The organism is Caulobacter sp. GW456-12-1-14-TSB4 (genome assembly GCF_059424195.1).
The window spans coordinates 1-43,809 of record NZ_JBWKZF010000035.1; the positions used below are offsets into that span (position 1 = coordinate 1).

Consider the following 43,809-nt stretch of genomic DNA (forward strand, 5'->3'; position numbering starts at 1 on the left):
GGGGAGGGAGGGCCTTGTCCTTGGAGACGCCCTCACCTTGCGCTTGTCGGCGCCGAGAAACTTGTACGGAACGATCGGTTTTTGCCCAGGCTGGCGACGATCCCTCAGCCGGCGTGACCTGGAGAGCGACCGGCGTTATCGTTCCTCAATTCCACGGGTCGAGGGGGAGTGACCATGCGCGCAAGCGGCGTTCTGCTGGCCGGGGCTTGCCTCGTGCTCCTCACGGCCTGCGCCACGCCCCGGGCCATCGGCCAGGGCGACGCGACCGGGCTGAAGGGGCTGGCCGCCTATGCCAGCTCGGCCGATGGCGCGGACGCCGCCTTCGCCAAGGCGGTGCAGACCCGGGCCATCGATTCCCTTGGCGGAGCAACGGGCGGCCAGGAGGGCGGCGGCAAGCCCGCCTACCTCGTCCAGGTCGGGGTGGCGGTGGCCCCGTCCCATGTCGGGGTCTCCAGCGCGGCCGGAACCCTCGACGACAAGGCCTGGCGCAGTCCGGCCGAGCGGGAAGCCTGGTGGCGGCCTTGGCAAAGCAAGGGGCCGGCCAGGACCGTGACCCTGGCGGTGCTGGAGGCCGGCACGGGCAAGACCGTGGCCTGGTCGTCGATCCGGGTGCGCAAGGAAGAGCCCGCAGCGGTAGCCGACCTGCTGGTCGCGGCCCTCAAGCCGGCCGCGAAAGGCTAGTTCATCGCCGCCGCGACATGGCGCGGCAGGCGCACGGTGAACTCGGCACCGACGCCGGGCGCGCTGCGGCACGAGACCTCGCCACCGTGGCGGGCGACGGCCGCCTGCACGAAGGCCAGCCCTAGGCCCACGCCATTGACCGCGAAGTCGTGGCCCGGCCGCTCGAACCGCTGGAACGGCCGGAAGGCGGTGGCCGCCTCCTCGCGCGAGAAGCCCGGCCCCTGGTCGGCGATGGCGACATTGGCGGTCGGGCCGCTGGACGAGGGCTGCTCCGACAGGCTGACGGTGATGGTCGAGCCCTCGGGGCTATACTTCACCGCATTGCCCAGCAGGTTGACCAGGGTGCGGGCCAGCACGCCGCGATCGCCCAGCACGGTCAGGGCGTCGTCGCCGCCGACCTGCTCGATGCGGATCTTGCGCTGGATCGATTGGGGCCAGACCTCGTCGATGGCCTCGACGGCGATGTCGGTCAGATCGACCGGCTCCAGATAGACCGGCGTCACCTCGGCCCGCGCCAGCTGCACGAAGCCGTCGGCCAGGGCCAGGGTCCGCTTGGCGTAGGCGGCGATGCGGTCGGACAGCTCCGGCGGCACGTCCGGCGTGGTGGCCAGCAGGGCCAGGATCGAGGTCTGCGGCGAGCGCATGTCGTGGGTCAGCAGTTGCAGCGCCTGCTCGCGCTGGCGCATGGCCGCCGTCAGGATCGAGATGTCGGCGAGGCGGACGATCCAGCCGGCGGGGGCGCCGGTCTCGTCCTTGCGGAACACGGTCTGCAGCTGGAAGGCCCGGCCGTCGGGCAGGTGCAGGTCGATCGGCTCGTGGCGCTCTGTCGCCTGCGGCCAGTCCAGCTCGAAGCGATGGCCCAGCGGGTCCAGGGCGTTGATCAGGTCGGCCAGAGAGGAGCCGGCCAGGACGATCTGGCTGGGCTTGAACAGCGCTTGGGCGGCCGCATTGGCGGCGATCACCCGGCCCCGCGCGTCGGCGACCAGGGTGGCGTCGGGCAGGCTGAACAGGGCGTCGGCCGAGAACCGGCGCAGGTCGTCCATCTGGGTGATGGCCTCGCCCAGGTCCGAGGCCTGGCGGGCGACGACATCGGTCTCGAAGTCGGCCGGGGCGGCCTTGCGACCGCGCACGATGCCGCGCACGCGGGCCAGCTCGCGGCTGAGCAGGTCGTTGACCCGACCCAGCTGGCCCCAGCCCCAGACGAGGGCGATGATCTTCAGGCCCAGCACCGTGGTGATCGGCGACAACCAGACCTGGCCTAGCCAGAACATCGCCGCCGAATAGGCCAGGCCGACCAGGCACAGGCCGATGGTCAGCACCAGGTTGGCGCGCGGCGGCAGGACCAGGAACCCGATCATCAGCAGCCACATCAGGGTGAGCGTGAAGGCCACGCGGCTCCACGGTCCGGCGGGCTTGACCATCAGGCCGCTGCGCAGGCCGTCCAGTACGCTGGCCTGCAGCTGCACGCCGGTCATGCTGGCTGCGTCCGGGGTCACCGGCGTCGGGAAGGCGGGGCCCAGGCCCGGGGCGGTCAGACCCACGAACACGGTGCGGCCGGCGATCAGCGAGGGCGGGGCCTCGCCGTCCAGCACGCTGGAGAAGCTGACATGGCGGTAGATCGACGGCGGACCGGCGAACGGGATCAGCAGGGTCTGGTCGAAGCCACGGGTGATGTCGCGGGCGCCGACGGTGTGGGTGGCGCGATGGACGAGGGTGACCAGGTCCGGGCTCAGGCTGGCGCCGTTGATCTCGAACGGGGCCATGCGGCGGACCACGCCGTCGTCGTCGAAGCGGACATGGGCCAGGCCGACGCCGGCGGCGCCCTGGGCGATGGCCGGCACCGAACCGATCACGCGCGAGGCGGTATCGCCGCCGCCGGCGGCCAGGAACTGCGGCAGGTAGACCCGGCCCGAGCGCGTGATCGCCTCGCCCAGCGCCTGGTCTTGGGCCGGATCACCGGCCTCGCTGAACAGCACGTCGTAGACGATGGTCTTGGCGCCGGCGTCGGTCAGTTGATCGACCATCCGGGCGTGGGTCTCGCGCGACCAGGGCCAGGCGCCCAGCTGGGCCAGGCTGCGGTCGTCGATGTCTATGATCAGGATCGACGGATCGGCCGGCCGGCCATTGGCGCGGGCCAGGATATCGTACAGCACATTGTCCAGCCGCCTGGGCGGGGCGATGGCGAAGAACACCATGACCAGGCTGGAGACGATCGCCAGCAACAGCCAGGACAGCAGTCGGCCGGTGGGGCGCGACGCCTGACGCGGCGACGGGCGGGACGCGGCGCTGGTCACTTCCCGATCTGCAGCTGTTGCAGCGAGCCGAGCTTCTCGGTCACCGCGCCGTCCTTGAAGCGCACGGCGGCCACGCGCCAGAAGTAGCCGCCGGGCGGCAGGTCGGTCAGGGTCAGCTGGGGCTCGGTCAGGCCGGGCTGGTCGATGACGGGGGCGGTCTTGGCCTCGGCGTCGGAGAACAGCTGGAAGCGGTAGTTGCGCATGCCGTCGCCTGCCGCGCTCCAGCGGAACAGGAACTTGCGATGCTTGCCCTCGCGGCTGTCGGTCGGCGCGCCGGCCGTCAGCGTGTTGAGGTCGCGGTCGAAGCTGTAGTCGGACGGGAAGCCTTCCAGCCCGTTCGGATCGATCGCGGTCAGGCGGACGAAATAGGTGCCGTTCGCCAGCTGGCTGAAGTCGGCGGTCGGCCACTCGCGGGTCGTGGTCTGGGTCTTGGCCTCGGCGAAGATGTCGATGAAGCCGGCGTCGCGGGCCAGCAGCAGGCGGTAGGACGCCGCGCCCGGCACCGGCTGGACGGTGAAGCGGACGATGGCCTCGCCCTGGGTCTGGCCGCCGGGACCCATCTTCGGGCCGGGCAGCAGGGCGACCGGGGCGCTGACGCCGCTGGCCGACGCACCGACGCCGAAGCCGGCCGCGACCGGCGGGCCGTCCGGCTGGGCTTGGCCCGCCCCGACCCCGACCGCGCCTTTCAGCACTTCGGTCTGGCCCTTGTCGCCGTCCGCGCCGACGCGGAACTCGGTGCCGCGCACGGCCGAGACCGACACCGGCGTGCGCACCTCGAACCGGGCGCCCGGCGTCGTGGTCGGCGTCGCCGAGATCGTGCTCTTGCCCTGATCCAGCTGGAACACCCGCTGGGGCGCGTTGTTGATCAGCACCTGGCGCAGCTTGGAGATCCGCACGCGGGTGTTGGACGGCAGGGTGACGCGCGAGGCGTCCTCCAGCTCGAAGGTGGCGAAGGCGCCGGGGCCGGTGCTGACCACCTGGCCCTCGGTCAGCGGCATGCCGACCCGGGCCGGGGCGCGCTGGCCGTTGGTCTCGATGAACACCGGGCCGGTGAAGGCCGACAGGCTGGCGGCGATCGGCGTCGACTTCAAAAGGTTGGGGTCGATGTTCAGCTGCGAGCCGGGCCGCAGGCGCGTGGGCTGGGCCACGCGGTTGGCCTTCTGCACGGCGCGATAGTCGCCCGGGCGGTTCATGTAGCGGCTGGCGAGACCGATCAGGGTGTCGCCCGGCTTGACCATATAGGCCACCGGCGGCTCGGCGCCCTGGGCGCTCGGGCCCGCCGCCAGCATCAGTGCAGCCAGAAGAAGGCCCGCCCCCGCAGCCCTGGTCATGTCTACTCTCCCCCGCTTGCCGCGGTCGTCTCGGGATCACACGCTTCCAGACGATAACCGAAACCGTAGACCGTGCTCAGCCGGAATCCGTTGGTCGGGCGCAGGTGCAGCTTGGCGCGCAGGCGCGAGACGTGCGCATCCAGGGTGCGGGTCTCCAGGTCCGGCCGCTGGCCCCAGATGCGGCGCAGCAGATATTCGCGCGACAGCGGGCGGGACAGGTTGTTGAACAGCAGGGACGCCAGCTGGAATTCCTTGGGCGTCAGGGCCTCGACCTGGCCGGCCCAGCTGGCGGTGTGCGCGCCGGGGTCCAGGCGATAGGGGCCGTGCTGCTCGACCTGCGGCGAGGCCGAAGGACGGTGGATGCGGCGGGCCACGGCGTTGACGCGGGCCAGCAGCACCTGCGGCTGCAGCGGCTTGACGATGTAGTCGTCGGCGCCGGCGTTCAGGCCTTCCACCAGGTCGGCCTCGACCGAGCGGCTGGTCAGCAGCAGCACCGGCGGGGCGGTGACCGGGTCCTCGCGCAGCAGGCGCAGGGTCTCGACGCCCGACAGCTCGGGCATGTTCCAGTCGAGGATGATCAGGTCGAACGTCTGCTTGCGCAGTTCCGCCAGCAGGCGCGAGGGCGTCGTGAAGCTGGTGCAGACAAAGCCTGCCGGATCCAGAACCGAAGCGACAAGCGCATTATGGCTTTGGTCGTCGTCTAGAAGGGCGACTTTCATGCGCTCACTTATGCTGGGAAGTGGCGCGTCCCGCGGGGGAGCGGAACGCGCCGCGGGAAGCCCGTTGTCTGTGGGGTGACGAGCAGGCGACCAGCCAGTCATTATTATCGCGCCCCGCCCCGGGTTGCTCGTTTTCCGACTGCGTTTTTACAATGCTTTACAGTCCGGTCGAGCAAGCTTTCATGTCGGAACGCTGACGATCGTACCCAACTTGGGCGCGAGATCGCCTTTTGGGCGAACTTCGACGTGTGAAAGCCCAAGCCAGGCAGCCATTACGGTCAATTCGGCGGCCAGACGCGCGGCGGTGTCATCATCGGCGTCCGGCTCGCTGTGGGCGGCCAGGACCAGCAGCTTGCCCGCCTTGCGGTCGGCTTTCAGGTCGACGCGGGCGGTGATCGCCTCGTCCTGCAGGAACGGCAGCACATAGTATCCGTGGGTGCGCTTGTCGGCCGGGGTGTAGATCTCCAGCCGGACGCGCACGCCGAACATCCGCTCGGTCCGCTCGCGGAACCAGATCAGGTTGTCGAACGGCGAGAGCAGGGCGGTGGTCTTGATCGAGCGCGGCCGGCGAGCCTTAGGCCAGAGGTAGGCCGGCTGGTCCCAGCCTTTCACGGCCACCTTGGTCAGCGTCCCGTCGGCGACCAGGGCGGCCACGCCGTCACGGGCGTCGGCCACGCCCAGCCGGAAGTAGTCGCGCAGGTCCCGCTCGGTGGCCACGCCCATGGCGCGGGCCGAGATCTTCAGCAGCTGGCGGCAGGCCTCGGCGCGGCTGGGCGTCGGGGTGTCGAGGATCGCCGGCGGCAGCACCTTCTCCGGCAGGCCATACACCCGCTCGAAGCTGTTGCGCCGCGTGGCGGTGGTCAGGCGGCCGGTCCAGAACAGGCACTCCATGGCCCGCTTGCCCTCGCTCCAGCCCCACCAGCCGCCTTCGCCCTTGGCGCCCAATTCCAGCTCGGACGCCGCCAGCGGACCGCGCTCGGCGACGGCGGCCAGGGCCTGGTCGATGAAGTCGGCATGGCTGCGCAGGAAGGCCGAGACGTTCTTCCACACGCCGACGCCGTCGAGGGCGTCCTGCATCCGCCAGCGCAGCAGCGGGTGGGTGGCGAGCGGCGTCAGCGAGGCCTCGTGCGCCCAGTATTCGGCGAGCGCCGGCTTCTTGCCCCAGGCCAGGTCCTCCAGCAGCGTCCGGTCGTAGGACCCCAGGCGCGAGAACAGCGGCAGATAGTGCGAGCGCGAGACGACATTGACCGAGTCGATCTGCACGACGCCCAGAGCCTCGATCGTCGAGAGCAGATGGCGCTTGCCGGGATTGGCGGGCCGGGGCCGCCCGAAGCCTTGCGCCGCCAGGGCGATCCGCCGGGCTTCCTTCGCGGAGAGGGTCTCGACCATGGTCGCAGTTGAACTTGCGTCGGGATCCGGCGCAAGGCAGTGAGACCGCTAACAATTGGGAGGTGACGCCATGACCGTAATCGAAAAGGGCCCGGCCCGTCTGGTGCTGACTCCGGACGTCGGCGGCGCGATCGCGGCCTTCACGATCGAGGGCCGCCACGTGCTGCGGCCGATGGTGACCGGCGCGACCGACGCCTTGGCCTCGGCCTGCTTCCCGCTGGTGCCGTTCTGCAACCGCATCCCCAACGGCCGCTTTACTTTCGAGGGGCGCGACTACGTGCTGCCGCCCAATCTCGGGACCCATCCGCATCCGCTGCACGGCCAGGGCTGGCGCAATCCGTGGACGGTGGAGAAGGCCGACGGCGGCGAGGCGGTGCTCTCCTATACGCACGCGGCCGACGTCTGGCCCTGGGCCTATCGCGCCGAGCAGCGGTTCACGCTCAGCGAAAACGGCCTGCGCCTGGAGCTGACGGTGACCAATACTGGCCCGAACGCCATGCCGGCGGGCCTTGGCTTCCACCCCTATTTCCCGGCGCGTGAGGGCGAGACCCTGACGGCGGCCAATGACGGGGTCTGGATGATCGACAAGGACGTCCTGCCGACCACGCATCACGCCGGCGTCTGGGGACCGGACTGGGCGCATGGCGCAGGCGTGGCGGGCCACGAGCTGATCGACCACTGCTACACCGGCTGGGATCAGAAGGCGGCGCTGACAGCTCCTGGCCAGCCGACGACGACCATCACCGCCTCGGCCGAGTGCCGCTGGCTGCACGTCTATGTGCCGCCGGGCCAGGGCTTTCTGTGCGTCGAGCCGTGCGCCAGCCGTCCCAACCCGTTCGGAGAAGGGGAGACCGGCATGGTGACTCTGGCGCCGGGCGAAAGCCGATCGATTTGGATGGAGGTTCGCTCCTGACCCCTCTCCTTTAGGGAGAGGGAGGGGCCCGCGCGAAGCGTGGGAGGGTGAGGGGTTACGGCGTCAGCCGAAGTGCCGGCACGCCGTCATCCCTCGTAACCCCTCACCCCAACCCTCTCCCTATGGGAGAGGGAGCTGTTCCTTACGGGTTGATCCCCGCCTGCGCCTTCAGTCTGCTCACCATATCGTTCGACAGATACCCGTCGGCCGGCAGCTGCTGGCTCTGCTGCCATGCCCGCAGGGCCTTGCGCGTCCCCGCGCCGATGACGCCGTCAGCGGGACCAGGATTGAAGCCGACGCGGGCCAGGGCGATCTGGGCGGCCATGCGGTCGGACATGTTTAGCGGGGTCTCGACCGGCCAAGGCGTGACCGGCGCTGCGCCGCCGCCGAAGCGGTCGGCCAGCAGACCGATGCCCAGGGCGTAGGACGTCGAGTTGTTATAGGTGCGGATCGCGAAATGGTTCGGCAGGGCCAGGAACGCCGGACCCGCCGCGCCCGACGGCAGGATCAGCATGGCCAGCGACGCCGCATCGGCCGCCGTCCACGGCAGGCCGTCCGCGCGGCGCACGCCGCGCGCTTCCCACCAGGCGGGGACCTGCTTCTCGACCTCGGTGACCGAATAGTCGAAGCCGGCCGGCAGGATCACTTCCTTGGCCCAGCCCACGCCGGGCTTCCAGCCGCCCTTGGCCAGCAGGTTGGCGGCCGAGGCCAGGCTGTCCGAATCCGAGCCCCAGATGTCGCGGCGGCCGTCGCCGTCGAAATCCACGGCGGTCGAGCGATAGCTGGACGGGATGAACTGGGTCTGGCCCATGGCCCCGGCCCACGAGCCCCGCAGCTGGGCGCGGGTGACCTCGCCCGAATCGATGATCTTGAGCGCGGCGATCAGCTCGCCCTCGGCCCAGGCGCGGCGGCGGCCGTCGGCGGCCAGGCTGACCATCGAGCGGACGACGTCGAAATTGCCCTGCAGCTGGCCGAACGCCGATTCCATGGCCCAGACGGCCAGCAGGATGTCGCGCGGCACGCCATAGCGGGCCTCGATGGTCGGCAGGTAGGTCAGCTCTTCGCGCTTGCGGCGGCCCACGGCCACGCGGTCGTCGCTGATCACGCCCTTGATGTAGTCGCCGACCGGCTTGGAGAACTCCGGCTGGCGGCTGTCCAGGCTGATGACCTTGGGATCGGGCGTCACGCCGGCCAGCTCGCGGTCCAGCAGGGCGGGCGAGAGACCAGCGGCCAGGGCGCGGCCCCGGAAGTCCTGCAGCCAGGTGTCGAAGGCCATTTCGCCGGCCGGCACGGGCGTGGCCGGAAGCGGCTGCGGGGCTGCCGGAGTCTGGGGCTTGGGCGCGGGCTGAGGCGGCGTGATCGCCGTCAGGGGACCTTGCGGAGAGGTGTCCGCGCAGCCGGCGAGCAGGAGGACGAGGAAGACGCGACGATCGATGGCCATGCCTGGGAAGCTACCGGGGTTCGTGTAAAAGCTTCAATCACAAGCACGCCAGGGCGGTGAAGTTCCCCCGAAAGGCCTTGCGTACACACGTCAAACACATTGCGTTGACGCATCAAACGCATTGACTCACGCACGTGCCCTGCTTATACGCACCGCCTCCGAAACACCCCGGAAGTTCCGGCCGTATTCTGCGCGCCCGAACCTCTCCGCCGACAGTACAGAGACCGGTCATGAAGGTTCGCAGCTCGCTGAAGTCGCTGAAGGGTCGCCACCGCGACTGCAAGATGGTTCGTCGCAAGGGCGTCATCTACATCATCAACAAGACCGACCCGCGCTTCAAAGCCAAGCAAGGCTAATGACCTTGACGCGTCCCAGAGCCGTTCTCTGGGATGTCGGCAACGTCATTGTGCGCTGGGACCCCCGCGCACTGTACGCGAAAGTGTTCAAGGAACCGGCCGATCTCGACCGGTTCCTTTCGCATGTCTGCACCATCGATTGGCACATCGCGCACGACAAGGGCGTCGGCTTTCCGGAGAACGCCGCGCCGCTGATCGCGCGCTTCCCCGAACAGGAAGCCGAGATCCGGGCGTGGGGCGAGCGCTTCCATGAGATGCTGTCGGGGCCGATCCCCGAGACCGTCGCGGTGATCGACGCCCTGGCGGCGCGGGACGTTCCGCAGTTCGCCCTGACCAACATGCCCCAGAGCAAGTGGCCGGCGGTGCAGGCGGTCTCGCCCGCGCACTTCGGCTATTTCCGCGACGCGATCGTCTCGGGCGACGAGGGCGTGATCAAGCCGGACCGCCGCATCTACGAGATCGTGCTGGAGCGGACGGGCCTTGCGGCTTCCGACCTGCTGTTCATCGACGACAGCATCGCCAACATCGTGGCGGCCGATGCGATGGGCTTCCACACGCACCATTTCACCGATCCCGCGGCCCTGCGCGCCGCGGTCGAGCGACACGGCCTGCTTTAGTCCCCTTCGGTTCGGGAGTTCCCGCATGAACGTCGGTTTCATCGGTCTGGGCGCCATGGGCGCGGCCATGGTGCGCAACCTGCTGGGCAAGGGCGTGTCGGTGACGGTGTGGAACCGCTCGCGCGCCATCGTCGATGAACTGGCCGCCGAGGGCGCGACGCCTGCCGCCAGCGTCGACGAGGCCTTCGAGGCCGACATCGTCCTTTCCATGCTGGCCCACGACCAGGCCATGCGCGACGTGCTGCTGGACAGCGGCGTGCTGGCCAAGGCGCGCAAGGGCGTCGTCCACATCAACCTGGCCACCATCTCGACCGCCCTGGCCGCCGAGCTGTCGGCCCTGCACGCCGAGCTCGGCCTCGGCTACGTCGCCTCGCCGGTGTTCGGCCGTCCGCCCGTGGCTCAGGCGGGGGGCCTGAACGTCCTGGCCGCCGGCGCGCCTGACGCTGTCGCCAAGGCCATGCCCGTGCTGGAGCTGCTGGCCGCCAAGGTCTGGCCGCTGGGCGAGGACCCCGTCCGCGCCAACGCCCTGAAGCTGGCCGGCAACTTCATGATCGTCTCGGCCATCGAGAGCATGGGCGAGGCCGTGGCGCTGGGCGAGGCCTATGGCGTCGAGGCCCCTGAGCTGCTGGACATGCTGTCGAGCACCCTGTTCGCCGCGCCGATCTACAAGATCTACGGCGCCATGATCGCCGAGCGCCGCTACACCCCGCCGGGCTTCCACGCCGAGCTGGGCCTCAAGGACGTGCGCCTGGTCCTGGATGCCGCCGAAGCCAAGGGCCTGTCCATGCCGCTGGCCGATCTGGCCGAGGCGAGTCTGGAATCGCTGCTGGGCGGGGAAGAGAAGAACCTGGATCTGGCCGCCCTCGCCGAGATCGCGCGAGGACGTGTGGAAGGTCGCTGAATCGCGCTTCCCAGGGGCGCGCGTTCGCACTAGGTTCCGCGCCTCCCAATTCCAGCCTCTCGCGAGACTTCCCGCATGGCCGACGACGCCGTTCCCCACGCAGACGTTCTGAACTCGACCGCCCAGGGTCAGCTGAAGTCGATCATCGACCGCGTCGAGCGCCTCGAGGTCGAGAAGACCGAGATCATGGAGCAGATGAAGGAGGTCTACGCCGAGGCCAAGGGTAACGGCTTCGACGTCAAGATCCTCAAGAAGGTGGTCCGCCTGCGCAAGCAGGACCGCGCCAAGCGCCAGGAAGAGGACGCCATCCTGGACCTGTACCTCTCGGCCATCGGCGAGATCTAAGTTTTTACCGGGTGCGCTGGCGCGCAGGGTCGGGGATAGTTCTCCGCGATGCGCGCCAAACCGCCCGATCCTAAAGAGCAGGCCAAGAAGGCCGCGCTGAACGCCCTCAAGCGGGCGAAACGCGCGGCCGAGAAGTCGGGCATCGAACTCTCCGAATGGGAGGGTGAGTTCCTGACCAGCGTCGCCCAGCGCGTCGAGACCTACGGCCGGGCCTTCGCCGATCCCGAAAAGGGCGCGCGCGGCCAGGCCCTGTCGGGCAACCAGACCATCAAGCTCAAGGAAATCGCCCGAAAGGCCAAGGGTGAGAAGAAGCCCATGAGCCGGGGCAAGGGCTTCCAGCGGCGCGGTCGCGAGCCCGAACCCGAGCCGGAAAGCGACGAAGACTGATCCTGGCGCGACCAGGCCAGGTCTCGGAGCGAGCGCTTCGGGCCTAACCTCCTTCCCAGGGAATGGGAGGGAAATCTCATGGAAAACAGCAAGTCACCGCGCCACGTCGCGCTGACCATCCTGCTGGGGACGGCCGTGGCCGGGACCCTGGATATGACCGAGGCCTGCCTCTACTGGGGCGTCACCAAGGGCGTGCCGCCCGAGCGGATCTTCCACAGCGTGGCCAGCGGCCTGCTGGGCAAGGCGGCCTTCGCGGGCGGCGCGGCGACGGCGGCGCTGGGGCTGGCCGCGCACTTCTGCATCATGGCGGTGATGGTCGCCTGCTACGTGCTGGCCAGCCTGAGGCTGCCGGTCCTGACGCGGCGTCCCGTGGCCATGGGCCTGGCCTACGGCCTGGCGACCTATGGGGTGATGAACTACGTCGTCCTGCCCCTGTCGCAGGCCAGGCACGGCGGGCCGTTCGTGCTGTCCACCTTCGTGAACAATCTGGGCGCGCACCTTTTCATGGTCGGCGTGCCGATCGCCCTGGTCGCCGCCTGGCGCGCGGGGCGATCAGAGATGTCCTAGATTTTCAACCTAAAAGAATTACTAGAAACTACTGTTCTTTGAGTGACATTAAGAGCTTGGTAATATCCTGAGCCGAAAATGTGAATAACTGTAAAGATTTGAATACTCATCGCTATGAGGGTTCTGGGTCGCGGGCGGGTCGCGGCTCCAGTCTCGAGGCACGCGGGCGCAAGCCTGGATCGGTGTCGAGCGGACTCCATGGCTCTGCCGGATCAAGGACAATGGCGACCACCTATCAATACCTGCTGCGCCGCAAGGCGGAGCTGGAAACCCGCATCATTGAAGCTCAGAAGCGCGCCCAGGCGCCGTTCGAGAGCGAACTCAAGGCCATCACCCTGGCGCTGGACGCCCTCAAGACCGCCGGCATGTCCGAGCGGCTGACATCCGATGAGCCGGCGACCTTCGCGCCGCCCACGCCGGGCAAGCGCGGCCGGCGTGGGCGCTCGACCCGCGACATGATCCTGATGACGCTGGCCCAGGCCGCAGGCCTGAACCCGGCGGAGATCGCGCGCCAGCTGGAACATCGCTGGAGCCGGCCAGCGACGCCGACCCTGGTCATGCGCGAGCTCGAGCGGCTGGAGATCGAGGGCCTGGCCCGGCGGTCCGACCACGGCTGGGCTCGCATCGAGGAGGCCGCCACAAACGAAGAACGGCCAAGCTTCCGCCTGGCCGCTCCCGGACACTAGTTCGGTCGTCGCTCTAGCGCGCCGGCTTGCCCGACACGGCCGGGCGGGCCGGCTTCAGCAGCGCCTTCAGGCGCTGCTCGCGCGAGAGCGGGCGGAAGATCATCAGGCTGGCCATCAACCGGTCTCCTTCATGTCGACCTCGATGCCCTGCTCGCGAACCTTGCGATAGAGGGTCGAGCGGCCGATGCCGAGGCGGCGAGCCACTTCGCTCATGTGGCCGGCATAGACGTCGATGGCGTGCTGAATAAGGTCGCGCTCGATGTCCTCCAGCGTCCGCAGGTGACCGCGGTCGTCGAGGATGCGCACGGGCGCCTCGGCCGCCGTCGGGGCGGACATGGCGGCGTGGGCGGCTTGCAGCAGGGCGGCCGGCGGCGGCGAGGGCGGGATCGAGACGGCCTCGATCGGCGCGGCCAGGCCCGAGATGGCCGGGAAGTCGTACGGCTGCAGATACGGAGCATCGGCCAGCACGATGGCGCGATAGATCGTGTTCTCCAGCTGGCGGACATTGCCCGGCCAGTCGAAGGCGGTCAGCAGCTGCAAGGTCTCGGGCGAGGCGCCGATGACGCGCTTGCCTTCTTCCACGTTGAAGCGACGGATGAACGCCTCGACCAGGGCCGGGATGTCCTCGCGACGCTCGCGCAGGGACGGGGCCTCCAGCGGGAAGACGTTCAGGCGGTAATAGAGATCCTCGCGGAAGTGCCCGACCGAGACGGCCTGTTGCAGGTCGCGATTGGTGGCCGAGACGATGCGGACATCGACCTTGATCGAGCGCTTGGAGCCGATCGGATCGATCTCGCCCTCTTGCAGGGCGCGCAGCAGCTTGACCTGGATGTCCAGCGGCAGTTCGCCGACCTCGTCCAGGAACAGGGTGCCGCCGTCGGCTTCCTTGAACTTGCCCAGGTGCTTGTCGCTGGCGCCGGTGAACGAGCCCTTCTCGTGGCCGAACAGGATCGACTCGACGAGGTTCTCGGGGATGGCGCCGCAGTTGACGGCCACGAACGGCTTGCCGGCGCGGTCGGACGAGCCGTGCACGGCGCGAGCGATCAGCTCCTTGCCGACGCCGCTTTCGCCGGTGATCAGCACGGGGATGGCGCTCTTGGCCGCCCGTTCGCCCATGCGCTTGACCATGGTCATGACCGGCGAGGCGCCGATCAGGTCCGCGAAGGTGGTCTTGCCCACCGCGCGCTTGGTCAGGCGCTCGACCTCGCCCTTCAGGTCGCCCATCGACAGGACGTTGCGGATCGAGACGGTGATGCGTTCCGGCGAGGCCGGCTTGATGAAGAAGTCGGCGGCCCCGGCCTGCATGGCCTTGACCACGGTGTCGACGCCACCGCTGGCGGTCAGCACGATCACGGGCTGGGTGAAGCCCCGCGCGCGCATCTCCTTCAGCGTCTCCTGGCCGTTCAGGCCGGGCATGACGAGGTCGAGCAAGATCACGTCGGCGGGCGCGCCCGAAGTCAGGTGCGCGATGGCCGCGTCGCCGCCTTCGGCGTGTGCGACCGCGAAGCCTTCGCGCTCGAGCACCGCCTGGATCAGCCGACGTTGTGTCGGGTCGTCATCGACGACTAGGACCGTTTTGGTCATAGGGCACATCCACCAGAACCGGCCATGCCCACATGGAGCACGGCTCTTGTTGGTTCAGAGTGATACAGGTCGGGGGTAAACATCGGCTTTCGAAGACGTGTCCTGAAGCCTAAGGTTTAGGCTTAACAGGATCTTGCCCCAGGGACGGAAGAGCGCGGGTCGTGGTGGGTACGGAACAACTCCAGGCGCTGGCCCTAGCGCTGCCGGAAGTGACCGGCGGGGTCGGCGAAAATGGCCAGATCGGCTTCGAGGTCGGCGGCAAGGGCCTGGCCTGGAGCTATCTGGCGCGCCCTACGCCCAAGGCCAAGCGCGTGCTGATCCCCGGCGTCGTCGCCATCCGCTGCACGATGGACACCAAGGAAATGCTGCTGGAGGCCGCGCCCGAGCGGTTCTTCACCGACGACCACTATCGGAGCTATCCGGCGGTGCTGGTGCGGCTGGCCGAGATCGAGGCCGACGAACTGGCTGGACTCCTGCGGCAGGCCTGGAAGATCGTGGCTCCTAAGGCGATCGCCAAACGGTACGAGGTCTGAGGCGCATGTTCGTTGGACACTATGCGGCGGCGCTGGCCGCCCGGGCGGTCGAGCCGCGCGCGCCGCTGTGGAGCTACGTGCTGGGTTGCCAGGCCATCGACGTCGCCTGGAGCGCCCTGATCATGGCTGGCGTCGAGAAGGCGTCGATCGATCCCAGTCTGCCGGGCAGCGCCCTTGTCCTTTCGCACATGCCCTACACCCACAGCCTGCCGGCGGCGGTGCTGTGGTCGCTGGCCGTCGGGGGCAGCTTGATGGTGTTGCTGAAGCTGCCCAGGCGCGCGGGCCTCTTTATCGGCCTGGCGGTGTTCTCGCACTGGCTGCTGGATTTCCTGGTCCATCGTCCGGACCTGCCGCTGCTGTGGAGCGGGCCGAAGGTGGGCCTTGGCCTCTGGAACCACGCGGTGCTGGAGGAAGCGGTCGAGATGGGCTTGCTGGCCATGGCCGGCGCGGCCTGGGCCTGGCGGCGCGGCGTCGAGGGGCGCAGCTGGAAGGGCGCGGTCGGTTTCCTGGGTTTCCTGCTGCTGTTGCAGCTGATCCCGCTGCTATCGCCCCTGGGTGGAGACCCTGTCGCCATGGGCGGTACGGCCCTGACCGCCTATCTGGTCACCTGCGTCTTCGCCTGGATGGCCGAGCCCTATCCGGTCAGGGCCTAGAGCAGGCCCAGGCGCCGGAAGACCAGCACCTCGCCGTCGGCGGTGGTCAAGGTCATCTGGCCATTGTGCAGCTTGTAGCGCACGGCGCGCGCAAAGGTCGCGAGCAGCGGCTGATCGTCGAAGCACGAGCCCACCTGCGGCGGATCGATGGCGATGTCGCCGAAGCTACGCTGGTAGCGCACGTCGTAACGCCTGCACGCCGTCCGCAGGCTGACCTCGTCGCGCTTCCGGGGCGCGGCCGCGTCCATCAAGAGGCTGAAGCTACCGCGCGAGGCGTGGCCGAAATGGACGCGCAGGACGCCGGGCGCGACCGCGTTCTGGTTCCATCTCGCCAGCTCCCAATTGGCCTCGAACCCCAGCCGCGACAGCGTCAGGAAGAAGCCGCCGAGCACCAGCGCCGCCATCACGATTCCGTCCCGCCACAGCTTGAAGCTCGACAAAGGGTTCGTCTCCAGGTTCGCCACGTCTCTAGCGTGTGCGACCTTAAGGGGCGGCTAAGCGATTGCGCAGGGCCGGGGGCGAGGCCTATCTCCTAGGGCATGAACGCCCCCTTCAAGCCCGACGCCCCGCCCGAATGGAACCTGGCCGACCTCTATGTCGGTCGCGACGATCCGCGCATCGAGACCGACCTTTCCGCCGCCAAGGCCGCCAATGACGAGCTGGCCTCGCTGGAGGGCATGTTCCTCGAGGCGCGCAGGGAGCCGGCGCGCCTGGGCGTGCTGCTGGATCGCGGGATAACGCTCTATGAGCAGGCCACCAACGGCCTGTGGGGCGTCGGGGCCTATGCCGGACTGGAAGCCGCCGTCGCCCGCGACGATCCGGCCTGGGCCAAGTTCGAGGCCGACCTGCGCGCCCGCTCCTCGCAGATCGCCGCCGAGAGCCTGTTCTTCACGCTGGAACTGAACCAGCTGGAAGACGCCGAAATCGCCAAGGCGCTGGAGGCTCATCCCGACGCCGCCCGCTGGACGCCGTGGCTGCGTCGCGTGCGCCTGTCGCGGCCGCACGAGCTGTCGCCGGAGCTGGAGCGCTTCATCGTCGACAAGGGCCCGGCCGTTGCCAACTGGGTGCGGCTCTATGACGAGACCCTGGCCAAGCTCACCGCCAAGACCGGCGAAGAGACCCTGACCCTGCCCGAGGCGCTGAACCGCCTCTCCGATCCCGACGTCGCGCGCCGCAAGGCCGCCGCCGACGGCTTGGCCCAGGCGCTGGAAGAGCGCGCCTCGACCCAGGCCCTGGCGCTGAACACCCTGGCCTTCGAGAAGCAGGTCGAGGACCGCTGGCGCCGCTACGACACGCCGGCCCAGTCGCGGCACCTGGCCAACGAGGTCGACGGCGACGCGGTCGACGCCCTGGAGCAGGCGGTGGTCGAGGCCTATCCGCGCCTGTCGCACCGCTACTATGCGCTGAAGGCCAAGGTCATGGGTCGCGACAGCCTGGACTACTGGGACCGCAACGCGCCCCTGACCGCCGCCGCCCCACGCGCCTACGCCTGGGATGAAGCGCGCGGCATGGTGCTGGAGAGCTTCCAGGACCTGGCCCCCAAGTTCGCCGACGCCGCCCGGGTGTTCTTCGACCAGCCTTGGATCGACGCCCGTCCGCGTCCGGGCAAGCAATCGGGCGCCTTCGCCCATCCGGTGACCGCCGACCGCCACCCGTTCGTGTTCATGAACTACATGGGCGAGCGGCGTGACGTGCTGACCCTGGCCCACGAGCTGGGACACGCCGTTCACCAGACCCTGTGCGCGCCGCTGGGCACCCTGCTGGCCGACACGCCCCTGACCCTGGCCGAGACCGCCTCGATCTTCGGCGAGGGCCTGGTCTTCGACCGCCTGCTGGCCGAGGCGACGCCCGAGGACCGCAAGGGCCTGCTGGCCGGCAAGATCGAGGATGGCCTCAACACCGTCGTCCGCCAGATCGCCTTCCACCGCTTCGAGCGCCGCTTCCACGAGGCCCGCCAGGAGGGCGAGCTGTCGCCCGACCAGATCGGCGGCCTGTGGCTGGAGGTGATGGGCGAGAGCCTGGGTCCGGCCGTGAAGCTGAACCCCGGCTACGAGCACTACTGGGCCTATGTCAGCCACTTCTGCCACGCGCCGTTCTACGTCTACGCCTATGCGTTCGGCGACCTGCTGGTGCGCGGCCTGATGGAGAAGCGCCGCGAGGACCCGGAAACCTTCGCGCCGCTGTACGAGGACCTGCTCGCGGCGGGCGGCACGCGCACCTATGTCGAGGCGCTCAAGCCGTTCGGCCTCAACCCGCGCGACAAGGCGTTCTGGGCCGCCGGCTGCGCGCAGCTGGAGCGGCTGGTGGACGAGTTCGAGCGACTCGTCTGACGCCGTGCGTTCGTCCTCGTCCTTCGACAGGCTCAGGATGAGGACGAAGAGATGCCGGGTTGTATCCGTCACCTCATGCTGAGCCTGTCGAAGCACGAGGTGACGCGGCACGATGGCTGACGATCGTAACGACCCCGAACGCGACCGGCTCTCGGGCCGGCTGTCCCGTTTCGCCAAGGTCGGCGCTGGCCTGTCGGGCGCGGCCGTGTCCTACGGCGCCAACCGTGTGTTCGGCGGTGACGAGGCCGACGCCCGCAACGCCAAGGCGTTGAAGGCGGCGCTGGGCGGTCTGAAGGGCCCGCTGATGAAGGCGGCCCAGATGTTCGCCACGGTGCCCGACCTCCTGCCGCCCGAATTCGCCAAGGAGTTCGCCGAGCTGCAGACCAACGCGCCGGCCATGGGCTGGCCGTTCGTGCGCCGGCGGATGGCGGCCGAGCTGGGGCCGGACTGGCAAGGCCGGTTCGCGACCTTCGAACACGAGGCCGCCGCGGCCGCCTCACTGGGCCAGGTGCATCGCGCTGCGACCCACGACGGCCGCGCCATTGCGGTCAAGCTCCAGTACCCCGACATGCAGAGCGCGGTCGAAAGCGATCTGGGCCAGTTGCGCGCCCTGATCGGCCTCTTCAAGCGCATGGACGGCTCGATCGACCCGACCGAGATGATCGTCGAGATCGGCGACCGCCTGCGCGAGGAGCTGGACTACGAGCGTGAAGCGAAGATGATGTCCGTGTACGGAAACTTCTTCGCCGGGCGTGACGACATCCGCACGCCGACCCCGGTTCCGGAGCTATCGACGGGGCGGCTGCTGTCGATGAGCTGGCTGGACGGTCAGGGCCTGCTGGCCTTCAAGAGCGCCCCGCAGCAGACCCGCGACCGTATCGCCGCCCTGCTCTTCGAGGCCTGGTGGAGCCCGATGACCCACCTGGGGATCATCCATGGCGACCCGCATCTGGGCAACTACAGCTTCGGCGGGGAGGGGGCTTCGCACCTGAACCTGCTCGACTTCGGCTGTATCCGGGTGTTCCCGCCGAAGTTCGTGGCGGGCGTGGTGCGGCTCTATCGCGCCCTCTCCAACGACGACCGCGCCGAGCAGATCGAGGCCTATCGCACCTGGGGCTTCCAGGGGCTGACCGATGAGCTGGTCGACACGCTGAACGTCTGGGCCCGCTTCATCTACGGCCCGCTGCTGGACGATCGGGTCCGCACCGTCGCCGACGACGTCCCGCCCGGCGAGTACGGCCGCCGCGAGGCCTTCAAGGTCCGCCAGGCCCTGAAGGCGGTCGGTGGCATCACCATCCCCCGCGAATTCGTGTTCATGGACCGCGCGGCGATCGGCCTAGGCGCGGCGTTCCTGCATCTGGGCGCCAGCCACAACTGGCGGGCGCTGTTCGAGGCGTCTCTGGAGGGGTTCTCGGAAGAGGCCGTGGCGGAGCGGCAGGCGAAGGCGCTGGCGGCGGTGGGGCTCTAACGTCTCCGCCCACAAAACCCGTCTTCCCGGCGAAAGCCGGGTCCCAGATGGAAGAGCGCTGGGGTGGGCTCCAAGAACGCGACGCTCTTCCAATCAGCCCAAGCGCTTTGGGATCTGGGCCCCGGCTTTCGCCGGGGAGAACGGAATGGGGGCTACTCGTACTCAGCCAGCAACGCCTCCAGCCGCCGCTGCTCGGGTTTCATCACCCAGTAGAACCGCAGCGTATTCCACCCGAAGCTCGCCAGCAGCGCGCCACCACAAAGCGCCAACGCCTGCACCCCCGCCGCGCTGTCCATCTTCCCCTCGCGCTGCAGCCGCTCGATCGCGAACCACATCGGCATGATGAACACCGGGGCCATCATCCAGAACACGTGGTAGTTCTGCCGCGCCGCCTGGTTGCGGGCCAGGAGGCCGGCCAGGGTGTCGCGCATGGGCTGGCCGGTGTCGCGCGTCCGGGCCCGGAAGCCGTTCCAGAACACCGCGATCATCACGATCCAGCAGACGCCCAGCATGGCCATGCCGGGCCAGCCGTGGAAATCCCCGCCGCCGCGCAGCACGGCCGCGCCGGCGATCACGGTGAAGGCGCTCATGGCCGTGAACGGGATCGCGGCCAGCAGGAATTCCATCCGGCGGCGGGCTTTCAAGGTGGTCATCAGTTCCTCCATCAGTCGGGCTTGCTGGGCTTCGGAAGGGCGGTTGGCCTCCGACCGCCAGGCCTGTTCGAGGCGCTCAAAGTCCATCGGCGTCCTCCTTCACTAGGGTCGCGAGTCGCTGGCGCAGGCGGGTCAGCCGCGCGCCGACATTGCTTTCCGAGAGGCCGTGCAGCCGGGCGATCTCGCCATAGGCCACGCCGTCCAGCGACAGCAGGACCAGCGAGCGCTCGACCGGCGCCAGGGTGCGGATGGCCGCGTACAGGCGCTCCAGCAGCGGGCCCTGCGGATCCTCGCCGGCGTCATGGACCAGCAGCTCGGCCTCGATCAGCACGCCGCGCAGCCGCCGACGGACCTCGCCCCGCTTCCAGGTGAGAGCGGCGTTGTGGGCCACGCGGTGGGCGAAGGTCCCGGCCGCGCTCTGCTCCCGGAACCGCGGCCGCGCCTTCCACAGCGCCACCGTCAGCTCCTGCAGCAGATCATGCTGATCCGCCGGCTCGGCGAACGCCCGCGCCGTCCGGTGCAGCATCGGCAGATGCGGCCCCAGCCAGTCGGCGAAATCGTCCTCGGTTCGGCTCATCTGTCCCCCGTTTCGAAAGGTTAGATGCCGGCCGGGGCCCCGTCCTTACGGAAGGCTTTTCTTTTTTCAAACGCTCGTTAGCCTGATGGGATGTCCGACGACCTGACAGACGCCCAGACGGCCGCGATCCCCGAAGGCTTCACCCAGCTGAACTGGTCGCGCGGCTTCGGCCGCCAGATCGGGCCCTTGTTCGAGCACCGCGAAGGTCCCGGTCAGGCGCGCCTGGCGTTCCGGGTCGAGGAGCACCACACCAACGGCCTGGGCAACTGCCACGGCGGCATGCTGATGAGCTTCGCCGACATGGCCTGGGGGCGGATCATCTCGCTGCAGAAGTCCTACAGCTGGGTGACGGTGCGGCTGATGTGCGACTTCCTCTCGGGCGCCAAGCTGGGCGACTGGGTCGAAGGCGAGGGCGAGCTGCTCGGCGACGAGGACCTCCTCTTCACGGTCCGTGGCCGCATCTGGGCCGGCGACCGCACCCTGATCACCGGCACGGGCGTCTTCAAGGCGCTGTCCCCCCGCAAGCCGCGCCCCGGCGAACTGGCCTATACGGAGAGCGCCGATGGCTGACGATCACGCGCCCGCGTCGCTGCTGGCCCCGTTCCACGGCGAGGCGCCGCCCGCGCCAGCCTGGTTCGAGGCGGCCATCGCCGACGCCCCCGAGCGCTCGAGGATCGCCGTCGACGGCGCGGAGATCGAGCTCCTGACCTGGGGCGAGGTCGGCAAGCCGGGCCTGCTGTTCCTGCACGGCAACGGCGCCCACGCCGACTGGTGGAGCTTCATCGCGCCGTTCTTCGCCAAGGACTGGCGGGTGGCGGCGATCTCGTGGTCGGGCATGGGCGGCAGCGACTGGCGGAGCGCCTACACCGCCGAGCTGTTCGCCGACGAGATTTTTGCCGCCGTCGCGGCCGCCGGTCTCGAAGCTGGAGGCGTGAAGCCCATCGTGGTCGGCCACTCGTTCGGCGGCTTCCCGACCCTCTATTGCGCCGCGCGCCATCCCGAGCGCCTGCGCGGCGCGATCATGGTCGACAGCAGCATCCAGCCGCCCGAAAAGCGCTGGAAAGGCCCGCCGCCGCGCTCGGGCCTGGGCAACCGCGTTTACGCCACGCGGGAGGAGGCCCTGGCCCGCTTCCGCCTGGCCCCGCCGCAGCCCTGCGAGAACCTCTACATCGCCGACTTCATCGCGAGGCGGTCGCTGAAAGAGGTCGAGGGCGGCTGGACCTGGAAGTTCGATCCGGACCTCTGGCACAATTTCCGGATGCCGGATCTTGGGCAACTCCTGCCGCAGATCGCCTGCCCGGCGGCCCTGATGTGGGGCGAGCGGTCGAACCTGATGCGCAGCGACACGCTCGACTACATGCTCGAGCAGATGCCGAAGGACGTGTTGCTGCTGGCGGTGCCGGACGCGGATCACCACGTGATGATCGACCAGCCGCTGGCGTTCGTGGCGGGGCTGCGGGGGGTGCTGGCGGCCTTCTAGCGCGGTGCGTCGTCCTCGCCCTTCGACAGGCTCAGGGTGAGGACGAAATCACGCGGCGGTTCACTAGGAACCTCACCCTGAGCTTGTCGAAGGGCGAGGTTGCGGCCCCTCGGCCTGATCCGCTAATCCGGTGCTCAGCCGCGCTGGAGATCGCCCGCCCTTGACCGCCCCCACGCCCGGCCCCGTCCTCGTCTACGCCCCCGATCGCGGGATCGGCGACCTGATGTGGCACCTGCCGACCATCCGGGCGATCGCGGCGACGACTCCCGAGGGCCAGGTCGTGTTGGTCGCCCGGCCGTCCAGCCGGGCCGCTGAAGTCCTGACCGTCGAGCCCAGCGTGGCGCGGGTGCTCTACGCTCCGCACTACAAGGGCAAGCTGAAGGGCGTGCGCGAGACCCTCGACTTCTACCGCCTCTGCAAGGCCGAAAAGCCCCGCGCGGTGTGGATCCTGGAAAAGATCGACCGCCCCGCCATCGCCGCCGCCCTGGCCGGCGTGCCCGAGCGGCGGGGCTTTGGGTTGGGCCACGGCCAGGAGACCTTCCTGACCACGGGGCCGTATCTGCCGAAATCCATGCGTCCGGCCCACCGGATCGACAAGCTAGCGGCCTTCGAGGCGGCCCACGGCCTGTCGGTGGCCAGCCGTGAGCCGGCGCTGAAGCTGGACCCCCAGGCGCTGGAGGCCGTGAGGGCCAAATATGCCGACAAGCCCGGCCCATGGCTGACCCTGGGCATCGGCGCCAGCGAGCCCGCCCGCACCTGGCCCGCCGAGCGGTTCGCCCAGACGGCCGCCCGGCTCTCCGACCTGTTCGGCACGGTGTTCTGGGTCGGCGGTCCGCACGAGGCCGAAGCCGCCAAGGCCGCGATCGGCGACCTGCCGAACAATGTCGTGGCCTGCGACCTGACACTCGACCGCTCGGCGGCCCTGATTGCGCTCTCCGCCGGCTTCCTGGGCAACGACTCGGGCGCGCTGAACGTGGCCGCGTCCGTCGGCACGCCGTGCGTCGGCCTGATGGGCACCGCGCCCGTGCCGGCCTATTCCCGCTGGCTCTCGCGCCTGGACGGCGGTGAGGGGCGAATCGGCGACATCACGGTCGATCAGGCCGCCTCCGCGGTGCGCACCCGCTTCCTTAAGGAGGCGTGGGACAATTCGCACGCTTGAGGCTTAGCGGCGGCCGTTGTATCGGGCGGGCTCGGTATCCTCCCTTTGCTTCCAAGGACGACACATGGCCGGCGACTATCACCGCGGTGAGATGGACATTTCTGAACAAGCGGCGACGTTCGCCGCGTTCAACGGCATGACCAAGTGGGGCTCGCTCGGCGTCGCCACGCTGCTGCTGTTCATCACCCTGCTGTTCTGCACCAAGGCCGGCTTCATCGGCGCGGTGATCCCGGCCGTTGTGCTGCTGGCCGCGGGCGTCTTCTTCCTCCGCGATAAGCCTGCCTCGGCCCACTGACACCGGTAGACATCGGCATATTTTCTCCCTGAACTGCGTCTTCTGCCTCGACAAGAGGCAAGACTATCCCCTACAGAGCGCTCCATGCTGCTGAGCAAACAGCGCTCTGGGGAGGGGTATGCCGATGGCCGTTATCGCCGTCACGAAAGAGACCCGCGCGAACGAGACGCGGGTCGCGGCCACGCCTGAAACCGTCAAGAAGCTCGGCGCCGCCGGCTTCTCGGTGGTTGTGCAGGCGGGGGCGGGGACGGCCGCGTCCTATCCGGACGCCGACTACGAGGCGGCCGGCGCCAAGATCGCCAAGACGGCCAAGGACGCCCTGAAGGACGCCGACGTCCTGTTCAAGGTGCGCGCGCCCGAAGCGGCCGAGATCGCGGCCCTGAAGAGCGGGGCCATCGTCGCCGCCGCCCTCAATCCCTATCAGGACAAGGAAACGCTGGACGCCCTGGCCAAGGCCGGCGCGACCGCGATCGCCATGGAATTCATCCCGCGCATCACCCGCGCGCAGGTGATGGACATGCTGTCCAGCCAGGCCAATCTCGCCGGCTATCGCGCCGTGATCGAGGGCGCCGAGGCCTATGGCAAGGCCCTGCCGATGATGATGACCGCCGCCGGCACCGTCGCCGCGGCCAAGGTGTTCATCATGGGCGTCGGCGTCGCCGGCCTGCAGGCCATCGCCACGGCCCGCCGCCTGGGCGCGGTGGTCACCGCCACCGACGTGCGTCCGGCCACCAAGGAGCAGGTCGAAAGCTTGGGCGCCAAGTTCCTGGCCGTCGAGGACGAAGAGTTCAAGAACGCCCAGACCGCCGGCGGCTACGCCAAGGAGATGTCCAAGGAATACCAGGCCAAGCAGGCCGAACTGGTCTCCTCGCACATCGCCAAGCAGGACATCGTCATCACCACGGCCCTGATCCCGGGCCGCGCGGCGCCGAAGCTGGTCAGCGCCGCCCAGGTGGCGTCGATGAAGCCGGGCTCGATCCTGGTCGACCTGGCCATCGAGCAGGGCGGCAACGTGGAAGGCGCCAAGCTGAACGAGGTCGTGATCACCGCCAATGGCGCCAAGATCCTCGGTCACGCCAACCTGCCGGGCCGCATCGCCGCCGACGCTAGCGCGCTCTATTCGCGCAACCTGGTGGCGCTGGCGACCCTGTTCACGACGAAGGAGGGCGAGTTCGCCCCCAACTTCGAGGACGAGATCCTGCAGGCCGCCGTCGTCACCCGTGGCGGCGCGATCGTCCATCCGAACCTGAAGACCGCCTAAGCGCACAGCAACAGAAGGGAGGCTCCCATGGAAGCCGTCGACCCCACCGTGTTCCGTCTGGCGATCTTCGTGCTCGCCATCTTCGTGGGCTACTACGTCGTCTGGAGCGTGACGCCCGCGCTGCACACGCCGCTGATGGCCGTCACCAACGCCATCTCGTCGGTGATCATCGTCGGCGCCCTGCTGGCCGCCGCGGCCCACGGCGCCAATAGCGACCTGGCCGGCGGCGCGGTCGCCGGCTCGACCTGGATCTCCAAGGGGGCCGGCGCGATCGCCGCGGCCTTCGCGGCGGTCAACATCTTCGGCGGCTTCTTGGTCACCCAGCGAATGCTGGCGATGTACAAGAAGAAAGAGAAGAAGTGAGCGGACGAGAGCAGGGGGAAATCACATCATGAACGCCAATCTCGCCGCCATCCTCTACATCGTCTCGGGGGTGCTGTTCATCCTCGCGCTGCGTGGCCTCTCCAGTCCCGTGACCAGCCAGACGGGCAACCGTAACGGCATGATCGGCATGGCCATCGCCGTCGGCACCACCCTGGCCACCCTGTGGAGCCAGGGCGCGCTGGACGTCGTGACCCTGGGCCTGATCCTGGGCGGCGTCGCCGTCGGGGGCGCCGTGGGCGCGATCATCGCCCGCAAGGTCGCCATGACCTCGATGCCGCAGCTGGTCGCCGCCTTCCACTCGCTGGTCGGCATGGCCGCCTGTCTGGTGGCCGTGGCCGCCATCTACACGCCCGCCGCCTACGGCATCGTGGGCGACAACGGCCATATCCACCTCAACAGCCTGATCGAGCTGTCGCTGGGCCTGGCCATCGGCGCCATCACCTTCACCGGCTCGGTCATCGCCTTCGCCAAGCTGAACGGCAACATGGGCGGCGCGCCGATCCTGCTGCCGGCCCGTCACCTGCTGAACATCGTCATCGCCCTGGGCATCGTGGCCCTGGTCGTGGTTCTGGTGATGAGCGGCGGCCAGGCCATCTGGGCTTTCTGGGGCATCTTCGCCCTGGCCCTGCTGGTCGGCGTCACCCTGATCATCCCGATCGGCGGCGCGGACATGCCCGTCGTGGTGTCGATGCTGAACAGCTATTCCGGCTGGGCGGCGGCGGCCCTGGGCTTCACGCTCGAGAACACCACCCTGATCATCACCGGCGCCCTGGTCGGTTCGTCGGGCGCCATCCTCTCGTACATCATGTGCAAGGCGATGAACCGCTCGTTCGTCTCGGTGATCCTGGGCGGCTTCGGCGCGGCCGACGCCGTGGCGGGCCCCGGCGGCAAGGTCGAGAGCCGTCCGGTCAAGCAAGGCTCGGCCGACGACGCGGCCTTCATCATGAAGAACGCGTCCAAGGTCATCATCGTCCCCGGCTACGGCATGGCCGTCTCCCAGGCCCAGCACATCCTTCGCGAGATGTGCGACAAGCTGAAGGAAGAGGGCGTCGAGGTGAAGTACGCCATCCACCCCGTCGCGGGCCGGATGCCGGGCCACATGAACGTGCTGCTGGCCGAAGCCAATGTCCCCTATGACGAGGTCTTCGAGCTGGAGGACATCAACAGCGAGTTCTCGACGGCCGACGTGGCCTTCGTGATCGGCGCCAACGACGTCACCAACCCGGCCGCCAAGACCGACCCGACCAGCGCCATCTACGGCATGCCGATCCTGGACGTCGAAAAGGCCCGCACGGTCCTCTTCATCAAGCGCGGCATGGCCTCGGGCTATGCCGGCGTCGAGAACGAACTGTTCTTCCGCGACAACACGATGATGCTGTTCGGCGACGCCAAGAAGATGGTCGAAGGCATCGTGAAGGGGCTCTAGGGCTTTCCTTCATCGCCAGAACGACGAAGGCCCCGGCAGCGACGCCGGGGCCTTTTTCGTGCGCGCTATCCGCGATCAGGCGGCGGCGTCGATCTTCTTCAGCAGGCCGGCTGCTTCCAGCGTCATGTGAGCATTGATCGCGTCGATATCGCAGCCGTTCGGCCAGGTCGGAATGCCCATCTCGATGAAGACGCGGGCGAAGAAGGCGGGATCGCGAAGGGGCTCGGTCACGACCCCGGTACTGACGAAGTCGCTGAGGTCGAGGACACCCGTCATCTGGTCATCGAAGTCGATCTCCAGGCGACAGCCTTCCAGCGCCTTGACCCGGACCGCACTGACCATTTTGAGCTTATTCATCGGTGAGCCCTTCGATTTTGAATGTCGGCAGCTTCGCGACGGCCAAATCCCAGTTCCGCATCAGTGCGGGGCGGTTCTTCACGATCCACTCTACCACATAGCGCGTTTGGCGGCGCGGGAGCTGTCCGGCCATCCGTTGGCCTGTCGCGATGTCGAAGATGGCGCGGTGATCGCCATAGTCGGCGTGGATATGGGGCGGGTTGTGGTCCGCGAAATTGATGCGGATGACGATACCCAGGAAGATCGAGATGATCGGCACGCGCGTGCTCCAAATTCATACTCAATCTATGAGTTAGCTTTTCTTGACCTGCAGCCCACGCAGAACAAAGGCCCCAGGTTCTACCTGAGGCCTCTGTCGCGGGGTGTGGGGGAGTGTTTTGGGTAAGCGGGACTGATGATCACTTCGCGGCGTATTCTTGGGTCTGGGCGGCGATGGCCAGGTTGCGGTGCTGCTCGGCCGGCAGTTGGCGGCTGACTTCGCGGCGGACTTCGGCGACGCAGGCGCCGATCGTGGTGTTCAGACCTTCGCTGCTGGAAGCCTTGGCGCGGCACAGGTCTTGGCCGGCCGTCTCGACGCGGGCCTTGAAGATCTTGGCTTGGCTGGGGCTGGCCAGGTTCAGGTCGCCGTAGGGCACGCGAGCGGTGATCTCGGCGGCGTTGGCGGCTTGGGTGAGGCCCAGCACCGGTACGGCGGCGAGGCTCAGGCTGGCGACGGTGGTCAGGCTCATGATGAACTTGCGCATTTGAAGTATCCCTCTGGCTGGGCGCTATTCCCTGCGCCGATGAATACTGTGTATTCCCGAGAGTTCGCCAAGTCCCGTTACGTCTCATTCATGACGTGTAATTAAAGAAATGACGGGCGTTTAATGTAATGAAGTTTCCGTAATATTTGACAACTTCATGACGCCTGTTGATCGGCTGCTGATGCGAGCTTGGCCTTACGGTTAACGCATGGTTAAGCTGCGCCCTCTTTCCGCCCCATGCGACATTCATACACCCGCCCCATTCACCATCTTGAAAGCCAAGTATGAGAGCTAGACCGTCGAGGCGCGGTCCTCTCCCTGGCCGAATGTCCGAGAGGAAAGCGGTTTGATCCCCAAGAGCCTGGCTGTTCAGTCTCCGCACCTGCGCGTCGCGTTCTTCACCATGCTGGGTGTCGCGGCCATGGCGGGCGCGCTGAACGGCGCCGTGGCGTTGGGCGAATGGGTGGCCGATGCGGCCCCCGTCTCCAGTCCGACCCCCGCCATTGTCCCGATCGAGCCGACCGTCGAAGACGAGGCCGAGCCCGCCCCGCCGCCGCCGGCCTATCAGTTCGACGCGCCGCTGCCCGGCCGGGTGATCGACTCGCCATTCGGCATGCGCCAGCTGCCATGGGAAGAGAACGGCCGCCTTCACCAGGGCGTCGACATCGCCGCCCCCAGCGGCGCGGCGGTCAAGGTCGCCGCCGACGGCGTGGTCAAGGCCACGGGCCTGTCGCCCACCTACGGCCGCTATGTGCAGGTGATGCACAAGGGCGGGCTGACCACGATGTACGCTCACCTCGCCGGGCCGGCGAAGGGCGTCAAGCGCGGCGCCTATCTGCGGCGCGGCCAGACCGTGGCCTATGTCGGCAATTCGGGCCGCTCGACCGGCTCGCACCTGCATTTCGAGATCCGCAACGGCGACAAGGCCCTGAACCCCAGCTTCTTCCTGGGCCGCAGCTTCGCCGAGGCGAACGACCTGCCCTTGAAGGCCGCGGGTCGGGTGTCGAAGAAGGTGCGTTTGGCGACCGTCTCCAAATGGCCGCCCGGTGTGACCAAGGGCGGCAAGGCGAGCAACGGCATCGTCGTCACCCGCGTGAAGGGCGGCCGCGTGCGCGCCACGATCCCGGTGGTCGGCGGCTCGATTCCCAGCGTCGCGGGATAAAAGTCAGCTCAGAGAGCATCGCGTTCTCGACGCGTCACAAAGCGCTACTACATTGAAGGCCATGATCCAGTTTCTCGGCCGTGGCGTCGCGGGCTTCGCGCTCCTGCTTTTGTCCTATATCGCCGTCGGCGGGCTGATGAGCGCCTCAGGGGCGCCCAAGCCGCGCGGTCAGATGATCGAGATCGAGCCGGGGCGGAAGCTGCGGCTGGTCTGCGAAGGCCCCAAGAGCGACCGCCCGGTGGTCTGGCTGGAGGCTGGAGCCTTCGGCTTCGCCGCCGACTGGGGCGCGACGCAAGAGGCCCTCACGGCCGCCGGTTGGCGCTCGTGCGCCTATGACCGCGCCGGCATGGGCTTCTCGCCCAAGGGGCCCAGCCCGCGCGACGGGATCGCCATCGTCACCGACTTCGAGAAGCTGGTCGCCGCTTCGGGCGAACCGGGCCCCTACATTCTCGTGGGCCACTCGATGGCCGGCCTGCGCCTGCGCGAATATGCCGGCCGCAACCCCGACAAGATCGCCGGCATCGTGCTGGTGGACGCCGCCACGCCGGAAGCCGCCGCCAATCCGCAGATGCAGGGCTTCATCAACGCCTTCGCCTCGGCTTCGAAGTGGGCGGCGCGCGGGGCGTCGCTGGGTCTCTACAAGCCGCTGGCTCACACGCGCCTGGGCGACAAGATCGACCTGCCGCCGGCCGCCAAGGCCGAGAAGGGCTGGGCCTTCGCCAATGGCCGTCACAACCGCGTTTCGGCCGAGGAGGTCGGGCTGTGGAAACAGGCCTCCGACCAGGCCGCCCAGCAGCCCAACTTCGATCCCAAGTGGCCGGTCGCCGTCGTTACCGCCGGTCCCGTCGCCGGTCGAGAGGACCGCAAGGAAATGCAGGCGGCCCCCGCTCGCCGCTCGCAGCACGGCCTGGTGGACCATGTCGAGGCCGCCACCCACACCCTGCTGATCGGCCGGCGCTTCGCCGACCACATCGTCCGGGCCGTGGCCTTCGTGGCCGACGCCTACAAAAAGGGCTGATACAACTTTCAGGAGGTCGATTCGGGAGGGGTCCATGGTCAGCGCCGTCAGCCTGGAGGGCGTCAGCAAGACCTACGACGACTTCCACGCCGTCCGGGACGTCAGCTTCGAGGTCCCCGCCGGCCGGATCACCGGGTTCCTCGGTCCCAACGGCGCGGGCAAGACCTCGACCCTCCGCATGATCCTGGGCCTGCTGCCGCCGACGGCGGGGCGGATCACCGTGCTGGGCGCGGCCGACGCCACAAAGGTCCACGAGCGGATCGGCTTCCTCCCCGAGGAGCGCGGCCTCTACAAGCGCATGACCCCGATCGACGCCATCGCCTTCTTCGCGGGGCTGAAGGGCGTGCCGGAGGCCGAGGGCCGCAAGCGGGCCAAGGCGATGCTGGAGGCCCAAGGCCTGGGCTTCGCCGCCAGGCGCCCGATCAAGGACCTCTCCAAGGGCATGGCCCAGAAGGTCCAGCTGATCTCGGCCCTGGCGCATGAGCCCGAACTGGTGGTGCTGGACGAGCCGTTCTCGGGCCTCGATCCCGTCAACCAGCAGGCCCTGGAAGCGATGATCCGCGAGATCGCCGCGCGGGGCGCCACGGTGCTGTTCTCGACCCACGTGATGCAGCACGCCGAGCGCCTGTGCGACAAGGTCGTACTGATGGCGCGCGGTCGTAAGGTGTTCGACGGCGACGTCGCCACGGCCCGCTGCGCCGCGCCCCGGGCGCTGGTGCTGGAGGGCGACCTCTCGGCCGAGCAGGTCATGGCGCTGCCGGGCCTGGGGGCGGTGACCTCCGAGCCGCTGCCGGACGGCGGCTGGCGGCACGTGGCGGTATTGCCTGAGATCGGCACGGGCCAGGACGCCCTGAAGGCCGCCTTCGCGCGGGACCTGGCCCTGCGACGGTTCGAGCTCAAGGAGCCCAGCCTGCACGACGCCTTCATCGTCCTGACGGGAGACCAGGCATGAGCCGTCTGCTGAAGATCGCCCGCCGGGAATACCTGGCCTATGTCCGCACGGTCGGCTTCTGGCTGTCGATCGTGGCCCTGCCGCTGGTCATCATCATCAGCGCTGGCGCGCCCTTGATGATGATGAAGACCGCCAAGCCCGAGCGGCTGGCGATCGTCGATCTGACCGGCCAGAACCTGGGTCCCGCCGTGGCCAAGGCGATGGTCGAGGACCAGAGTCGCGCCAACGCCCGCGCCCTGCGCGCCGCCGCCCTGTCCGCGGGCGGTCCCAAGGCCCAGGAGGCCGTCGGCAAGGCCCAGGCCAAGGGCGGCCAGGCGGCGGGGCTGGAGGCCCTGTCCGGCGTCAACCCGACCGCCGCCGCGCGCTTCAGGCCGCCCAACGCCAAGATGGTCATCCTGCCGGCTCCGATCGCCGCCCAGGCCGCCTCCACGCCGCGCGAGGCCGGCCAGATCGCCCGGCGCGAGGTGGCCGACAAGCGTCTCGATTCGGTGCTGATCCTCAGCGGCCGCGACGAGGCCATCGTCATGGACCTGTGGAGCCGCAACCTCGGCGCGCCGGTGCTGGAGGGCGATCTGCGCCAGGTCGTGGGCGTGATCATGCGCGAGCGGGCCCTGGCCCGCGCCGGCGTCTCGGCCCAGACCCTCAAAGCCGCCGACGACCTCAAGCCCGCCTTCAACAGCCTGTCGCCCCGGGCGGCCTCGGGCGAGAAGGTGTCTTTACGCGACCGTCTGCCGACCATCGTCGGCTTCGCGGCCGGCATGCTGCTGTGGTCGATGGTGCTGACCGGGGCCAGCATCCTGCTCAACAGCGTGATCGAGGAGAAGTCGTCCAAGATCCTCGAGGTGCTGCTGTCTTCGGCGTCCGTCCCTGAGATCATGGGCGGCAAGATCCTGGGCGTGGCAGGCCTGACCCTGACCGTGCTGGCCATCTGGGCCATGGCCGGCTGGCTGGCGATGATCAATTTCGCTCCAGGGCTGGCCGGCGATCTGGTGGCCGTGCTGCTGAGCAAGGGGCTGGTGTTCTACTTCGGGGCCTATCTGGTCGGCGGCTACCTGATGTACGCGGCGCTGTTCGCCGGCATCGGGGCCTTCTGCGAGAGCCAGCGCGACGCCCAGACCCTGCTGGGGCCGATCATGATCGTCATGACCATCCCGGTCGTCTTCATGAGCCAGGCGATCCGCTCGCCCGACGCGCCGATTCTCAGCGCCTTGTCCTGGATCCCGCCGTTCACGCCGTTCCTGATGCCCGTGCGCATCGCCGGCGACCCGCCGGTGGCTCAGGTGATCGGTACGACCGTGCTGATGATCGTGACCACGGCGGCGATCATCGCCTTCTCGACCCGCGCCTTCCACGTGGGGGCGCTGGCGACGGGGAAGGTGAACCTGAGGACGCTGGTGGGGCTGATCGTGCGGCGGCAGGCGGGGTAGTCCTCCCCCTCTGGGGGAGGTGGCCCAGAGGGCCGGAGGGGGCGGCGCGGCGATGGCGGTGATGGCCACCTCAGTCGGCTTTGCCGACAGCTTCCCCAGAAGGGGAGCATCAAAACGACGAAAGCCGCGCGGATCGCCGCGCGGCTTTCGAAATCTTCAGCGAAGAAGAGGTCTGGTCTTACCGACCAGCCGGCTTCTTCGGCATCGGCAGCAGGCCTTCGCGCTGGGCGCGCTTGCGGGCCAGCTTGCGAGCGCGACGGACGGCTTCGGCCTTTTGGCGAGCGCGCTTTTCCGACGGCTTTTCATAATGCACGTGCCGCTTCATTTCGCGGAACGAGCCTTCGCGTTGCATCTTCTTCTTCAGGGCCTTCAGCGCCTGATCGACGTTGTTGTCGCGGACGAAAATCTGGACCAGGGGTATCTCTCCATTCGACAGCCCGACCAATATTCCCAAGTCCCTCTTGAGGGGCCGGGCGGGCGAACAAAACCGGGTAACCTGAGAGGGGTTCTCCCAGGCGATGAGGCGGGGCTGATAGCAGAGCGCAGGGCCGCTGTCCATGCGCGACGCGGCCTAAACCTCGGTGTAGACTCGGATTTATGACGCAAACGGCACACACCTCCGCTCAAGCTTCGGGTCAATCGGGATCGTCGTGGGCCGACGACGCCGAGCAACGGGTGCTGGACGAGGCCCTGCGCCTCGCGCCCAAGCTGGGCTGGAACGCGGGACTCGTCAGCCGCGCCCTGGCGGCCGCGGGCCTCAGCGACGCCGAGGGCCAACTGCTGTTGCCCGAGGGCGCGCGAGACCTGGCGGCCCTGTTGTCGCGACGCCATGACGCGGTCGCGCTGCGCAAGCTTACGACCTTCGATCTGGCCGCCCTGAAGATTCGCCAGCGGATTCGCGAGGGCGTCGTCGCCCGTCTCGACGCGGCTTCGGAGCATGCCGACGTACTGCGCCCGCTGGCCGCTTTCCTGGCCTTCCCGACCAACTTGTCGCTGGCTTCGCGGCTGACCTGGGAATCGGCCGACGGGATCTGGCGCTGGGCCGGTGATGTCGCCACCGACGAGAACCACTATTCGAAGCGCGCCATCCTCTCGGGCATTCTCGTCTCGACCCTGGCCGTCGACATGGCCTCGGGCCGCGCCTCGGCGCTGTCGCACCTGGACGCGCGCATCGACAACGTCATGGCCTTCGAGAAATGGAAGGCGGGCCTGAAGCCGATGGACTTGGCCAGCGAGATGGTCGGCGCGCTGGCGCGGATGCGGTACGGGAAATAGGTCGGGATTTCTCCTCCCCCGCTGGGGGAGGTGGCCCGGAGGGCCGGAGGGGGCGGCGCGGCCTATGCCCAGCTGGCCCCCTCAGTCGCTTCGCGACAGCTCCCCCAGCGGGGTAGCAGCTTCGAGTTAGCCCCCGAACGCCGCCGCCAGGCGCTCGAACTGGGCCTGCACCGGGCGCGGGGCCTCTTCGTTCGGGGATTCCACGTACATGCGGCGGTCCAGGTGGCGGACGCGCTCGTACAGGCGCTCGGAGCGCTGCAGCAGGTTGATCAGGCCGAAGGGCAGTTCCTCGACGGCCGGGGCTTCGCCGGCGGCTTCCTCGCCCAGGCGGTAGGACTCCGCGCAGGCCGCTTCCGGCGGCATCTCGCCTTCACGCACCGCGCGCTGCACCAGCAGCCACGAGGCCACCTGCATCAGGCGGGTGGTCAGGCGCATGCTCTCGGTGGCGTAGCCCAGGGCGGCATTGCGGGAGAGGACCTTGCTGTCATGCCGGCCGGCTCCGTCGAGATAGGCGGCGGTCTCTTCGACCAGCTGCATGCCTTCCTCGAACGTGCGGTCGAACAGTTCCGATCGCGCGAAGTCCTGGATCACTCCAGCGCGCCAAGGCGTGTCCGCGAACGCGTTCACTTCGGTCATAGCTACTCAATGCCCCTCGAAAGGCCGCGAGGACGTCTCGCTTAGTCACGGAACTGCAATGCCCGTGCCACAACTCGCCGTCCCGTTGCGACCCACCCCCTTCGATCGACCGAACAAGAAGCGTCAGAAGGCGGAGGACCGCTTAAGACGCCAGTAACCTCACCGAAACCTTAAAATAAGCCTTAGTCCAGGCGACCAAACAGCGCATTGGCCGCGTCCCGGCCAGCCTTTTTCTTGGTCAGCTGGGCCTTGGTGCGTTCGATTTCGGCCTGCAGGGCCGCGATCCGCTCTTCCAGTTCCGAGACGCCGTAGACCTCCAGGTCCTCGTGGGTCGTCTCGTTCAAGGCGCGTCCGTTGAAGGCGCGAGGCTCGACAGGCTCTTCGAACATCGGCTTCTCTCCCTTTTCCGTCAGCTATCTGACGCCTACCTAGGGTCCAAGGCAAGCATGAGAGGAAGCCCGGGCATGGCCGGAACGATGACGGCGATCGCGATCGAAGGCGGCAAGGGCGCGGCCGAAGCGCTGAAACCGGTCGAGGCGCAGCGGCCTGAGCCCGGTCCGGGACAGATCCTGATCAAGGTCGCCGCGGCGGGCGTGAACCGCCCGGACCTCTTGCAGCGCCTGGGTTTCTACCCGCCGCCGCCCGGCTCGCCCGAGACCTTGGGCCTGGAGGTCGCCGGTGAAGTCGTGACCGGTTCGGGCCGCTGGCAGGCCGGCGACAAGGTCACCGCCTTGCTCGGTGGTGGCGGCTACGCGGAGTACGCGGTGGTCGACGCCCGCCACGCCCTGCCGATCCCGCGGGGCCTGGATCTGGTCCACGCCGCGGCCCTGCCCGAGACCGTCTTCACCGTCTTCGCCAATGTGTTCGAGCATGGCGCGCTGAAGGCCGGGGAAACTCTACTGGTTCATGGTGGAACGTCCGGAATCGGAACAACCGCCATCGCCATGGCCAAGGCGGCCGGCGCGAAGGTCATCGCTACGGGACGCGGCGCCGACAAGAAGGCCAAGGCCCTCGAGCTGGGCGCCGACATCGCCATCGATGCGAAGGCCGAGGACTTCGCCGAGATCGTCAAGGCCGCTGGCGGCGCCGATGTGGTGCTCGACATGGTCGGGGCCAGCTATTTCGACAAGAACCTCGACGCCCTCAAGACCGGCGGCCGCATCGTCTACATCGCCAGCCTGGGCGGGCCGGTGCTGGAGGTTCCGGTGATGAAGATCATGCAGAAGCGCGCCGTGATCACCGGCTCGACCCTGCGACCCCGCTCGGCCGACGAGAAGGCCCGCCTGGCCGCCGAGGTCGAGCGCGTGGTCTGGCCGTGGGTCGAGGCGGGGCAGGTGAAGCCGCTGATCGACGCGACCTTCCCCCTGGCCGACGCCGCCAAGGCCCACGCGCACCTCGAGGCCGGGGAACACGTGGGCAAGGTGGTCCTGACGGTCTAGACGGCCTAGAGGGCGGCGATCGCCGACCACACCGCCGGCTTGACCGTCTCCGTGGCCGTATAGAAGTGCAGCTCGGAGACGCCGTTGGCGGTCGCCTCGGCGGCGTAGGCGTTGATCTCGGCCGGCTTGGCGAAGGCGATCTCGCCGGCCATCGGGACGATCAGGTTCGTCTTGCCGCCGGCGGCCTTCCAGAACTTGATCGACTGGCGGTAGTTGTCGGCCGGATCCCCGTGCCCGACGACGCCGGCTTCCACCCGCCAATAGGCCTGAGGCAGCAGCACGGTCGCGTGCTGGAAGAACTCGGCCCAGGGCAGTTTCGGATGCCGCGCCTTGCCGCGATAGTGCGAGGTGACGCCGTAGGGCTTGCCGCCGGCCGCCGCGGTGACGGCCTTGCTGAACTTGGTCGCCAGCGGGCCCAGGCCCGGCAGGTCCCAGTCATAGGGCTTGCCCGGCTCGCCCTCCGGATCGACGTAGTAGCCGTCCAGCCCTTTGCCGAACAGGCTGACGACCTTGGCCGCCTCCTTCATCGCCGCGTCTTCCTTGGCCGACGGCCAGCGCCAGCCATAGACCTTGATGTTCCTGGCGTGGAACGCCGCGATCGCCGCCTCGACATCGTTGTCCGTGCGGATCGCCACGCCGGTCACTCCGGCGGCGACGGCGTCGGCGACGAAATCGGCGAGCTTGTCGTAGTTCACGACCCAAAGGATTTTCTTGAAAGCCATCGTAACCCCCTCCCGAGTGGAGGGCGCATGGTATCACAACTATTGCGAGCTTTTAAGACACGTGCGCCTTGGCGCCTTGCAGGCGGGATCGTCCTCAAGTCCCTGGCGGCTCAATAGAATAGGCCCAGAGCCGCTCGTCCCCCGTTCCCTTTTTGCGAGAACCGGATTATAGCGTTCATCAACATCCCGCCCGGCCGAAAGGCCGGGCGCCGTCATTTCTGGAGGACCGCATGTCCGACATCCTGATGCCCAAGGCGACCGCCGTCTGGTTGGTGGACAACACGTCGCTGAGCTTCGAGCAGATCGCCGATTTCTGCGGCTTGCACCCGCTGGAAGTGCGCGGCATCGCCGACGGTGAAGTGGCGCGCGACATCCGCGGCGCCGACCCGATCGGCAACGGCCAGCTGACCCGCGAGGAGCTGGACAAGGCCCAGGGCAATCCCGACTACCGCATGAAGGCCCAGGTCAGTCGTCACGCCGAACTGCTGAAGCCGCAGAAGAAGGCCCCGCGCTATACGCCGGTGTCGCGTCGTCAGGACCGTCCGGACGCCATCGCCTGGTTCCTGCGTCATCACCCGGAAGTGACCGACGCTCAGATCTCCAAGCTCCTGGGCACCACCAAGGCCACGATCGAGCAGGTCCGCGCCCGCACCCACTGGAACGCCGCCAACATCAAGCCGATCGACCCGGTGACCCTGGGCCTGGTGGGCCAGCTGGAGCTGGACGCCTTGGTCAAGAAGGCGGCCGAGAAGAAGGCCAAGGACGATCTGAAAAAGGGCATCCTGCCGGAAGACCCGACCCTGCGTCCCGCCTCGGAGGCCGGCCAGTTCGAGCCCGAGGTCGAGGAAGAGGAAGAAGACTTCCGCGCCAAGCGCGGCGAGATCAAAGCCGAGGACGTGTTCGGCCAATCGTCGGGCTATGTGGACGAGGAAGACGAGGACTAATCCTCGGTTCCCCAGCCTAGAAAAGCAGAGGCCCCGCTCCTTGCCGGAGCGGGGCCTCGTGTTTTTCGGCTGCCTCTCAGCAGCTAGTGAAGTCGCGCCCTAAGGCCCTCGATCTCCTCCTTCAGCCTGAGCTTCTGCCGCTTGAGCTCCATGAGCATCGCGGCGTCGCTACCGGGTCGATTGGTCTCCTCCTGGATCTTGCGGTCAAGGTTCTCGTGACGGGACCCAAGCTCGCGGATACGGGATTCGATGGCCATGGCTCTCGGCTCCATTGCTGTTGGAGAAGAAAGTGAACACCCGCTGCGCGGCGCTGTCAGATCACATATGATTGCAAGCGGCGGCGCTTGACGTGGCCAAATCTACTCCCAAGGCGGACGAAAATTTACCATGACCGATGCTCCGAAAACCGCCGATAAACCCAAGCTTGTGGTCGGGATTTCGGGCGCTTCCGGCGTGGTCTACGGCATCCGGACGCTGGATGCGTGCCGTGAGCTGGGTGTCGAAAGCCACCTCGTGGTCTCCAAGTCGGCCGTGCTGACGCTGCAGCAGGAGACCGGCCAGTCGCTGGCCGAGCTCAACGAACGGGCGGATGTTGTCCATCGCGTGAGCGACATTGGGGCGGCCATCGCCTCGGGCTCGTTCCGGACCCTGGGCATGGTCATCGCGCCGTGTTCGGTGCGGACGATGAGCGAAATCGCCACCGGCGTAACGGCTTCGCTTCTGACCCGGGCGGCCGATGTCACCCTGAAGGAGCGCCGTCCGCTGGTGCTGCTGGTGCGCGAGACGCCGCTGCACCTGGGCCACTTGCGGACCATGACCAAGCTGGCCGAGATGGGCGCGGTGATCGCCCCGCCGCTGCCGGCCTTCTACGCCAAGCCCGCCACGATCGCCGAGATGGTGGACCAGTCGGTGGGCCGGGCGCTGGACCTGTTCGACCTCTCCTGGCGGCCCGTGAAGCGCTGGGGCGAGGACTTGGCGACGATCTCCGGCAAGTCCGAAGGTTAACGCCGATGCGGTTCTGGGACTGGGCTCTGAAGGCCTATGCGCGTCAACCTGTCGCGGAGGCCTGCCTGTCCTTGCAGGACGCCCATGGCCAGAACGTGCCCTGGCTGCTGTGGGCCGCCTGGATGGCGCAGGAGGGGCGCTCCGCCGACCTCACGGACGCCGCCAGGATGATGCGTTCCTGGGACGTCGAGATCGGCGCGCCCCTGCGCGGCGTGCGTCGGGCGCTGAAGTCGCCGCGTCCTCCGATCGACGACATTGCCAAGGAAGCCCTGCGCGACGCGGTGAAGGGCGTCGAGCTGAAGGGCGAGCGGGTGCTGATGGAAAGCCTGGAAGCGCTGAGCGGTCCGCCGGGCGCGCCGATGACGGTGCTGGACGGCTTGGCGGCCGCCGCGGCGGCTTCCGGAGACCCGCCTCGTCGCGCGGCCTTGGAAAAGCTCGCGGTGGCGCTTGAAAAGACAACGGGCTGAGCGCCTTTACCGGTCGTCAGCCTTTGCTATCTATCTCCTGAGTGGGGCCCACCTGAGATTATGTCCATGAACGACGATGATCCGTCGGAAGATACCGACATCGCGATCGAACGTCGCCTCGCCGACCTGCGCGAGGACCACAAGGACCTCGACGACTCCATCCAGGCCCTGGAAGAGCGCTATCAGCCCGACATGCTGCAGATCGCCCGCCTGAAGCGGAAGAAGCTGCTGCTGAAGGACGAGATCGGCCGCCTGGAAGACCAGCTGACCCCGGACATCATCGCCTGATTTCTGGGCCTAGCCGGCGACCGCCTTCGCGCACGCCGCGCGAGCCTCGGGCGTGAGGTCCTTGGGCATGACGACCTGCTGGAAGTTCAGCATCGCCTTGCCCTCAGGCTTGAAGCGGATCGTGCGGCGCGCGCCTGCGTCCTCGACGAGGTAGGCGACCTCCACCGAACTGTCCCCGACCTTGCCGCCCTGGCGGCCCAGCCGCTTCATGCCGTCGCGCAGGCCGGCCGCATAGGCGGGCCCGTCGGTCTTCACGCCGGTGATCACGCCGCCCTTGGCGCTGGCGTCACTGTCGAAGCCCAGGTCGTAGGCCGGTTTGGCGACCGCCTCCACCGTCAGGCAGCCGCCGAAGGCGTCGGGCGACAGGACGATCGGCTCGCCCTTGACGATCCAGCGGTCGATCTCCGGCGTCAGGTCGATCCCGGTGCGGGCCTTGACGATGCGCGGCAACAGGTTGGCCGCCATATGGTCCCACTCGGCGGCGTCGCGGCCCTTGGCGTAGTCGCGCATGGCCAGCATCACCGAATCCAGACCGCCTTTCGGCTTCAGCCGGTCCTCCAGCAGCAGCGCCACCAGGGAACCGCGCAGATAGGGCAGCTTGTGAACGGCCTTGTCGCCCCAGAAGCGCTCGGCGATGGCGGCGTTCGGCAGGGCCTTGGCGGGGGAGGTCCCGTAGGCCTCGAGGGCCGTGTTCCAGGCGGCGACGAAGGTTTCCAGGCTCACGAAGCCCGAACGCAGCGACAGCCGGCGCGCATAGTAGTCGGTGAAGCCCTCGCTGACCCAGTAGCCCAGCGGCTCCTCCGGCCCGTCCTTGAGCCCGCCTATGCGGTTCGAGTTCCAGCTGTGGAAATACTCGTGGGCCAGGAACAGCCTGTAGTCGTCGAGCGGGACGTTGCGGGTCGAGATCACCGCGAAGGCGTCGCCCAGGCCGGTGCCGCGATAGGAGGTCCAGCCGGACGGGGCGCTCTGGTCGGCCAGGGTGACCAGGAAGGGCTCCTTGCCGTCGCCCCAGAAGGCGCGGCTGGCCCCGATCGCGCCAGCGGCCATGTCGGCGAAGGCCGCGTCGGTGAAGTCGAACTTGCCGTGCGTGGCCAGGCGCAGCGGGGCGCCGCCGGCGTCGCGCTCCAGGATGGTGAGATCCTTGTAGGCGATGGCGACGCTGTCGCTGATCGCGTCGAGCGTCCCGGCCTTGCGGCTCAGCGTATCCAGGTCGGAGGCGAAGACCAGGCCCGAACCCGCCGGATCCCAGGTGAACCGCACCTTGTCGCCGTCGCGACCCTCGGGCGTGGCGAAGACCGTGTGCCCGACGACGTAGAAGCCGTCGGGCCCGACGATCGGCTGGCCGTAGGTGACGCTGTCGACCGGCGGCTCACCGGCATAGGCGCTGACCACGCGGTAGCGGACCGTCAGGGGCGCGCGGGGCTTGGAGGTGATGGTCCAGGTCTTGTCGTCGGCGCTCGACAGGGTCCCGCCGGTGACCACGGGGTCCTTGATGAAGCGCCAGAGCTTCTCGCCGCCGCCCCAGTCCTGGGGCACGCGCAGCTGGGTCTGACCATCGGCGTCGGCGGGCAGGGTGATCGTCACCGACAGGGCCGTGACCTTGCCGTTCTCGAGGACCGGCGCGAGGCGGTAGCGGTCCGTTGGCGGCGTCGCGGCCAGGGCCTGCGCGGCGGAAAGGGCGGCGACAGCGCCGCCCAGCAAGGCTTTGGTGATCAAGCGACGTCCCCCAGTTGCGCGACCCTAGGGGCGTCGCCGGGAGCCGGTCAGCTTAAAGTTTCGTCACGCGGCGATCTGGGTGGCTTCCAGGTCGCGGACGGTCTGCAGCAGGCGGCCGGGGGTGATCGGCTTTTCCAGCCGCGCGTCGGCGTGCTGGTCGTCCTTCAGCAGGCGGGCGTCGACGGCCGAGGCCATCAGGGTCACGGCGCCGGGGCGCGCCTTGCGCACGGCGCTGACCAGCTCGCCGCCGCTCATGCGCGGCATCGAGTGGTCGGTGATCACGAGGTCGGGCTTGAACGCGTCCAGGGCGTCATAGGCTTCCTGGCCGTCCCGGCACAGCAGGACGTCGAACCCTGCTTCCGTGAGGGTGATTTCGTAGATCAAGGAGAGGACCGGATCGTCCTCGGCGACCAGAATACGCTGCATGTAACCCGCCCAGTCATGCTTAACAGACCATGAACGTGTTACCGCACCGACCGGGTTCCAGTCGCCGTGCGATAAGGTCGCATTCCTCGGAGTTGTCGGCAGGGGCGGAGCAGCCGAAAGTGTATACGGTCGCCGGGTGGGCGATCAGGCCTGCTTGCGCTTGCGGACGAACATGGCCGCGTCGGCCTCGGCCAGGGCCACTTCCGGATCGGCGCCGGGCTCGATCTCGCGCACGCCGTAGGAGATGTGCAGCGGGGCCGACCACTCGCCGAACTCGACCGGCTGAGAGCGGATCGCGTCAGCCAGGGTCTGGGCCTTGGCCAGGGCGGTTTCCTTGTCGGCCTGGGCCAGCAGCACGGCGAACTCGTCGCCGCCCATGCGGCCGACCAGGTCGCTCTCGCGGACATTGGCCAGCAGGCGCTTGGCCACGGCCTTCAGCGCCTCGTCGCCGGCGGCGTGGCCGAAGCGGTCGTTCACGCTCTTGAAGTTGTCGAGGTCGAAGAACACCAGGCTGGCCGACGAGCCATAGCGCTGGGCGAAGGCCGAGACGCGCTTGGTCTCGCGCAGGAAGGCGCGGCGGTTCAGCACCGGGGTCAGGGCGTCCATGTCGGCCAGGCCCTGCGCCTCGTTCAGGCGCAGCTTCAGCATGGCGACCTCGTTCCGCAGGTCGTCGATCTCGGTCATCAGGGTCTGCAGGGCTTCCACGACCTGAGGGGTCATGTCGGCTTCGGTCAGGCCCAGGAAGGCGGCGCTGTCGGGCGCGGCGACTTCACGCGCCACGACCTGGGCGCCAGCCCTGGCCAGGGCGCGCTTGCGGATGGCGGCGAAAGGTTCGGTCCGGGCGCCGGAGATCTTCATGAGGTCACTGGGAATCGTTATGGCACAGCTAGCAGTAAGGTTAACGGGAACGCCGTTCGACGCAATCGGGGGCGCCGATAAGCCGCAGGCCGACGATCACGCGCCCAGCCTAAAGGCGACCACGGAACGTTTTGTGTCGTTTTGGGCTTGCCGCAGCGGGCGGACGCGCATACGGGGCGGCTTTCCGACGCTCGCCGAAAAGAGACGACGCCGATGACTTCGACCACGCCGCCCGTCGCCATCATCATGGGCAGCCGCTCGGATTGGCCGACCATGAAGGGCGCGGCCGACGCGCTGGACGCCCTGGGCGTGGCCTACGAGGCCAAGGTCGTCTCGGCCCACCGCACCCCGCAGCGCCTGTTCGAGTTCGCCACGGGCGCCGAGAAGGCCGGCTACAAGGTGATCATCGCCGGGGCCGGCGGCGCGGCGCACCTGCCGGGCATGGCGGCCTCGATGACCAACCTGCCGGTGCTGGGCGTGCCGGTGCAGTCCAAGGCGCTGAGCGGCCTCGATAGCCTGCTCTCCATCGTCCAGATGCCGGGCGGCATCCCCGTCGCCACCCTGGCGATCGGCGAGGCCGGGGCCAAGAACGCCGGCCTGCTGGCCGCCCAGATCCTGGCCCTGTCGGACCCGGCCCTGAACCAGCGCCTGTCGGCCTTCCGCGCCGCCCAGACCGACAGCGTCGCCGAGAGCGTCGAGGATTAAGGACACATGGCCGAACCTTCCTCCGTTTCTTGGCCCCTCGTCCCCGGTTCGACCATCGGCATCCTCGGCGGGGGGCAGCTGGGCCGTATGCTGGCCCAGGCCGCCGCGCGCCTGGGCTTCGACGTGGTGATCCAGGACCCCGAGGAGAACTCCCCGGCCGGCCGCGTCGCCGCTCGCCAGATCGTCGCCGCCTATGACGACCGCTGGGCCCTGAAGCGCCTGGCCGAGGCCTGCGACGTCGTCACCTACGAGTTCGAGAACGTCCCGGCCGACACGGTGTCGGAACTTGCCTCGCTCGGTGCGGTCGTCTCGCCCGGCGCCAAGGCCCTGGCCGCCGCCCAGGACCGCGTCGTCGAGAAGAGCTTCCTGGCCGAGATCGGCGTGCCGACCGTGGCCTTCGCCCCCGTCCAGGACAGCGAGAGCCTGGCCGCCGCCGTCGCCAAGATCGGCGCCCCGTCGCTGCTGAAGACCCGCCGCGAGGGCTATGACGGCAAGGGCCAGGCCTGGATCCAGAAGGCGTCCGACGCCGAGGCCTCGTTCGAGAAGATCGGCCGCCGCGCCGCCATCCTGGAAGCGCCCGCCGACTTCGGCCGCGAGCTGTCGGTGATCGCCGCCCGCAGCCGCGACGGCGAGATCGCCTGCTACCCGCTGTCGGAGAACCACCACGAGGGCGGCGTGCTCAAGCGCACCGTCGCCCCCGCCAAGGTCACGACCGCCACCCGCGATCAGGCCGAGACCATCGCCATCAAGATCCTGACCGCGCTCGACTATGTCGGCGTGATCGGGGTGGAGCTGTTCGAGCTGGCCGGCGGCAAGCTGCTGGTCAACGAGTTCGCCCCGCGCGTCCACAACACCGGCCACTGGACCCAGGACGGCTGCGAGGTCGACCAGTTCGAGCAGCACATCCGCGCCGTCGCCGGCTGGCCGCTGGGGCCGACGGCGCCGCACCATCACGTCGAGATGACCAACCTGCTGGGCGCGGATGTCGACGCTTGGCGCAAGCTGGCGGCCGAGCCGGAGACCCGCGTCCACCTCTACGGCAAGGGCGAAGCCCGGCCGGGACGGAAGATGGGGCACGTGAACCGGCTGAGGCCGCTGCGAGACTAGGCGGGAGGCCTATAGATGCTCCCCCACTGGGGGAGCTGTCGGCGAAGCCGACTGAGGGGGCATCGCCGGCCTATGCCGAGCCGGGGGGGGGGGGGGGGGGGGGGGGGGGGGGGGGGGGGGGGGGGGGGGCAC

The 43,809-nt window shown here is 68.5% G+C and carries 53 protein-coding genes and 1 pseudogene; 33 read left to right on the top strand and 21 right to left on the bottom strand.

Going from position 1 to position 43,809, the window contains the following annotated elements:
• The first annotated feature begins 174 nt into the window (after positions 1-174).
• Positions 175-681 carry a hypothetical protein gene (locus tag AC07YH_RS23210; RefSeq protein WP_494749276.1) on the top strand — a complete coding sequence of 169 codons (507 nt, stop codon included), beginning with the start codon at positions 175-177 and terminating at the stop codon, positions 679-681.
• Here AC07YH_RS23210 and AC07YH_RS23215 read toward each other — a convergent pair.
• The 4 genes from AC07YH_RS23215 to AC07YH_RS23230 all read right to left on the bottom strand — a co-directional run bounded on the left by AC07YH_RS23215 (position 678) and on the right by AC07YH_RS23230 (position 6,414).
• Positions 678-2,975, bottom strand: coding sequence for a CHASE2 domain-containing protein (locus AC07YH_RS23215; RefSeq protein WP_494749277.1), 2,298 nt, complete (start codon positions 2,973-2,975; stop codon positions 678-680). The genes AC07YH_RS23210 and AC07YH_RS23215 overlap by 4 nt on opposite strands.
• Positions 2,972-4,306, bottom strand: a complete 1,335-nt coding sequence (locus tag AC07YH_RS23220) for a FecR domain-containing protein (RefSeq protein WP_494749278.1) — start codon at positions 4,304-4,306, stop codon at positions 2,972-2,974. The genes AC07YH_RS23215 and AC07YH_RS23220 overlap by 4 nt, the downstream gene beginning before the upstream one ends.
• A 2-nt stretch (positions 4,307-4,308) precedes the next feature.
• Positions 4,309-5,127 (bottom strand): response regulator transcription factor, encoded by an 819-nt coding sequence (locus AC07YH_RS23225; RefSeq protein ID WP_494749279.1) that lies wholly within the window; start codon positions 5,125-5,127, stop codon positions 4,309-4,311.
• Between the two features lie 78 nt (positions 5,128-5,205).
• Positions 5,206-6,414 carry a winged helix-turn-helix domain-containing protein gene (locus tag AC07YH_RS23230; protein ID WP_494749280.1) on the bottom strand — a complete coding sequence of 403 codons (1,209 nt, stop codon included), beginning with the start codon at positions 6,412-6,414 and terminating at the stop codon, positions 5,206-5,208.
• A 70-nt stretch (positions 6,415-6,484) separates the two neighbouring features.
• On the opposite strand from AC07YH_RS23230, the gene AC07YH_RS23235 reads away from it, so the two are divergent.
• The gene (locus tag AC07YH_RS23235; RefSeq protein ID WP_494749281.1) at positions 6,485-7,327 is read left to right on the top strand and encodes an aldose 1-epimerase; all 843 of its coding nucleotides are present in this window, start codon (positions 6,485-6,487) and stop codon (positions 7,325-7,327) included.
• 142 nt (positions 7,328-7,469) lie between these two features.
• Here the strand turns inward: AC07YH_RS23235 and AC07YH_RS23240 are convergent, their stop codons facing one another.
• Positions 7,470-8,768 (bottom strand): lytic murein transglycosylase, encoded by a 1,299-nt coding sequence (locus AC07YH_RS23240; protein ID WP_494749282.1) that lies wholly within the window; start codon positions 8,766-8,768, stop codon positions 7,470-7,472.
• Positions 8,769-8,998: 230 nt separating this feature from the next.
• Between AC07YH_RS23240 and ykgO the strand changes: the two genes are divergently transcribed.
• The 7 genes from ykgO to AC07YH_RS23275 all read left to right on the top strand — a co-directional run bounded on the left by ykgO (position 8,999) and on the right by AC07YH_RS23275 (position 12,627).
• Positions 8,999-9,124: a type B 50S ribosomal protein L36 gene (gene ykgO / locus AC07YH_RS23245; protein WP_004616427.1), complete on the top strand. Its 126-nt coding sequence runs from the start codon at positions 8,999-9,001 to the stop codon at positions 9,122-9,124.
• Positions 9,124-9,741: an HAD family hydrolase gene (locus AC07YH_RS23250; RefSeq protein WP_494749283.1), complete on the top strand. Its 618-nt coding sequence runs from the start codon at positions 9,124-9,126 to the stop codon at positions 9,739-9,741. The genes ykgO and AC07YH_RS23250 overlap by 1 nt, the downstream gene beginning before the upstream one ends.
• Before the next feature lie 25 nt (positions 9,742-9,766).
• The gene (locus AC07YH_RS23255; protein WP_494749284.1) at positions 9,767-10,642 is read left to right on the top strand and encodes an NAD(P)-dependent oxidoreductase; all 876 of its coding nucleotides are present in this window, start codon (positions 9,767-9,769) and stop codon (positions 10,640-10,642) included.
• A gap of 75 nt (positions 10,643-10,717) precedes the next feature.
• A complete protein-coding gene (gene gapR, locus AC07YH_RS23260) occupies positions 10,718-10,987 on the top strand; it encodes a nucleoid-associated protein GapR (RefSeq protein WP_125159195.1) in 270 nt (89 codons plus the stop codon).
• A gap of 48 nt (positions 10,988-11,035) precedes the next feature.
• Positions 11,036-11,374: a hypothetical protein gene (locus AC07YH_RS23265; protein ID WP_494749285.1), complete on the top strand. Its 339-nt coding sequence runs from the start codon at positions 11,036-11,038 to the stop codon at positions 11,372-11,374.
• A gap of 78 nt (positions 11,375-11,452) precedes the next feature.
• Positions 11,453-11,941: a hypothetical protein gene (locus AC07YH_RS23270; RefSeq protein ID WP_494749286.1), complete on the top strand. Its 489-nt coding sequence runs from the start codon at positions 11,453-11,455 to the stop codon at positions 11,939-11,941.
• 221 nt (positions 11,942-12,162) lie between these two features.
• Positions 12,163-12,627, top strand: coding sequence for a hypothetical protein (locus tag AC07YH_RS23275; protein WP_494749287.1), 465 nt, complete (start codon positions 12,163-12,165; stop codon positions 12,625-12,627).
• 13 nt (positions 12,628-12,640) lie between these two features.
• Here the strand turns inward: AC07YH_RS23275 and AC07YH_RS23280 are convergent, their stop codons facing one another.
• Positions 12,641-12,742 carry a hypothetical protein gene (locus AC07YH_RS23280; RefSeq protein WP_494749288.1) on the bottom strand — a complete coding sequence of 34 codons (102 nt, stop codon included), beginning with the start codon at positions 12,740-12,742 and terminating at the stop codon, positions 12,641-12,643.
• The gene (locus AC07YH_RS23285; protein WP_494749289.1) at positions 12,742-14,211 is read right to left on the bottom strand and encodes a sigma-54-dependent transcriptional regulator; all 1,470 of its coding nucleotides are present in this window, start codon (positions 14,209-14,211) and stop codon (positions 12,742-12,744) included. Before AC07YH_RS23285 ends, AC07YH_RS23280 begins: the two co-directional genes overlap by 1 nt.
• Before the next feature lie 161 nt (positions 14,212-14,372).
• On the opposite strand from AC07YH_RS23285, the gene AC07YH_RS23290 reads away from it, so the two are divergent.
• Entirely contained in the window at positions 14,373-14,744 is a 372-nt protein-coding gene (locus AC07YH_RS23290; RefSeq protein WP_494749290.1) for an MmcQ/YjbR family DNA-binding protein, read from the top strand.
• A 5-nt stretch (positions 14,745-14,749) separates the two neighbouring features.
• Entirely contained in the window at positions 14,750-15,397 is a 648-nt protein-coding gene (locus AC07YH_RS23295) for a hypothetical protein (RefSeq protein ID WP_494749291.1), read from the top strand.
• On the opposite strand, the gene AC07YH_RS23300 is transcribed toward AC07YH_RS23295, so the two are convergent.
• Positions 15,394-15,837: an META domain-containing protein gene (locus AC07YH_RS23300; protein WP_494749292.1), complete on the bottom strand. Its 444-nt coding sequence runs from the start codon at positions 15,835-15,837 to the stop codon at positions 15,394-15,396. The genes AC07YH_RS23295 and AC07YH_RS23300 overlap by 4 nt on opposite strands.
• Positions 15,838-15,936: 99 nt before the next feature.
• Between AC07YH_RS23300 and AC07YH_RS23305 the strand changes: the two genes are divergently transcribed.
• On the top strand, positions 15,937-17,727 hold the full coding sequence (locus AC07YH_RS23305) for a M3 family oligoendopeptidase (protein WP_494749293.1): 1,791 nt from the start codon (positions 15,937-15,939) through the stop codon (positions 17,725-17,727).
• A 112-nt stretch (positions 17,728-17,839) separates the two neighbouring features.
• Positions 17,840-19,195, top strand: coding sequence for an ABC1 kinase family protein (locus AC07YH_RS23310; protein WP_494749294.1), 1,356 nt, complete (start codon positions 17,840-17,842; stop codon positions 19,193-19,195).
• A 152-nt stretch (positions 19,196-19,347) separates the two neighbouring features.
• Here the strand turns inward: AC07YH_RS23310 and AC07YH_RS23315 are convergent, their stop codons facing one another.
• Both AC07YH_RS23315 and AC07YH_RS23320 read right to left on the bottom strand, forming a co-directional pair.
• Positions 19,348-19,935, bottom strand: coding sequence for a hypothetical protein (locus AC07YH_RS23315; protein ID WP_494749295.1), 588 nt, complete (start codon positions 19,933-19,935; stop codon positions 19,348-19,350).
• Positions 19,925-20,425, bottom strand: coding sequence for an RNA polymerase sigma factor (locus AC07YH_RS23320; RefSeq protein ID WP_494749296.1), 501 nt, complete (start codon positions 20,423-20,425; stop codon positions 19,925-19,927). Before AC07YH_RS23320 ends, AC07YH_RS23315 begins: the two co-directional genes overlap by 11 nt.
• A 90-nt stretch (positions 20,426-20,515) precedes the next feature.
• Here AC07YH_RS23320 and AC07YH_RS23325 point away from each other — a divergent pair, with 90 nt between their 5' ends.
• From AC07YH_RS23325 to AC07YH_RS23360, 8 genes and pseudogenes are all read left to right on the top strand, one after another.
• Positions 20,516-20,995 (top strand): PaaI family thioesterase, encoded by a 480-nt coding sequence (locus AC07YH_RS23325; RefSeq protein WP_494749297.1) that lies wholly within the window; start codon positions 20,516-20,518, stop codon positions 20,993-20,995.
• Positions 20,988-21,905 carry an alpha/beta fold hydrolase gene (locus tag AC07YH_RS23330; RefSeq protein ID WP_494749298.1) on the top strand — a complete coding sequence of 306 codons (918 nt, stop codon included), beginning with the start codon at positions 20,988-20,990 and terminating at the stop codon, positions 21,903-21,905. The genes AC07YH_RS23325 and AC07YH_RS23330 overlap by 8 nt, the downstream gene beginning before the upstream one ends.
• A gap of 11 nt (positions 21,906-21,916) precedes the next feature.
• A pseudogene (locus AC07YH_RS23335) lies at positions 21,917-22,005 on the top strand (hypothetical protein); the annotation flags it as partial.
• A 123-nt stretch (positions 22,006-22,128) separates the two neighbouring features.
• Entirely contained in the window at positions 22,129-23,064 is a 936-nt protein-coding gene (locus tag AC07YH_RS23340) for a glycosyltransferase family 9 protein (protein ID WP_494749328.1), read from the top strand.
• Between the two features lie 64 nt (positions 23,065-23,128).
• Positions 23,129-23,359: an aa3-type cytochrome c oxidase subunit IV gene (locus AC07YH_RS23345; RefSeq protein ID WP_494749299.1), complete on the top strand. Its 231-nt coding sequence runs from the start codon at positions 23,129-23,131 to the stop codon at positions 23,357-23,359.
• Between the two features lie 118 nt (positions 23,360-23,477).
• Positions 23,478-24,620, top strand: a complete 1,143-nt coding sequence (locus AC07YH_RS23350; protein WP_494749300.1) for a Re/Si-specific NAD(P)(+) transhydrogenase subunit alpha — start codon at positions 23,478-23,480, stop codon at positions 24,618-24,620.
• A gap of 27 nt (positions 24,621-24,647) precedes the next feature.
• A complete protein-coding gene (locus tag AC07YH_RS23355) occupies positions 24,648-24,983 on the top strand; it encodes a proton-translocating transhydrogenase family protein (protein ID WP_047403586.1) in 336 nt (111 codons plus the stop codon).
• 28 nt (positions 24,984-25,011) lie between these two features.
• Positions 25,012-26,430: an NAD(P)(+) transhydrogenase (Re/Si-specific) subunit beta gene (locus AC07YH_RS23360; protein WP_494749301.1), complete on the top strand. Its 1,419-nt coding sequence runs from the start codon at positions 25,012-25,014 to the stop codon at positions 26,428-26,430.
• A 75-nt stretch (positions 26,431-26,505) separates the two neighbouring features.
• Here the strand turns inward: AC07YH_RS23360 and AC07YH_RS23365 are convergent, their stop codons facing one another.
• The 3 genes from AC07YH_RS23365 to AC07YH_RS23375 form a co-directional block, all read right to left on the bottom strand.
• Complete coding sequence (locus tag AC07YH_RS23365; protein WP_494618740.1) at positions 26,506-26,787, bottom strand: DUF2442 domain-containing protein; 282 nt, start codon at positions 26,785-26,787, stop codon at positions 26,506-26,508.
• Positions 26,780-27,046, bottom strand: coding sequence for a DUF4160 domain-containing protein (locus tag AC07YH_RS23370; protein ID WP_494749302.1), 267 nt, complete (start codon positions 27,044-27,046; stop codon positions 26,780-26,782). The genes AC07YH_RS23365 and AC07YH_RS23370 overlap by 8 nt, the downstream gene beginning before the upstream one ends.
• Before the next feature lie 139 nt (positions 27,047-27,185).
• Complete coding sequence (locus AC07YH_RS23375; protein WP_494618736.1) at positions 27,186-27,530, bottom strand: UrcA family protein; 345 nt, start codon at positions 27,528-27,530, stop codon at positions 27,186-27,188.
• A gap of 346 nt (positions 27,531-27,876) precedes the next feature.
• Between AC07YH_RS23375 and AC07YH_RS23380 the strand changes: the two genes are divergently transcribed.
• From AC07YH_RS23380 to AC07YH_RS23395, 4 genes are all read left to right on the top strand, one after another.
• The gene (locus AC07YH_RS23380; protein WP_494749303.1) at positions 27,877-28,692 is read left to right on the top strand and encodes a M23 family metallopeptidase; all 816 of its coding nucleotides are present in this window, start codon (positions 27,877-27,879) and stop codon (positions 28,690-28,692) included.
• A 61-nt stretch (positions 28,693-28,753) separates the two neighbouring features.
• Positions 28,754-29,710, top strand: a complete 957-nt coding sequence (locus AC07YH_RS23385; RefSeq protein ID WP_494749304.1) for an alpha/beta fold hydrolase — start codon at positions 28,754-28,756, stop codon at positions 29,708-29,710.
• A gap of 34 nt (positions 29,711-29,744) precedes the next feature.
• Positions 29,745-30,662, top strand: a complete 918-nt coding sequence (locus AC07YH_RS23390) for an ABC transporter ATP-binding protein (protein ID WP_494749305.1) — start codon at positions 29,745-29,747, stop codon at positions 30,660-30,662.
• Entirely contained in the window at positions 30,659-32,089 is a 1,431-nt protein-coding gene (locus AC07YH_RS23395; protein WP_494749306.1) for an ABC transporter permease, read from the top strand. Before AC07YH_RS23390 ends, AC07YH_RS23395 begins: the two co-directional genes overlap by 4 nt.
• Positions 32,090-32,267: 178 nt before the next feature.
• Here AC07YH_RS23395 and rpsU read toward each other — a convergent pair whose 3' ends face one another.
• Positions 32,268-32,504 (bottom strand): 30S ribosomal protein S21, encoded by a 237-nt coding sequence (gene rpsU, locus AC07YH_RS23400; protein WP_125159223.1) that lies wholly within the window; start codon positions 32,502-32,504, stop codon positions 32,268-32,270.
• Between the two features lie 182 nt (positions 32,505-32,686).
• Between rpsU and AC07YH_RS23405 the strand changes: the two genes are divergently transcribed.
• Positions 32,687-33,364 carry a COQ9 family protein gene (locus tag AC07YH_RS23405; RefSeq protein WP_494749307.1) on the top strand — a complete coding sequence of 226 codons (678 nt, stop codon included), beginning with the start codon at positions 32,687-32,689 and terminating at the stop codon, positions 33,362-33,364.
• 126 nt (positions 33,365-33,490) lie between these two features.
• Here the strand turns inward: AC07YH_RS23405 and rcdA are convergent, their stop codons facing one another.
• Both rcdA and AC07YH_RS23415 read right to left on the bottom strand, forming a co-directional pair.
• A complete protein-coding gene (gene rcdA, locus AC07YH_RS23410) occupies positions 33,491-34,000 on the bottom strand; it encodes a protease adaptor protein RcdA (protein ID WP_494749308.1) in 510 nt (169 codons plus the stop codon).
• A gap of 182 nt (positions 34,001-34,182) precedes the next feature.
• Complete coding sequence (locus tag AC07YH_RS23415; RefSeq protein WP_494749309.1) at positions 34,183-34,389, bottom strand: DUF1192 domain-containing protein; 207 nt, start codon at positions 34,387-34,389, stop codon at positions 34,183-34,185.
• Positions 34,390-34,464: 75 nt separating this feature from the next.
• Here AC07YH_RS23415 and AC07YH_RS23420 point away from each other — a divergent pair, with 75 nt between their 5' ends.
• Entirely contained in the window at positions 34,465-35,439 is a 975-nt protein-coding gene (locus AC07YH_RS23420) for an NAD(P)H-quinone oxidoreductase (RefSeq protein ID WP_494749310.1), read from the top strand.
• Positions 35,440-35,444: 5 nt separating this feature from the next.
• Here the strand turns inward: AC07YH_RS23420 and AC07YH_RS23425 are convergent, their stop codons facing one another.
• Complete coding sequence (locus AC07YH_RS23425) at positions 35,445-36,161, bottom strand: hypothetical protein (RefSeq protein ID WP_494749311.1); 717 nt, start codon at positions 36,159-36,161, stop codon at positions 35,445-35,447.
• 230 nt (positions 36,162-36,391) lie between these two features.
• On the opposite strand from AC07YH_RS23425, the gene AC07YH_RS23430 reads away from it, so the two are divergent.
• Complete coding sequence (locus tag AC07YH_RS23430) at positions 36,392-37,105, top strand: DUF1013 domain-containing protein (protein WP_494749312.1); 714 nt, start codon at positions 36,392-36,394, stop codon at positions 37,103-37,105.
• 83 nt (positions 37,106-37,188) lie between these two features.
• Here AC07YH_RS23430 and AC07YH_RS23435 read toward each other — a convergent pair whose 3' ends face one another.
• Positions 37,189-37,362: a YdcH family protein gene (locus tag AC07YH_RS23435; protein WP_494749313.1), complete on the bottom strand. Its 174-nt coding sequence runs from the start codon at positions 37,360-37,362 to the stop codon at positions 37,189-37,191.
• Between the two features lie 130 nt (positions 37,363-37,492).
• Here AC07YH_RS23435 and AC07YH_RS23440 point away from each other — a divergent pair, with 130 nt between their 5' ends.
• Genes AC07YH_RS23440 through AC07YH_RS23450 form a run of 3 tightly spaced genes read left to right on the top strand, consistent with a single transcriptional unit; the run spans position 37,493 to position 38,865 of the window.
• A complete protein-coding gene (locus AC07YH_RS23440; protein ID WP_494749314.1) occupies positions 37,493-38,110 on the top strand; it encodes a UbiX family flavin prenyltransferase in 618 nt (205 codons plus the stop codon).
• A gap of 5 nt (positions 38,111-38,115) precedes the next feature.
• Positions 38,116-38,577: a TIGR02444 family protein gene (locus AC07YH_RS23445; protein ID WP_494749315.1), complete on the top strand. Its 462-nt coding sequence runs from the start codon at positions 38,116-38,118 to the stop codon at positions 38,575-38,577.
• Between the two features lie 57 nt (positions 38,578-38,634).
• Entirely contained in the window at positions 38,635-38,865 is a 231-nt protein-coding gene (locus AC07YH_RS23450) for a YdcH family protein (RefSeq protein ID WP_494749329.1), read from the top strand.
• Positions 38,866-38,874: 9 nt separating this feature from the next.
• On the opposite strand, the gene AC07YH_RS23455 is transcribed toward AC07YH_RS23450, so the two are convergent.
• From AC07YH_RS23455 to AC07YH_RS23465, 3 genes are all read right to left on the bottom strand, one after another.
• Positions 38,875-40,581 (bottom strand): M61 family metallopeptidase, encoded by a 1,707-nt coding sequence (locus AC07YH_RS23455; RefSeq protein ID WP_494749316.1) that lies wholly within the window; start codon positions 40,579-40,581, stop codon positions 38,875-38,877.
• Between the two features lie 63 nt (positions 40,582-40,644).
• Positions 40,645-41,007, bottom strand: coding sequence for a response regulator (locus tag AC07YH_RS23460; RefSeq protein ID WP_494749317.1), 363 nt, complete (start codon positions 41,005-41,007; stop codon positions 40,645-40,647).
• 144 nt (positions 41,008-41,151) lie between these two features.
• Positions 41,152-41,865, bottom strand: coding sequence for a GGDEF domain-containing protein (locus tag AC07YH_RS23465; RefSeq protein WP_494749318.1), 714 nt, complete (start codon positions 41,863-41,865; stop codon positions 41,152-41,154).
• A gap of 213 nt (positions 41,866-42,078) precedes the next feature.
• On the opposite strand from AC07YH_RS23465, the gene purE reads away from it, so the two are divergent.
• Entirely contained in the window at positions 42,079-42,570 is a 492-nt protein-coding gene (gene purE / locus AC07YH_RS23470; protein WP_494749319.1) for a 5-(carboxyamino)imidazole ribonucleotide mutase, read from the top strand.
• A 6-nt stretch (positions 42,571-42,576) separates the two neighbouring features.
• Positions 42,577-43,677, top strand: coding sequence for a 5-(carboxyamino)imidazole ribonucleotide synthase (locus AC07YH_RS23475; protein ID WP_494749320.1), 1,101 nt, complete (start codon positions 42,577-42,579; stop codon positions 43,675-43,677).
• The last annotated feature ends 132 nt before the right edge of the window (positions 43,678-43,809 follow it).

What these genes read in the sequence shown, in the direction of transcription:
- AC07YH_RS23210 (WP_494749276.1), top strand. Translation starts at nt 175, where the DNA reads ATGCGCGCAAGCGGCGTTCTGCTGGCCGGGGCTTGCCTCGTGCTCCTC.
- AC07YH_RS23220 (WP_494749278.1), bottom strand. Translation starts at nt 4,306, where the DNA reads ATGACCAGGGCTGCGGGGGCGGGCCTTCTTCTGGCTGCACTGATGCTG.
- AC07YH_RS23225 (WP_494749279.1), bottom strand. Translation starts at nt 5,127, where the DNA reads ATGACTGGCTGGTCGCCTGCTCGTCACCCCACAGACAACGGGCTTCCC.
- AC07YH_RS23230 (WP_494749280.1), bottom strand. Translation starts at nt 6,414, where the DNA reads ATGGTCGAGACCCTCTCCGCGAAGGAAGCCCGGCGGATCGCCCTGGCG.
- AC07YH_RS23235 (WP_494749281.1), top strand. Translation starts at nt 6,485, where the DNA reads ATGACCGTAATCGAAAAGGGCCCGGCCCGTCTGGTGCTGACTCCGGAC.
- AC07YH_RS23240 (WP_494749282.1), bottom strand. Translation starts at nt 8,768, where the DNA reads ATGGCCATCGATCGTCGCGTCTTCCTCGTCCTCCTGCTCGCCGGCTGC.
- ykgO (WP_004616427.1), top strand. Translation starts at nt 8,999, where the DNA reads ATGAAGGTTCGCAGCTCGCTGAAGTCGCTGAAGGGTCGCCACCGCGAC.
- AC07YH_RS23250 (WP_494749283.1), top strand. Translation starts at nt 9,124, where the DNA reads ATGACCTTGACGCGTCCCAGAGCCGTTCTCTGGGATGTCGGCAACGTC.
- AC07YH_RS23255 (WP_494749284.1), top strand. Translation starts at nt 9,767, where the DNA reads ATGAACGTCGGTTTCATCGGTCTGGGCGCCATGGGCGCGGCCATGGTG.
- gapR (WP_125159195.1), top strand. Translation starts at nt 10,718, where the DNA reads ATGGCCGACGACGCCGTTCCCCACGCAGACGTTCTGAACTCGACCGCC.
- AC07YH_RS23265 (WP_494749285.1), top strand. Translation starts at nt 11,036, where the DNA reads ATGCGCGCCAAACCGCCCGATCCTAAAGAGCAGGCCAAGAAGGCCGCG.
- AC07YH_RS23270 (WP_494749286.1), top strand. Translation starts at nt 11,453, where the DNA reads ATGGAAAACAGCAAGTCACCGCGCCACGTCGCGCTGACCATCCTGCTG.
- AC07YH_RS23275 (WP_494749287.1), top strand. Translation starts at nt 12,163, where the DNA reads ATGGCGACCACCTATCAATACCTGCTGCGCCGCAAGGCGGAGCTGGAA.
- AC07YH_RS23280 (WP_494749288.1), bottom strand. Translation starts at nt 12,742, where the DNA reads ATGGCCAGCCTGATGATCTTCCGCCCGCTCTCGCGCGAGCAGCGCCTG.
- AC07YH_RS23285 (WP_494749289.1), bottom strand. Translation starts at nt 14,211, where the DNA reads ATGACCAAAACGGTCCTAGTCGTCGATGACGACCCGACACAACGTCGG.
- AC07YH_RS23295 (WP_494749291.1), top strand. Translation starts at nt 14,750, where the DNA reads ATGTTCGTTGGACACTATGCGGCGGCGCTGGCCGCCCGGGCGGTCGAG.
- AC07YH_RS23305 (WP_494749293.1), top strand. Translation starts at nt 15,937, where the DNA reads ATGAACGCCCCCTTCAAGCCCGACGCCCCGCCCGAATGGAACCTGGCC.
- AC07YH_RS23310 (WP_494749294.1), top strand. Translation starts at nt 17,840, where the DNA reads ATGGCTGACGATCGTAACGACCCCGAACGCGACCGGCTCTCGGGCCGG.
- AC07YH_RS23315 (WP_494749295.1), bottom strand. Translation starts at nt 19,935, where the DNA reads ATGGACTTTGAGCGCCTCGAACAGGCCTGGCGGTCGGAGGCCAACCGC.
- AC07YH_RS23320 (WP_494749296.1), bottom strand. Translation starts at nt 20,425, where the DNA reads ATGAGCCGAACCGAGGACGATTTCGCCGACTGGCTGGGGCCGCATCTG.
- AC07YH_RS23325 (WP_494749297.1), top strand. Translation starts at nt 20,516, where the DNA reads ATGTCCGACGACCTGACAGACGCCCAGACGGCCGCGATCCCCGAAGGC.
- AC07YH_RS23330 (WP_494749298.1), top strand. Translation starts at nt 20,988, where the DNA reads ATGGCTGACGATCACGCGCCCGCGTCGCTGCTGGCCCCGTTCCACGGC.
- AC07YH_RS23340 (WP_494749328.1), top strand. Translation starts at nt 22,129, where the DNA reads ATGTGGCACCTGCCGACCATCCGGGCGATCGCGGCGACGACTCCCGAG.
- AC07YH_RS23345 (WP_494749299.1), top strand. Translation starts at nt 23,129, where the DNA reads ATGGCCGGCGACTATCACCGCGGTGAGATGGACATTTCTGAACAAGCG.
- AC07YH_RS23350 (WP_494749300.1), top strand. Translation starts at nt 23,478, where the DNA reads ATGCCGATGGCCGTTATCGCCGTCACGAAAGAGACCCGCGCGAACGAG.
- AC07YH_RS23355 (WP_047403586.1), top strand. Translation starts at nt 24,648, where the DNA reads ATGGAAGCCGTCGACCCCACCGTGTTCCGTCTGGCGATCTTCGTGCTC.
- AC07YH_RS23360 (WP_494749301.1), top strand. Translation starts at nt 25,012, where the DNA reads ATGAACGCCAATCTCGCCGCCATCCTCTACATCGTCTCGGGGGTGCTG.
- AC07YH_RS23365 (WP_494618740.1), bottom strand. Translation starts at nt 26,787, where the DNA reads ATGAATAAGCTCAAAATGGTCAGTGCGGTCCGGGTCAAGGCGCTGGAA.
- AC07YH_RS23375 (WP_494618736.1), bottom strand. Translation starts at nt 27,530, where the DNA reads ATGCGCAAGTTCATCATGAGCCTGACCACCGTCGCCAGCCTGAGCCTC.
- AC07YH_RS23385 (WP_494749304.1), top strand. Translation starts at nt 28,754, where the DNA reads ATGATCCAGTTTCTCGGCCGTGGCGTCGCGGGCTTCGCGCTCCTGCTT.
- AC07YH_RS23390 (WP_494749305.1), top strand. Translation starts at nt 29,745, where the DNA reads ATGGTCAGCGCCGTCAGCCTGGAGGGCGTCAGCAAGACCTACGACGAC.
- AC07YH_RS23395 (WP_494749306.1), top strand. Translation starts at nt 30,659, where the DNA reads ATGAGCCGTCTGCTGAAGATCGCCCGCCGGGAATACCTGGCCTATGTC.
- AC07YH_RS23405 (WP_494749307.1), top strand. Translation starts at nt 32,687, where the DNA reads ATGACGCAAACGGCACACACCTCCGCTCAAGCTTCGGGTCAATCGGGA.
- rcdA (WP_494749308.1), bottom strand. Translation starts at nt 34,000, where the DNA reads ATGACCGAAGTGAACGCGTTCGCGGACACGCCTTGGCGCGCTGGAGTG.
- AC07YH_RS23415 (WP_494749309.1), bottom strand. Translation starts at nt 34,389, where the DNA reads ATGTTCGAAGAGCCTGTCGAGCCTCGCGCCTTCAACGGACGCGCCTTG.
- AC07YH_RS23420 (WP_494749310.1), top strand. Translation starts at nt 34,465, where the DNA reads ATGGCCGGAACGATGACGGCGATCGCGATCGAAGGCGGCAAGGGCGCG.
- AC07YH_RS23425 (WP_494749311.1), bottom strand. Translation starts at nt 36,161, where the DNA reads ATGGCTTTCAAGAAAATCCTTTGGGTCGTGAACTACGACAAGCTCGCC.
- AC07YH_RS23430 (WP_494749312.1), top strand. Translation starts at nt 36,392, where the DNA reads ATGTCCGACATCCTGATGCCCAAGGCGACCGCCGTCTGGTTGGTGGAC.
- AC07YH_RS23435 (WP_494749313.1), bottom strand. Translation starts at nt 37,362, where the DNA reads ATGGCCATCGAATCCCGTATCCGCGAGCTTGGGTCCCGTCACGAGAAC.
- AC07YH_RS23440 (WP_494749314.1), top strand. Translation starts at nt 37,493, where the DNA reads ATGACCGATGCTCCGAAAACCGCCGATAAACCCAAGCTTGTGGTCGGG.
- AC07YH_RS23445 (WP_494749315.1), top strand. Translation starts at nt 38,116, where the DNA reads ATGCGGTTCTGGGACTGGGCTCTGAAGGCCTATGCGCGTCAACCTGTC.
- AC07YH_RS23460 (WP_494749317.1), bottom strand. Translation starts at nt 41,007, where the DNA reads ATGCAGCGTATTCTGGTCGCCGAGGACGATCCGGTCCTCTCCTTGATC.
- AC07YH_RS23465 (WP_494749318.1), bottom strand. Translation starts at nt 41,865, where the DNA reads ATGAAGATCTCCGGCGCCCGGACCGAACCTTTCGCCGCCATCCGCAAG.
- purE (WP_494749319.1), top strand. Translation starts at nt 42,079, where the DNA reads ATGACTTCGACCACGCCGCCCGTCGCCATCATCATGGGCAGCCGCTCG.
- AC07YH_RS23475 (WP_494749320.1), top strand. Translation starts at nt 42,577, where the DNA reads ATGGCCGAACCTTCCTCCGTTTCTTGGCCCCTCGTCCCCGGTTCGACC.